Genomic DNA, 57,442 nt, shown 5'->3' with positions numbered 1-57,442 from the left:
CGGCCTGCTTAGAGAGGTCGTCATAGATGATCACGGCGTGCATGCCGTTGTCGCGGAAATACTCGCCCATGGCGCAGCCGGCGAAGGGCGCCAGGAACTGCATCGGGGCCGCGTCCGAGGCGGTCGCCGCGATCACGATCGAGTACTCCAGCGCGCCGCGCTCTTCGAGCACCTTCACGAACTGGGCGACGGTCGAACGCTTCTGGCCGATCGCGACATAGACGCAGTAGAGCTTCTGGCTCTCGTCACCGGTCTCGTTGTTGGCCTTCTGGTTCAGGATCGTGTCGAGCGCCACCGCGGTCTTGCCGGTCTGGCGGTCGCCGATGATCAGCTCGCGCTGGCCGCGGCCGATCGGGATCAGGGCGTCGATCGCCTTCAGGCCGGTCGCCATCGGCTCGTGAACCGACTTGCGCGGGATGATGCCGGGCGCCTTGACGTCGACGCGGGCGCGCTGGGTCGCCTTGATCGGGCCCTTGCCGTCGATCGGGTTGCCGAGCGCGTCGACGACGCGGCCGAGCAGCTCCTTGCCGACCGGCACGTCGACGATGGCGCCGGTGCGCTTGACCGTCTGGCCTTCCTTGATCTCGCGGTCGGAACCGAAGATCACGACGCCGACATTGTCGCTCTCGAGGTTGAGCGCCATGCCGCGCACGCCGGTCTCGAACTCGACCATCTCACCGGCCTGGACCTTGTCGAGGCCGTAGACGCGGGCGATGCCGTCGCCGACGGAGAGAACCTGGCCGACTTCGGTGACGGAAGCTTCGGACCCGAAATTGGAGATCTGGGCCTTCAGGATCGCGGAGATTTCAGCGGGGCGGATTTCCATCAGCCGACCTCTTTCATGGCAAGACGAATTGAATTGAGCTTGGTTTTCAGCGAGGCGTCGACCATGCGGGAGCCCATCTTCACGACGAGCCCGCCGATCAGCGACGGATCGACCTTGATCGCGACGTCCACATCCTTGCCGGCGACGGCGGCCAGCGCGGCCCGGATCTCGTCGACGCGCTTGGGCGCCGGCGTCTCGGCCAGCGTGACCTCGGCACTGACGATGCCCTTGGCCTGGGCGACGAGCGCCTTGTAGGCGGTGATCATGCCCGGCAGCGCGAACAGGCGGCGCTTGCTGGCGACGAGACCGATGAAATTGCCGGCGAGACCCGTGAGGCCGGCCTTGGCGAGCACGGCCTTGATCGCGCCGGTCTGCTCTTCCGCCGAGAAGGCGGGGCTGCCGACGAGATGCCGCAGATCCTCGCTGTCGGCCAGCAGGGCCGAGAAGCTGTCGAGATCGGCAGTGACGGCATCGACAGCATTGGCCTCGCTGGCCAGTTCGAACAGGGCCGTGGCGTAGCGACCGGCCACGCCCGAAACCAGTGATCCTTGCGATCCGCCTTCAGCCACGCGTCAAATCTCTCGTTTCATGGGACCGCCCCGGCGGCCTTCGGGCGAAGGCGGAGTGCAAGGTCCCGGCGCTGCGATGTATCACGGACGTGAACCCGGCAAGACGGCTTCGCGACCTAAATGTGGCGGTGCACTAGCATGTGGTTTTGGGGCGCGCAATCCGTTGATGCCGATCCAAGACACGGTTTTGCCGGTCCTTTCGGAGGCGTGGCGACAGGGCCGGCCGGAACCGACCGACCTTCAGAGGAAACTCTGCGGATCGACATCGACCGCCACGCGCACCGAGCCCTTCGGCTTGCCGCAGCGGGCGAGCCAGCCGCGCAGATAGGCCTGGAGATCCACACCCCGCTCCGTCTTCACGATCAGCCGCATGCGGTGGCGCCCGCGCAGCACGGCGAGCGGCGCCTCGGCCGGGCCGAGCACGGCCACGCCCTCCGGCGCCTCGGCGCAGCGCGCCAGAGCGCGCGCATGCGCCTCGGCCTCGGGCTGGTTGTTGGCCGAGACGATCAGCGCCGCCAGGCGCCCGAAGGGCGGCAGCCCCGCCGCCTCGCGCGCGGCGATCTCTGCGGCATAAAACCGCTCCGGATCGCCCGAGACCAGCGCCTTCAGCACGGGATGGGCCGGGTCATGCGTCTGCAGCAGGGCGCGGCCGGGCTTTTCGCCACGTCCGGCCCGGCCCGTCACCTGCCGCAGCACCTGGAAGGTGCGCTCGGCCGCGCGCGGATCGCCGGATGTCAGGCCGAGATCGGCGTCGACCACGCCGACCAGCGTCATGCCGGGGAAGTTGTGCCCCTTGGCCACGAGCTGCGTGCCGATGACGATGTCGAACTCACCCGAGGCGACCGCCATCAGTTCGGTCTTCAGGCGCTCGGTCCCGCCCGGGAAATCGCTCGACAGCACGATGCCCCGCGCCTGCGGAAACAGCGTCGCCACCTCCTCCGCCAGACGCTCCACACCCGGCCCGCAGGCGGTTAGGCTCTCCTGCGCATGGCATTGCGGGCATTCATGCGGCCGGCGCTCGACATGGCCGCAGTGGTGGCAGACCAGCGCGCGCCGGAAGCGATGATCGACCAGCCAGGCCGAGCAGTTCGGGCACTGGAAGCGGTGGCCGCAGTCGCGGCACAGCGTCAGCGGCGCATAGCCGCGCCGGTTCAGGAACAGCAGGGACTGCTCGCCGGCCTCCAGATTGGCGGTCATCGCCTTCGCCAGCGTGTCCGAGATCCAGCGCCCGCGCGGCGGCTTGTCCTGGCGCAGATCGACGAGACCGAGCGTCGGCAGCGTCCGCCCACCGAAGCGCTCGGGCAGCTTGAGATGGGTGTAGCGGCCGCGCTCGGCATTGACGCGGGTTTCCAGTGACGGCGTCGCCGAGGTCAGGATCACAGGCGCGTTTTCAATGCGCCCGCGCACCACCGCCATGTCGCGGGCGTGGTAGGCGACACCGTCCTCCTGCTTGTAGGCGGCCTCGTGCTCCTCATCGACCACGATCAGGCCGAGATCGCGATAGGGCAGGAACAGTGCCGAGCGCGCGCCCGCCACCACCTTCGCCTCGCCGCTGGCGATCGCCGCCTGCAGGCGCTCGCGCCTGCGGCCCGTCACAGCCGAATGCCACAGCCCGGGACGGACGCCGAAACGCGCCTCGAAGCGGTCGATGAACTGCGCCGTGAGCGCGATCTCGGGCATCAGGATCAGGCTCTGGCGCCCGAGCCGCACCGCCTCGGCAACCGCCTCGAAATAGACCTCCGTCTTGCCCGAACCGGTGACGCCCTCGAGCAGCGTCACCCCATAGGTCGCGGCCCTGACCGAGGCGACGAGCGCCGCCGCCGCCGCCGCCTGGTCCTCCGACAGCGCCGGCGCGGCATGGTCCGGATCGGGCATGGCCGCCACCGCCTCGCGTGGCAGCGGCTCGACGGCGAAGGTCCCGGCATCGACGAGCGCATCGATCACCGCCGCACTGACCGAAGCCGCTTCCGCGAGCGCGCTCTTGGCGATGAGCAGCCCGCCTTCCGCGGCCGCGATCGCCCGCGCCCGCGCCGGCGTCATCCGTGCCGGGGGCGCGCCGACGAGCCGGACGCCCAGCTTCGGGCGCTCTGGGCCGTCCTCGGGCGGCCGACGCAACGCCAGCGCCAGCACGGATCCTTTGGGAGCGAGCGTGTACCAGGCGACCCAGTCGACCAGCTTCATCAGCGCGCCGTCGAGCGGCGGCATGTCGAGCTTGGCCGTCACGGCCTTGAGATTGCCGCCGCGCCCCGCGCCCCGCTCCCAGACGACGCCGACCGTCTGGCGCGGCCCGAGCGGCACCTGCACCACATCTCCGGGCGCCAGCACGAGACCGGGCGGCACGGCATAGCTATAGGCCTGGTCGAGCGCGAGCGGGATCAGCACCTCGACGGTGCCACCATCCTCCGCCCGATCCGCTTCGCCGCTCATCGCCCGTGCCTAGCCTCTGCCCGCCATGGCGACAACCGCCTGCCTTGCCATGGCCCCGATCGCATGATGTCTGCCGCCCTCCGGCCGCAGATCCGAGACCGCCATGCCCTTCGCCGCCCGCCTCTCCGGCGCCATTCTGCTTTCCGCTGCCACCTTCGCCGCTCCGGTGCAGGCCCAGCCGACGCCCCCCGAAAACTGGCCGGCGATCAAATGCGAGCGCTACACCAAGGCCTATGCCGAGGCGCTGTCGAGGCTGGGGCGGAAAGGACTTGGCCAGGATTTTCTCGACGCCCATGAGGCCTTTCTCGCCTCCGGCTGCAGCATCAAGGGCGAGGTCTGCCCGCGCAGCGCCGAGGAACTGAACCTCGCCAACATCATGGTCGTGATGGGCATGAACCAGGGCATGGCCAGCACCTTCATGCCCTTCGCCTGCCCGAAGCGTTGAGGTCGCCCCTTCGCGAGGCGTTAAGGTTGCGCCGTCATGCTCCGCGCCGATGCGAGGCTCAGGCTGATCATGTCCGATTTCGATACCCTCGCCCGCGCCTGGCTCGATCATCTCGCCCATGAGCGCCGGCTCTCGCCGAAGACGCTGGAAGCCTATTCCCGCGATCTGCGCCAGTTCGCGAACTTCCTCACAGACCATCTCGGCGGCGCCCCGAGCGTCGCCGACATCGCCGCCCTGAAGCCGGCCGATCTGCGCGCCTTTTTGGGCCGGCGCCGGCGCGAGGAGGTCGGCAACCGCACGCTGATGCGCCAGCTCGCAGCGCTGCGCTCCTTCGCCCGCTTCGGCGAGCGGACGGGAAGGCTCACCGCCGCCGCCTTCGCCGCGACACGCGGCCCCCGCATCGGCAAGGCTCTGCCCCGGCCGCTGGAAGCACGCGCGGCGCGCGCCGTCACCAAAGCCGAAACGCGGGCCGGCGACATCCGCGATCCTTGGATCTTCGCCCGCGACGCCGCCGTTCTCTCGCTGCTCTATGGCTGCGGCCTGCGCATCTCGGAGGCGCTGTCCCTGGCCCGCGCTCAGGCCCCGGCCCGTGCGGGCGATACGCTCACCGTCATCGGCAAGGGCAGCAAGACCCGCATGGTTCCGGTCCTGCCGGTGGTCGTCGAGTCCATCGCCGCCTATCTCGCGCTCTGTCCGTGGACTCTGCCGCCGCAGGGCCCGCTCTTCGTCGGCGCCAAGGGCGGCCCCCTCTCCCCGCGCATCATCCAGCTCGCGGTGGAGAGCTTGCGCGGTGCACTCGGCCTGCCCGATTCCGCGACACCGCACGCGCTGCGGCATTCCTTCGCCACCCACCTGCTCGGCCGCGGCGGCGACCTGCGCGCCATCCAGGAACTGCTCGGCCACGCCTCGCTCTCGACGACGCAGATCTACACCCGCATCGATTCAGCCCGGCTGATGGCGGCCTATGACGCCGCTCATCCGCAGGCGGGGCGTTGACCCCCTTCCGCTCCCCTTGGCTGCCGTTTCGGCATAAGACGCTGCGCCACGGCATTGGGGGATGATTCGTGTCTGCTCACATCGAGCCGCCCGAGGGCGGCAACAAGAAGATCGCGCTGCTCATCGCAGTGCTGGCGCTACTGCTCTCGCTGTCGGAAATCGGCGGCAAGCAGGCCGAGAACGAGGCCATCGCCAAGAACATCGACGCCTCGAATCTCTGGTCCTTCTTCCAGGCCAAGACCATTCGCGGCACCACCGTTCGGACCGCCGCCGAGGCGATGGAGATCGATCTGATCGGCACCACCGACGCCGCCACGCGCGAGCGGCTGCAGAAGCGCATCGACAGCTGGAAGGCGACGGTCGCCCGCTACGAATCCGAGCCGGAGACGCAGGAGGGCCGCAAGGAGCTGATGGCCCGCGCCAAGGCGACCGAGCAGATCCGCGACGACCAGAAGGCCCGCAGCGAGAATTTCGAGATCGCCTCGGGTCTGCTGCAGATCGGCATCGTCGTCGCCTCGGCCTCGATCATCACCGGCGTCGGAGTCCTCGCCTATGCCGCGGGCGGCCTCGGCGCGCTCTCACTGGTCTTCATGGCGCTGGCGCTTGTCGCCCCGCGCCTGCTGTTCTGATCAGGCCTCCGCGCCGGGATAGGCCGGCAGCGGCGGGCGAAGCCTCTCCCAGGCGCGCGCCAGCCGCAGCACGCCGAGATCGTCGAAGCGCCGCCCGGTGATCTGCAGCCCGATCGGCAGTCCGCCCGCCGTCATCGCCGCGGGCACGGCGATCGAGGGCTGGTCGGACATATTGGCGGGCAGGGTGAAGACGATGTGCTCGAAGGGCCGGTCCGGATCATGGATCGGCGAAGCGAGCTCCGCCGCATAGCTCGGCACCGGCGCAACCGGCGACAGCACGAAATCGAAGGGCGCGCTCTGCTTCAGCGCCGCGTCCTTGATCGCCAGCATCTGGCTCATCCCGCGATAGACGCGCTCGCCGGAGAGCCCGTCGCCCCGCTTCGCCCAGGCGAAGATATAGGGCAGCACCTGCGCCTGCTTGTCCGGCGAGAGCGCACCGATATCGGCCCAGGCGCGCTGGCTCCAGAAATCGTCGAGCCCGTCCAGCATGGTTCGCGTCAGGAAGGCCGGCGCCTCCTCGACGATCGCGCCCGCCGCCGCGAAGGCGCAGCCAGCCGCCTCGATCGCTGCCCTCGTCTCCGGCTCGACGGGGATCCCGATGCCCGGATCGAGATGCAGGCCGAGTCGCAGCCCCTTCACGTCGATGTCGAGGGACCGCCAGTCGATCTCCTGCGGTGGCAGGCTCATGCCGTCGCGCGCATCGGGTTTCGCGATCTCACGCATCATCAGCGCGGCATCCGCGACCGTTCGGGTCATCGGCCCGGCGACGCGGCCGTAATAGCTCGGGTCGATCGGCACGCGGCCGAAGCTCGGCTTCAGACCGACCAGCCCGCACCAGCCGGCCGGCAGCCGGATCGAGCCGCCGATATCGGTCCCGACATGAAGCGGCCCGTAGCCGGCTGCGCCCGCCGCCCCGGCCCCGGCCGAGGAGCCGCCCGGGTTTTTCGTCACATCCCAGGGATTGCGGGCGAGCTCGTGGAAGCTCGACAGGCCCGAGGACAGCATCCCGTAATCGGGCATCGTCGTCTTCGCGAGCATCACGAAGCCCGCCTCCCCCAGCCGCGCCGCGACCGGGGCGTCCTCCGGCATGGGCGACAGATCGCGCGCGGCTGTGCCGATGGGCATCGGCGTGCCCTTGGTGGCGATGTTCTCCTTGATCGTTCCCGGCACGCCATCGAGCGGCAGCGGCTCGCCCTTCATCCAGCGCGCCTCGGAGGCCTTCGCCGCCCGCAGGGCCGCCTCGGGATCATAGGCATAGAGCGCCTTGATCCGAGGCTCCCACCGCGCGATCCGCGCGATCACGGCCTCCAGCACCTCGACGGGAGAGAGGCTTCGGGCGCTGTAGGCGTCGAGCAGCTCGACGGCACTGAGATCGGCGGGGTTCGGCATGGCGCAGGCTCCGGTCGGCTAAGGCGGCGGCTCGCCTCGTGCATGACACGAGCCGCGAAGGAGCGGCAGGTGGCATGGGGCGCCTCCCCCAGACCCGTGCCGCATCGCGACCAAGCAAGCACCGCGCCGCGGCGACGCGTCAGGCGAAGTAGTCGGGGTGCTCCGCCTTCAGATGCACCAGGTCCGGCAGCAGCGTGCCCAGATGCTTGCGCATCGCCGCAACCGCTGCCGGTGCGTCCTTCCTGCGGACGGCATCGACGATGGAGAGATGCTCGCGGATCACCATGGCCATGCGCCCCGGCACCGGCAGCGTCATGCGGCGGCAGCGGTCGATCTGGCTCTTGGCGGCATGAGCGATCTTCCAGATTCCGGGATAGCCGGCAACCATCGCCAGGGCCTCATGGAAATCCTCGTCGGCGATGTGGAAGCTCTCCTGCTCACCCGCTTCGAACGCCTCGTGCTGCCGGGCGATCGCGGCGTCCAGCAGGCCGATGGCGTCCGTCGTCGCGATGCGAGCCACGAGATCGACCGTCGCGCATTCGAGCGCCTGGCGGATGAAGACTGCCTCGGGGATCGCCTCGGTCGGGATCCGCGCGACGAAGGTGCCCGCCTGCGGGAAGATCTCGACCAGCCCCTCCTCCTTGAGCCGGATCAGGGCCTCGCGAACCGGCGTCCGGCTGGTGCCGAACCGGGCGGTCAGCTCCTTCTCGACCAGCGCCGAGCCGGGAACTGCTTCCATCGAGAGGATCGCGCGCCGCAGCTCGTCCTGAACCAGCGAGGCAGCCGTCGCGCGCCCGGTCGGGACACCGCCGAGAGGCTGCCGCCGTCGCTCGCGCCGCGGGCCGTCCTCGCTCCGGATGGTGATCTGCGCCATCGCCATGCCTCGCTGCGCGCCGCATCCCGGGACTCTCGGCCGGGACGGGAAGCCGCTCCTTCCGCCTCGTTCGGCAGATAGCACGGTCGCTTCCGACAAACTAGTATATTAGTATATTGACCGATTGCAGCGCTCGCGACTATGGTCGGCCGCTGAGCCTCGACGAGCGCCGGACCCCATGTTGCTGCACGATGATCGCCTGTTCCCCTCCGATCCGGTCACGCGCGGAATAGCGCGGCGGCTCTACGCGACCATCCGCGACCTGCCGATCATCTCGCCGCATGGCCATACCGATCCGCGCTGGTTTGCCGAAGACCAGCCTTTCGCCGACCCCGCCACATTGCTGGTGAAGCCAGACCACTACATCTTCCGCATGCTGTACTCGCAGGGGGTGCCGCTGGAGAAACTCGGGATCCCGCGCAAGGACGGTTCGAAGGTCGAGAGTGACCCGCGCGCGATCTGGAAACTCTTCGCCAGCCACTGGCATCTGTTCCGCGGCACGCCGAGCCGGCTCTGGTTCGAGCATGCGTTATCCAGCGTCTTCGGCATCAACGAGCGCCTGTCGAGCGACAATGCCGACCGCCTCTATGACCGCATCGCCGAGAAGCTGCAGGAGCCGGATTACCGCCCGCGCGCCTTGTTCGAGCGGTTCAAGATCGAGGCGATCTCGACCACGGAAGGTGCGCTCGACGATCTGAAATGGCACGACATGATCAGGGCCTCGGGCTGGGGCGGCAAGGTCGTCACGGCCTACCGGCCCGACAGCGTCCTGGACCCGGAGTTCGAAGGGTTCGCGGCCAATCTCGAGCAGTTCGGCGCCCTGACCGGCGAGGACGTGATGAGCTGGAGCGGCTATCTCGCCGCCCATCGCCAGCGCCGCGATTATTTCCGTGAGCGTGGGGCCACCTCCTCCGACCACGGCCACGCCACCGCCCGCACCGCCAACCTCTCCAAGGCCGACGCCGAGGCGCTGTTCGCCAAGGTCGTTGCCGGCAAGGTCTCCGCCGAGGAAGCCGATCTCTTCCGCGGCCAGATGCTGACCGAGATGGCGAAGATGAGCCTCGATGACGGGCTCGTCCTGCAGATCCATCCCGGCTCCTCGCGCAACCACAACCCGCGCCTGTTCGAGCGCTTCGGCCGCGACATGGGCGCCGATATCCCCGTCCGGATGGAATATGTCGCCGCGCTGAAGCCGCTGCTCGATGCCGTGGGCAACGAGCCCAACCTCACCGTCATCGCCTTCACCCTCGACGAGACCACCTATTCGCGAGAACTCGCGCCGCTGGCCGGTCACTATCCGGCGCTGAAGCTCGGACCGGGCTGGTGGTTCCTCGATGCGCCCGAGGCGATGCTGCGCTTCCGCGAACTGACGACCGAGACGGCCGGCTTCTACAACACGGTCGGCTTCAACGACGACACCCGCGCTTATCTCTCGATCCCAGCGCGCCATGACGTCGCCCGCCGCTGCGACTGCGCCTATCTCGCCAGGCTCGTCGCCGAGCACCGCCTCGACGAGGACGAGGCGGCGGAGGTCGCCCATGACCTCGCCTACCGTCTGGCCAAGGAGGCCTACCGCCTGTGACCGCTTCCAAGACCATCGATGAACGCCAGGCCGCGCATCCGCGCGACGTCCGCAACTACGACACCGAGGCGTTGCGCGCCGATTTCCTGATCGAGCGGCTCTTCGCGCCGGGCGAGCTGCTCCTGACCTACAGCCATTACGACCGGATGATCGTCGGCGGCGCGACGCCGACGACGGCCGCCCTCTCGCTCGCGCCCTTCGCGCCGACAGGGACGCCCTTCTTCCTGGCGCGGCGCGAGCTCGGCGTCATCAACATCGGCGGAGCCGGCCGCGTCACCATCGACGGCCAGGCCTTCGAGCTGCCGAATCTCGACGCTCTCTATGTCGGGCTGGGCGCGAAGGAGGTCTCCTTCACCAGCGCCGACGCGGCGAACCCGGCGAAGTTCTACCTGACCAGCGCGCCCGCCCACCGCGAGGCACCCCACCAGCTCATCCGCAAGGAGGACGCCAACACGATCCATCTCGGCTCTCCGGAGACCTCGAACAAGCGCACCATCCGCCAATACATCATGCCCAACACCACCGGCACCAACCAGCTGGTGATGGGCATGACCGCGCTGGAGCCCGGCTCGGTCTGGAATTCCATGCCCTGCCACACCCATACGCGGCGGATGGAGGCCTATCTCTATTTCAACCTCGACCCGGCCCACCGCGTCTTCCACTTCATGGGCGAGCCGACGCAGACCCGCCACCTCCTCGTCGCCAACGAGCAGGCGGTGATCTCGCCGAACTGGTCGATCCATTGCGGCTGCGGCACGTCGAACTACGCCTTCGTCTGGGCCATGGCCGGCGACAATGTCGAGTTCACCGACATGGATCCCGCCCCCGTGGACAGCTTGCGCTGATGGCCTCGCCCTTCGACCTCACCGGCCGCACGGCCCTGGTCACCGGCGCCAATACCGGCATCGGCCAGGGCATCGCGCTCGCGCTGGCGCAGGCCGGCGCGACCGTGGTGGCCGCCGGGCGCTCGGACCTGACCGAGACGCTGGCGCTGATCGCGGAAGCCGGCGGAACGGCTCGTCCCCTCAAGGTCGATCTGCAGGAACAGGGCATCGCGCCCCGCGTCATCGCGCAGGCTGAAGCGCTCGCCGGCCCGCTCGACATCCTCGTCAACAATGCCGGCATCATCCGCCGGGCCGATGCGCTCGACTTCAGCGAGAGCGACTGGGACGAGGTGATAAACGTCAACCTCAAGGCGACGTTCTTCCTGGCGCAGGCCTTCGCGAAGTCCGCCGTCGCGGCCGGTCGTGGCGCACGCATCGTCAACATCGCCTCGCTGCTCTCCTTCCAGGGCGGCATTCGCGTCGCCTCCTACACCGCCAGCAAGAGCGGGCTCGCCGGCCTGACGAAGCTTCTCGCCTGCGAATGGGCGCAGAAGGGCATCAATGTGAACGCGATCGCTCCGGGCTATATCGAGAGCAACAACACGGAAGCGCTGCGCGCCGATCCGGACCGCAACCAGGCGATCCTCGCGCGGATTCCCGCCGGCCGCTGGGGCAAGCCCTCGGACATCGGCGGCGCCGCCGTGTTCCTGGCGAGCGACGCCGCCGCCTACATGCACGGCGCCATCATCCCCGTCGACGGAGGCTGGCTCGCACGATGACCGACCGTCTCAATTCCTTTTTCCAGAGCGAGGCCGACATCGCCTGGGAGCCGACCGAACCCGGCGTGAAGCGCAAGATCATGGCCTATGGCGAGGATCTGATGATCGTTCGCGTGGTCTTCGAGGCCGGCGCCGTCGGCAAGGCGCACCAGCACCCGCATCGCCAGGCGTCCTATGTCGAGAGCGGCGTCTTCGACGTCACCATCGACGGCCGCACGCAGCGGCTCAGGGCCGGCGACACCTTCTTCGTCCCGGCCGATCTCGTCCACGGCGTCACCGCCATCGAGGCCGGCCAGCTGATCGATTCCTTCACGCCCATGCGCAGCGAATTTCTCTAGACGAGACCGCCCTGCCGGCTACCGCCGGCTGGGCTCCCATCACGGGACAAGAACGACCGGAAAATCCGGCATCGAGAATAACAAGGGAGAGGACCTCAACCATGCTCACCAAACGCATGTTCTCCGCGCTCGCGGGCGCGGCCATTCTCGCCGCCGCCACGACCGGTGCCGCCGCGCAGACCGTCCTGCGCTCGACCGACATCCACCCGACCGATTATCCGACGGTCGAGGCGGTCCGGCACATCAGCAAGCTGCTCGAAGAGCGGACCAAGGGCCGCATCAAGATCAACGTCTTCCATTCGGCCCAGCTCGGCAACGAGAAGGACACGATCGAGCAGACCCGGTTCGGCGTGATCGACCTGAACCGCATCAACATGGCGCCGTTCAACAACCTGATCCCGGCGACCAATGTGCCGTCCCTACCCTTCATCTTCCGCTCGGTCGAGCACATGCGGAAGGTCATGGACGGCCCGATCGGCGACTCGATCCTCAAGGAGTTCGAGAAGCACGATCTCGTCGGCCTCGCCTTCTACGATTCCGGCTCGCGTTCCTTCTACAACTCGAAGCGGCCGATCAACACGCCCGCCGACATGAAGGGCATGAAGATCCGCGTCCAGCAGTCGGACATGTTCGTGGCTCTGGTTTCGGCGCTTGGCGCCAACGCCACGCCGATGGCCTTCGGCGAGGTCTACTCGGCCCTGCAGACCGGCGTCATCGACGGCGCCGAGAACAACTGGCCGTCCTACGAGTCGACCAAGCATTTCGAGGTCTCGAAGTTCTACTCGCTGACCGAGCACTCGCTCTCGCCCGAGGTGCTGGTCATGTCCAAGCGCAGCTTCGACAAGCTCTCCAAGGAAGATCAGGAGATCATGAAGGCTGCGGCCAAGGAGTCCGTTGCCAAGATGCGCGAGCTCTGGGACGCCCGCGAGAAGGCCTCCGAGGCCAAGGTCAAGGCCGGCGGCGCCGTGATCAATGCGGTCGAGAAGCAGCCCTTCATCGATGCGATGAAGCCCGTCTACGACCGGTTCGTTACCGATCCGGCGCTCAAGGACCTCGTCGCCAAGATCCAGGCGGTGAAGTGATCGCCTAGGCCCCAACGGGCGGCGGAGCCATCCGCCGCCCGTTTCTTGTGTCCAGCCCAAACCCCAGGACAACCCATGACCGGTTTTGCCCGGATGCTCACGCGCATCAATGCACGCCTCAGTCTGATCGCGCTGCTGGCGGCAGGCTTGGGACTGATCGCCATGACGGCGATCGTCGCCTGGACGGTGTTCGGGCGCTACGTTCTGAACGCGACACCGACCTGGGGCGAGCCGGCATCCTTGTTCCTGATGCTCTGGTTCATCCTGCTCGGCGGCTCCGTTGGCGTCCGGGAGCTCGATCACATGGGCTTCGACGTCGGCCTGCACTACCTGCGAGGCCCGGCGAAATCGGCGCTCATCGTCGCCAACGAGGTGCTGGTGACGCTCTTCGCCTTCGCGATGGTCTGGTACGGCACCGAACTCGCCGCCAAGGTCTGGAGTGACCGGCTGCCGATGATCGGCATCTCGAAGGGTTGGGACTATGTCCCGATCATCGCCGGTGGCGCGCTGATCGCGCTGTTCTCGATCGAGAAACTGCTGCTGTTCCTCACGGGCGAGAAGCTGGCACCGATGCCGCTGAACGCCAACGGCCTCGGCGGGGAGGCCTGAGCCATGGCGATCACCGTTCTTTTCGTCTCCTTCACGCTCCTGCTGCTGATGGGCGTGCCGGTCGCCTTCTGCCTGGGCATCGCCTCGATGGCGACCGTGCTCTACATCGGCATCCCGCCCGTCGTGGTCTTCCAGCAGCTTTCGACCGGCATGAACGCCTTCGCGATGCTGGCGATCCCGTTCTTCATCTATTCGGGCGACCTGATGATCCGCGGCGGCATCGCCGACCGGCTGATCCAGTTCGCCTCGTCCCTCGTCGGGCATCTGCGCGGTGGGCTGGGCCAGGTCAACGTCATCACCTGCACGCTCTTCGGTGGCATCTCGGGCTCGGCCGTGGCCGATGCCTCGGCCGTCGGCGGCATCATGATCCCGCAGATGGTCAAGCGCGGTTATGCGCCGGACTACGCCGTCAACGTCACGGCCAACGCGGCGATCATCGCGCTGCTGATCCCGCCCTCGCACAACATGATCATCTACTCGCTGGCGGCAGGCGGAACGATCTCGATCGCTGATCTCTTCACCGCCGGCGTCGTTCCCGGAATGATGCTCTGCCTCGCGCTGATGGTCGCGGCCTGGGCGGTCGCCGTGAAGCGCGGCTATCCGGCCGATGTCTTCCCGGGCTTCCTGACCGTGGCGCGCTATCTGGTGGCGGCGCTGCCCGGCATCCTGCTGATCGGCATCATCTTCGGTGGCGTCCGCTCGGGCGTCTTCACTGCCACCGAATCCTCCTGCGTCGCCGTGGTCTACGCGCTGCTGGTCACGGTCTTCGTCTATCGCGGACTCGACTTCAAAGGCTTCGTGCATGCGACGCTGGGGGCGGTCCGCACCACGGCCATGGTACTGCTGATCATCGGCGCCGCCAGCTCCTTTGGCTGGCTCATGGCCTTCCTGCAGGTTCCCGCCGCGACCATCCAGCTGATGCAGTCGATCTCCGACAATCCGCTGGTCATTCTGCTGCTGATCAACGTCATCCTGCTAGTGCTCGGCACCTTCATGGACATGGCGCCGATGATCATCATCTGCACGCCGATCTTCCTGCCCGTGGTCAAGGCGATCGGTATCGACCCGGTTCATTTCGGCGTGATCCTGATCCTCAACGCCGGCATCGGCCTGAACACGCCGCCGGTCGGCTCTGTCCAGTTCGTCGCCTGCGCCATCGGCAAGGTCTCGATCAGTGAATCGATGAGGACGATCTGGCCCTTCTACGGGGCCAGCGTTGCGGTGCTGCTGCTCGTGACCTACGTTCCCGCCTTCTCACTCTGGCTGCCGGGCGTATTCCGTTGACGAGACTGACGACGAGGACGCTGTCCTCCCTGCCGGCGGTGGTCCGCCGCCCTGCCTATGACCGCTCCCATCTCTCGCCGGGAATCGTGCATCTGGGGCTCGGCGCTTTCGCCCGCGCCCATCTCTGCGAATACACCGAGGATACGCTGGAACTGGAAGCGGGCGCCTGGGGCGTCACCGGCGCCAGTCTGCAGCGGCCCGACCAGCGCGATCGCCTCAGCCCTCAGGATGGCCTCTACACCCTGCTGAAGCGCGCCCCGGCCGGGCCGGAGCTGCGGATCATCGGTTGCCTCCGGGAGGTGATGGTCGCCCCGGAGGATCCGGCCGCACTGGTCGCGCGCATGGCCGCAGCGGAAACGCGGATCGTCTCGCTGACGGTCACCGAGAAGGGCTATTGCCATGACCCGGCGACTGGCCGGCTCCGCGCCGACCATCACGACATCGTCCACGATCTCGCCAACCCAGACGCCCCGCGCTCGGCGGTGGGCCTGATCGTTGCCGCCCTGAAGGCCCGCCGCGCCGCCGGGGCCGGCCCGTTCACGGCGTTGAGCTGCGACAACCTTCCCCATAATGGCGGCGTGCTGCGCGGGCTGGTGCGCGATTTCGCGGCGCTCTCCGATGACGGGCTCGCCCAGTGGATCGAAGCCAACGGCGCCTTCCCGGCGACGATGGTCGACCGCATCGTGCCCGCCACGACCGAGGCGGACATCGCCGAGGTCGCCGGCCTGATCGGGCTGGAGGACGCCGCGCCCGTGATCGGCGAGCCCTTCCGGCAATGGGCGATCCAGGACGTCTTCGCTGCCGGCCGCCCGGCCTGGGAGCGCGGCGGCGCGCAGATGGTCTCGGAGGTCGCGCCCTTCGAGTTCATGAAGCTGCGCATGCTCAACGGCGCGCATTCCTCGCTCGCCTATCTCGGCTATCTCGCCGGCCACGAAACCGTGTCCGAGGCCAGCGGTGACCCGGTCTTAGCCCGCTTCCTCGAAGGGCTCTGGGCCGAGATCATCCCGACCGTGCCCGCGCCGCAGGGCGTCGTTCTCGGCGACTATGCGCAGGCGCTGCTCGCCCGTTTCCGGAACCCCGCCATTCGCCATCGCACCTGGCAGATCGCCATGGACGGCTCGCAAAAGCTGCCGCAGCGGCTGCTCGGCACCATCCACGACCGCCTGAAACAGGATGCTGCGATCGACCACCTCGCGCTCGGTGTCGCGGCCTGGATGGCTTACGTCTCAGGCACCGATGAAAAGGGCGCGACGATCGACGTCAGCGACCCGCTGGCCGCGACTTTCGCGGAGAAGGCCAAGGCGGCCGGCCGCAATGCCACGGCGCTCAGCCGGTCGCTGCTGAGCATTGAGGCGATCTTCGGCGCCGACCTGCCGCACGAGCCGCGGTTCACGCGCGCCGTCGAGACGCATTTGGCAGCGCTGTTCGACAAGGGCGCGAAGGCGACGGTGGCCGCCCTCTGATCGAACGGGCCGGGAGCCACTTGATCCCACCCGCCCCGTCGCGCCAGATGCGCGCATGATCCGCGCCGTCTTCCTCACGCTGGCCCTGCTGACACTCGCCGCACCGGCCGCGCTGGCGCAGTCGCGCGTCACCGTGCCGAACTTCTGGGATCCGCGGATCCGGCTCGACCGGCCGGAACCCGGTCCGCCGCGCGTGATCCGCTTCCTCACCGACGACGAATACCCGCCGCTTCATTTCACAGGGCCCGATGGCGGTCCGACCGGCTTCTCCGTCGAACTGGCGCGGGCCGCCTGCGAGAAGCTCGGCTGGACCTGCACCGTCCAGGCCCGCCGCTTCGACACCCTGCTGGATTCGCTCGCCGAGGGCCGGGGCGACGTCCTGGCAGCGGCGATCAACATGACCCCGCCGATCCGCGCCCGCTTCGCGGCCAGCCATCTCTATTTCCGCGGCTCGGCCCGTTTGCTCACGACCCGTGGCAACGCCCAGGCCGAACTCGACACGCGCACCCTCCAGGGCAAGCGCGTCGCCGTCGTCGCCGGCACGGCCCATCAGGCCTATCTCGAACGGTTGCTGCCCTTCGTCCAGCGACGCGAGGCCCCCAACCTCACCGCCGCCGTCACGGCGCTGCGCAGCGGCGATGCCGAATTCGTCTTCGCCGACGGCGTCGCCCTGTCGCTTCTGCTCGCCGGCAGCGCCGGGGGCGAACTCGCCTTCACCGGCGGGCCTTTCCTGGAGAGCCGCTATTTCGGCGAAGGCGTCGCCTTCCTCATGCGCAAGGACGAGGTGCCGCTGAAGCGTTCCCTCGACTACGCGCTGCAGTCGCTCTGGGACGACGGCACCTATGCGCGGCTCTATCTGCGCTTTTTCCCGGTGAGCCCGTTCTGACGCCGGCCATCACACGGCCTCATGCGTCATGGTCGGGCTTGTCCCGACCATCCACGTCTTCCTTCGTCGCGGGCGGTGTTCAAGACGTGGATGCTCGCCACAAGGGCGAGCATGACGGCGAGCGTGGGTCGGTTGCTGTCACTTCGCCGGCGCGTTCGCGCTCAGTGCCTGCTTCGCCACGGCCGCCAGCCAGCCCGACGCCGCGGGGAGGATCGCGTCGTTGAAATCGTAGCGATCATTGTGCAGTTCGCCGCCATCACGCACCGGCCCGTTGCCGATCCAGACATAGGCGCCGGGCAGCCGCTGCAGGAAATGGGCGAAGTCCTCGCCCGTGGTGCTCGCCTTGAGATCACGGCGCAGTTCCACTCCCGCCGCCTGCGCGGCCGCGGCGGCGATCTCCTCCTCCGGCGCCGTGTTGATGGTGGCGGCACCATGCATCGTCTCGACCTCGGCCTCCATCTCGAAGGTCGCGGCAATGTTCTGCGCGATCGCGCGGATGCGCCCGAGCAGACGATCGCGGACCTCTGCCACGAAAGTCCGGAAGGTGCCCTCGATGAAGACGCTGGTCGGGATCTGGTTCGAAGCCGAGCCGCCATGCACCTGGCCGATCGAGACCACCGCGGACTGCATCGGATCGATGTTGCGGGAGACGATCGTCTGCAGCGCGACGATGAGATGCCCCATGGCGACGATTGGGTCGCGCGTCGTCTCCGGCAGCGCCGCATGGCCTGCCGTCCCGTGCAGCGTGATCCTGAAACGGCCAGGCTCGGACATCACCGGCCCGCGATGGACGGCGATGGTGCCCGCCTCCAGCCCCGGCCAGTTGTGCAGGGCGAAGATGCGCTCCATCGGGAAGCGTTCGAGAATGCCGTCCGCGAGCATCGCCTGGGCGCCGCCGGCGCCCTCCTCGGCCGGCTGGAAGACGAACTGCACCGTGCCGCTCCAGCTGTCGTCGCGGGCGAGCAGCGCGGCCGCGCCCAGCAAGGCCGTGGTGTGTCCGTCGTGCCCGCAGGCATGCATGACGTGCGGCCGGGTCGATTTGTAGGGCAGTTCGTTCGCCTCGAGGATCGGCAGCGCGTCCATGTCGGCACGCAGCCCGACGGACCGTTCCGAGGTGCCCCGCCTGAGGGTCGCCACCACGCCATGGCCGCCGATGCCGGCGGTGAAGGGCACGCCGAGTGCGGTCAGCCTCGCCTGGACGAAGGCGCTCGTCTCCTTCTCCTCGCGGCCGAGTTCCGGATGGGCATGGAGATGGCGTCGCCAGCTGATGAGTTGGTCGTGCAGATGGCGATCCAAGATGGTCGTCCTCCCGGGTTTCGAGGCCGAGCAACCTATACCCGCAAGGCGGAGCGACAACCCATGCGACTGCAAGCCGCCATGTCGCCGGCGCGGCAGAGAGGTCCGCGCTCGATCGACGCATCCCGTCATTGACGCCGCCCTTCGCAATCTGCGAAAGCCCCTCCCTCGCATTTTGCAGGATCTGGAGAGGACACCACCCCAAATGCCGGTTTTCGACCCCGCCCTTGTGGACGCCGCCCAGCGTTCGGCCGCCTGGCCGTTCGAGGAAGCTCGCAAGCTCGTCGCGCGGATCGAGAAATCGGGCAAGACGGAGGTGATCTTCGAGACCGGCTATGGCCCCTCTGGCCTGCCCCATATCGGCACCTTCGGCGAGGTCGCGCGCACCTCGATGGTTCGCCATGCCTTTCGCGTGCTCACCGGCGATGCCGTGCCCACCCGCCTGATCGCCTTTTCCGACGACATGGACGGGCTGCGCAAGGTGCCAGACAACGTCCCCAACAAGGAGCTGCTGGCTGCCAATCTCGGCAAGCCGCTGACCGAGGTGCCGGACCCCTTCGGCACGCATGACAGCTTCGGCCGCCACAACAATGCGCGGCTTCGCGCCTTCCTCGACCAGTTCGGCTTCGACTACGAGTTCAAGTCCTCGACCGACAGCTACCGCGCCGGCGAGTTCGACGCGACGCTGCTGAAGATGCTGGCGCGCTACGACGCCATCATGAAGATCATGCTGCCGACGTTGCGAGAGGAGCGGGCGGCGACCTATTCGCCCTTCCTGCCCATCCACCCGGTGACGCGCGTCGTCATGCAGGTCCCGATCGAGGCGCGCGACGTCGAGGCCGGCACCATCACCTGGACCGATCCCGGCACGGGCGAGCGCTTCGTCACGCCCGTCACCGGCGGCCAGGTCAAGCTGCAGTGGAAGCCGGACTGGGCGATGCGCTGGGTCGCGCTCGGCATCGACTACGAGATGGCGGGCAAGGACCTGATCGACTCGGTCAAGGTATCCTCGCAGATCGCGCGCGCTCTCGACGGCACCCCGCCCGAGGGCTTCAACTACGAGCTCTTTCTCGACGAGCAGGGCCAGAAGATCTCGAAGTCGAAGGGCAACGGCCTGACGATCGAGCAATGGCTCGAATACGGCCCGCAGGAGAGCCTGGCGCTCTACATGTTCCAGCGCCCGCGCGAAGCCAAGAAGCTGCATTTCGACGTCATTCCGCGCGCTGTCGACGAGTATCTGCAGTTCCTCGGCGGCTATGAGCGCCAGGATTGGAAGAACCGGCTCGGCAATCCCGTCTGGCACCTCCACCACGGCGAGCCGCCGCAGCCTGAAGTCATCGCCACCGGCGAGGGCGAGAACGCCGCGCGCGCGCAGATCACCTTCGGCCTGCTCATGAACCTCGTCGCCGTCGCGAATTCCGAGGACAAGGCGGTGCTCTGGGGCTTCCTCCAGCGTTACGCGCCGGGCATCTCGCCGCAAACCCATCCGCGTCTCGATGCGCTGGTCGGCTATGCGATCGCCTATTTCCGCGACTTCGTGAAGCCGGCGAAGAACTACCGCCTCGCAGACGAGACGGAAGCAGCGGCCTTTGCCGCGCTCGACGCCGCGCTGGCCGCCCTGCCGGCGGATGCGAGCGCCGAGACGGTGCAGGACACGGCGCTCGATGTCGCCCGCGCCATCCCGCGCTACCAGAACCTCACCGCCAAGAACGCGACCCCCGAGCGGCCCGGTGTCTCCGGCGAGTGGTGGAAGGCGATCTACCAGGTCTTCTTCGGCGAGGATCAGGGCCCGCGCTTCGGCTCCTTCGCCGCGATCTATGGCCTCGCCAACACCCGCGCCCTCATCGCCAAGGCGCTCTCCGGCGCGCTGGTCGAGGAGCATGCGGCGTTCGTCGCATCCCGCGACTAGGCACTCTCCCGGCCGTTTTTGCGGCGGCCGGGAACGCGATCGTCCGGAGTGGGTTGCAGCCTCGGGCCTTGGTCGCCCCGTTGCGATGGTGGCCCGGCCGAGACTATTCTGAAACAGGCTCCCGGTCGGGCGGATGACCGAGCGCTCGCAGATCCCGGGACCCAGCGTGACGAGCCATTACGAGCCAGATGCGCGCTTCATGATGAGCGTGCTCGCCGCCTCCAACGACTGCATCAAGGTGCTCGATCTCGAAGGCCGTCTGACCTTCATGAGCGAAGGCGGAATGCGGGTGATGGAAGTCAGTGACTTCAACGCCCTGAGAGGTTGCCCTTGGCCGAGCTTCTGGGAGCGCGAGGGCCATCGCGACGCGTCGGTCGCCATCGCCGAGGCCAGGGCCGGCCGCAGTTACCGCTTCGAAGGCGCCGCCAACACGGCGGCTGGCAATCCACGCTATTGGGACGTGCAGGTTTCGCCGATCCTCGGCGCCGATGGGCAGCCTCACGCCATTCTCTCCGTCTCGCGCGACATCTCCGAGTTGCAGGGCGAACGCGAGAGATATCAGCTCCTCGCCAGCGAGCTGAACCATCGCATCAAGAATATGCTCGCCATGGTCCACGCCATCGTCAACCAGACGATGCGCCTGCATCGCGACGACATTGCCGGCACGCGGGATCATCTTGCCGCGCGGATGCACGCGCTCGGCCAGGCGCAGGACGTGCTGATGACCAGCGCCGTCTCGGAGACCACGCTGGGCGAACTGAGCGCGACGATCCTCGAGCCTTACGGGCTGGGTCAGCGCGTGCGCGTGACGGGTCCGGAAACGCGGATCGCCTCCCGGGCGGCGATGGCCCTGGCTCTCGCCATCCACGAACTGGCGACCAATGCGGTGAAGTATGGCGCCCTCTCGGGAGATAACGGTCTCGTCGAGATGTCTTGGGATTTGGATGATGATCAGTTTCGGCTCAGCTGGGTCGAGAGCGGCGGCCCTCCCGTCGCAGAGCCGGTCCGCCGCGGTTTCGGTTCCCAGGTGATCGAGAAGGCGCTGTCGGGCTATCTCGCTGGGACGTCCCGGATCACCTACGAGCCGCAGGGCGTGAGGCTGAGCGTCGAGGCGCCGATAGGCTCTCTGCTCGCCGCCTATTGAAGCTGGGAGTGCGGACGGAGCGACCATGAATCCATCGAGCGCGGCGCAGGCCGTCGAGCAGGCCATCACCTCCCGCCGCGCCACCCGCGCCTTCCTGCCGACGCCGGTCGACCCCGCCCTGCTGCACCGGCTGATCGAGGTTGCGTCCCGCGCGCCGAGCGGCACGAACATGCAGCCCTGGAAGCTGCGCGTGATCGGGCCGCAGGCGCGGGCACGGCTGGAGAGCGCCCTGCTGGCGGCCCTGGACGATCCCGGCTTCGTCCAGTCCGAGGAATATCGCTACTATCCCGAGACCTTCCGCGAGCCCTATCTCTCGCGCCGACGCAAGGTCGGCTGGGATCTCTACGGCTTGCTCGGCGTCGCCAAGGGCGATGTCGCGGGCATGAAGCGCCAAAGCGCCGCCAATCTGCGTTTCTTCGACGCCCCCGTCGCGCTGATGCTGACGGTCGACCGCGATCTCGAGATCGGCTCCTGGATCGATCTCGGCATGTTCCTGCAGAGCCTGCTGATCGCGGCACAGGGGCATGGCCTGCAATCCTGCCCGCAGGCGATCTTCGCGCGCTTTCACCCGGTGGTGCGGCGCGAACTCGCCATCCCCGAAAGCGAGATCGTGGTCTGCGGCATCGCCATCGGCCATGCCGATCCGGCGGCGCCCCAGAATGGACTCGTCGCGGAGCGCGAGCCGGTCGAGGGCTTCACCACCTGGCTGGATTGAGGATCAGGCGCCGCGCACGCGCTTGAGCACGGGCTCGACGGCATAGTGCATCACGACGATCGCGACGCCGCCGACGACGAGCCCGAAGATGGCCGAGAACGCCGCCCCTGCCAGCCACTCGACGATGCCGCCGAGAGGCAGCCAGCGGCCGGCCGCGGCGTCGATGTCGTGGCTGGCATGGCCCAGCATGGTCAGCCCGAACTCTTCCAGCCCATGGATGATGATGCCGCCTCCGACCCAGAGCATGGCGGCCGTCCCGACGGCGCCGAGCGCGGTGAGGAAATGCGGCATGCCGACGACCAGCGCACGCCCGAACCATCGCACAGGCGCAAAACGGCGCTGGGCTAGTGCGAGCCCGACATCGTCCGCCTTCACGATCAGCGCCACGGCGCCATAGACCAGCGCGGTGATGCCGATGCCGACCACCGCCAGCACGATCGCCTGCATCTGGAAAGAGGCCGTCGAGACGGTCGACAGGGTGATCGCCATGATCTCGGCCGAGAGGATGAAATCGGTCTTGATCGCGCCGGCGATCTTCTGCTCCTCGAGCAGCTTGGGATCGAGCGCCGCCTTACCGGCTTCCGCCGGCGTCGCGGCGGCATGCGGCACGACCTGCTCGACGATCTTTTCGGCGCCCTCGTAGCAGAGATAGACGCCGCCCATCATCAGGAGCGGCGTGATCAGCCAGGGCGCGACGAGCGCCAGGATCAGCGCGCCGGGCAGCAGGAAGAGCAGCTTGTTCTTCAGCGAGCCGAGCGCGATCTTCCAGATGATCGGCAGTTCGCGCGAGGCGGCGAAACCCACCGCATAGCGCGGTGTCACCGCCGCATCGTCGATGACGATGCCGGCCGCCTTGGTGCCGGCCTTGGTCGCCTGCGCGACGACGTCGTCCACCGACGCCGCCGCCACCTTGGCGATCCCGGCGATGTCGTCGAGCAGTGCGAACAGTCCCGAGGCCACGTTTCGGATCTCCCCCCTTGGCGCCGCCCCATGGCGGCGCGCCCTCACCTAGACGCGGCAGCGCCGGTTTGGTTCAGACCGGGTTGATCTCGAACAGGCCGGCGCAGCCCATGCCGCCCGCCACGCACATCGTCACCACCGCATAGCGCGCCTTGCGGCGGCGGCCCTCCAGCAGCGCATGGCCGACGAGACGGGCCCCGCTCATGCCGAAGGGATGGCCGATCGCGATCGCGCCGCCATTGACGTTGACCTTGTCGGGATCGATGCCGAGCCGGTCACGGCAATAGAGCGACTGCGAGGCGAAGGCCTCGTTCAGCTCCCAGAGATCGATGTCGGCGACGGTGAGGCCGTTGCGCTCGAGCAGCCGCGGCACCGCGAAGACCGGGCCGATGCCCATCTCGTCGGGCTCGCAGCCGGCAGCCGCGAAACCGCGGAAGATGCCGAGCGGCGACAGACCGCGCCGCGCCGCCTCCGCGGCCGACATCACGACACTGGCCGAGGCGCCGTCCGAGAGCTGGCTGGCATTGCCGGCGGTGACGAACTGGTCCTCGCCGCGCACGGGCTTGAGCTTGAGCAGCCCCTCCAGCGTGGTGTCGGGCCGGTTGCCTTCGTCCTTCGCCAGCGTGACCGACTTCTGGCTGACCTCGCCGGTCGCCTTGTCGGTGACCGTCATCACGGCGCTCATCGGCACGATCTCGTCGTCGAACAGACCGCGCTCTTGGGCTGCGGCTGTGCGCTGCTGGCTCGCCAGCGAGAACTCGTCCTGGGCCTGGCGCGAGATGCCGTAGCGCTGCGCCACGATGTCGGCCGTCTCGATCATCGTCGTGTAGATCGTCGGCTTGTTCGCGAGCAGCCACTCGTTCTGGGCGAGGTCGCGCCGGGTCACCGGCTGCACCAGCGAGATCGATTCGACGCCGCCGCCGACAGCGACCGGCACCCCGTCCATCACCACCCGCCGCGCGGCATGGGCGATCGCCTCAAGCCCCGAGGCGCAGAAGCGGCTGACCGTGACCCCGGCCGACTGCACCGGGATGCCGGCGACCAGCGCGGCATGGCGTGCAACATTGAGCCCGGTCGCGGCCTCCGGATAGCCGCAGCCCATCACCACCTCCTCGACCGCCTCGAGCTCGAGCCCGGCCCGCTCCAGCGCGTGCCGGATCGCATGGGCCGCCATGTCGGCGCCGCGGACCTGGTTGAAGGCCCCGCGATGGGCCTTGCCGATCGGCGTGCGCGCCGTGGAAACGATGACGGCTTCGGTCATGGAGCGTGTCTTCCTGCCTTGTGCTGTGATTGTGTCGTTCGCGCCGGTCAGGCGGATCGCGTCTTCAGATCGGCGAAGCCCTTGCCCTCGTCCGCGAGCCGGCGCAACAGCGGCGCCGGCTGCAGCGTCGCGTCGCCGGTCTCGGCCGCCTGCTGCTCCAGCCGCGCGACGATGGCGCCTAGACCGACCGTATCGGCCCAGTACATCGGCCCTCCACGCCAGGCCGGCCAGTTGTAGCCGTTGAGCCAGATCACATCGATGTCGCCGGGTCGCGCCGCGATGCCCTCCTCGAGGATCCGCGCGCCCTCGTTCACCATCGGGTCGAGCAGGCGCGACAGGATCTCATCGGACGAGAAGCTTCGCCGCGTCAGGCCCTGTTCCTCAGAGATGCGCGCAATCAGCGCCTCGACCTCGGGATCGCGCTGGCCGCTGCGGGCCCCTTCCGGATAGAGGAAATAGCCGCGCCCGGTCTTCTGGCCAAACCAGCCGGCCTCGCAGATCGCATCCGCCACCGCCGCCGTCTTGCCGCGCGCCTTGCGCGAGCGCCAGCCGATGTCGTTGCCCGCGAGATCGGCCATGGCGCAGGGGCCCATCTTGAAGCCGAAGCCGGTCAGCGCCGCATCGACCTCATGCGGCAGCGCACCCGCGATCAGCAACCGCTCGGTCGCGCGGGTGCGCGCCTCCAGCATGCGGTTGCCGACGAAGCCGAAGCCGTTGCCGACGACGACCGGCACCTTGCCGAGCCGGCGGCCCAGCGCCATCGCCGTGACCACCGCATCCTCGGCCACGCCCTGAGGCCGTACGACTTCCAGCAGCTTCATCACATTGGCCGGGCTGAAGAAATGCATCCCCAGCACGTCCCGCGGGCGGCGCGTCGCCGCCGCGATCGTCGGCACGTCGAGATAGGAGGTGTTGCTGGCGAGGATCGCGCCGGGCTTGGCGATACCGTCGAGCGCCGCGAAGATCTGCTGCTTGACGCCCATCTCCTCGAAAGCGGCCTCGATCACGATGTCGGCTTCGGCGGCAGCGGCGAGACCGACCGCAGGCGTGATCAGCGCCATGCGCGCATCGCGCTTTTCCGGCGTCAGCGAGCCGCGCGTCACCGACATCTCATAGATCGCCGCGACCCGGTTCATGCCGTTGTCGATCTGTGCCTGCTCCTGCTCGATCAGTGTCACGGGGATGCCGACATTGGCGAAGCACATGGCGATGCCGCCGCCCATCGTACCAGCCCCGATCACCGCAGCCTTTGCGATCGGGCGCGGCTGCACGTCCGCGCCGATGCCGGGCACGCGAGCGATCTCGCGCTCCGCGAAGAAGACGTGCCGCAGCGCAGCCGAACGCGGATCGGCGACGAGCTTCAGGAACAGCGCCCGCTCGACGGCGAGCCCCTCCGCAAAGTTCAGTTCGAAGGCGCCGCGTACGGCCTCGATCAAGGCGGCGACATTCGGCAGATCGGCCGACTTCTTCAGCGCATCCGCGGCAAGCGCCTCGAAGGCCGCTCGATCGGCCGCCGTCAGTTTCGCGCCGGCCTCGCTGAGGCGCAGCGGTGCGCCCCGGCTCGCCAGCATGTGCGCCTGCGCCACGGCGGCGGCAATGAGATCCTCGCCCGTCACCGCATCGACCAGCCCGAGCTCCAGCGCCTTGCCGGCATTGACGGGCTCCCCCGAGAGCATCAGCGGGAAGGCCTTCGCCGCCCCGATCAGCCGCGGCAGGCGCTGCGTGCCGCCCGCACCGGGGATCAGTCCCAGCCTGACCTCGGGCAGGCCGAGCGACGCGGTCGGCGCCGCGACGCGACCATGGCAGGCGAGCGCGACCTCGAGACCGCCGCCGAGCGCCGCCCCCTGGATCGCGGCGACGAGCGGCTTCGGGCAGGCTTCGATCGCATCGAGCACGTCCGGGAGATAGGGCGCGAGCGGCGGCTTGCCGAACTCGCTGATGTCGGCGCCGGCGATGAAGGCGCGGCCCGCCGCCGCCAGCACGATGGCGCTCAGCGTCGGATCGGCGCCCGCCTCCGCGATGACGCGGGCGAGATCGGCCCGCAGGGCCTGGCCGAGAGCGTTGACGGGAGGGTTGTCGATCGTCGCGATCGCGATCTCGCCCTGACGGGCGAGCCGGACGGTCTCCATAGGCATGCGTCCCTGCTGTGCCGGCACTGGGGCGTGGCCGGCCGAGGGCGAAGGAGGACATGGCGGAGGTCCCCTTTGTCAAGCAGGGCTCCGGCTTGACCCCCGCCGAAGCGGCATGCCAAGCCTGCCTGCGAGAGCCGGGCCCAGGAGCATCGATGCGCGGAACCCGGCCGGGCTTGAGGGATGGAGATCCGGGGATGAGCAGCGCCGTTCTGACCGAAACCGTAGCGCCCGGCGTCCTGCAGATCACGATGAACCGGCCCGAGCGCAAGAACGCGCTCGACCGCGCCAGCTACCTCGGCCTGATCGCGGCCTTCGCCGCGGCGGAAGCCGATGCCGAGATCCGCGCCATCGTCGTCACCGGCGCGGGCGGCTGCTTCACCAGTGGCAACGACATCCGCGATTTCGCGGCTTCCGCCGATGACGGCGCCCGCGTCGCCATGGATTTCCTTGGTGCGATCTCGACGGCGACGAAGCCGGTCGTCGCAGCGGTGGAAGGGTTCGCCGTCGGCATCGGCACGACGATGCTGCTGCATTGCGACCTCGCCTTCGCCGGAACGGGCGCGCTTTTCCGCATGCCCTTCGTCACGCTCGGGCTCTGCCCGGAAGGAGCGTCGAGCTATCTGCTGCCGCTCGCGGCCGGCTCCAAGCGGGCGGCCGAGCTGCTGATGCTGGGCGAGAGCTTCGGCCCCCAGGCGGCACTGGAGGCCGGCCTGCTCAACGCCGTCCTGGCCGAAGGCAAGGCGCTGGAGGCTGCACTCGACAAGGCGAAGGCCCTGGCGGCCCTGCCGCCGCAATCGGTCGCGCTGACCAAGATGCTCCTCAAGCGCGGCCAGGCGGCCGCCGTGGCCGAGACGCTGGCGACGGAAGCGCGGCATTTCGGCGAACGGCTGCGCTCGGCCGAGGCCCAGGCCGCCTTCGCCGCCTTCCTCAAGCGCTGAGAGAAGTCGGGAGGCTGGCGCCTTCCCGACCCCTATCATCGCGACGACGTCAGGCCTTGGCGCCGTCCGAGCCCACGGCCGCTCGCGAGGCGCCGAAGGGCAGCGCCTTCCAGATCATGAAGGCCCAGATCGCCATCGTGCAGACACCGAGCACCCCGGCGATGGGTCGCGACAGGAATCCGATCAGCGACCCGTCCGCCTTGATCATCGACGACATGAAATTCTGCTCCAGCATCTCGCCGAGCACGAGTCCGAGGATCAGCGGCGCCACGGGCACGCCATGCTCTTCCAGCAACCAGCCGAAGATGCCCATCACCACCATCAGGACTACGCCATAGAGCGAGTTCGTCATGGCGTAGGAGCCGACGATGCAGAAGATCAGGATGATCGGCAGCAGGATGTTGCGCGGCACGCGCAGAATCTGCTTGGCCGATTTGATCGCCGCCCAGCCGAGCGGGAACATGATGAGGTTGGCAAGGATGAAGATGATGAAAACGGCATAGATCAGTTCCGGCGTCTGCAGGAACACGCTCGGCCCCGGATTCATCCCCTTCATGTAGAGCACGCCGATCACGATGGCCGTGATCGAATCGCCCGGGATGCCGAAGACGAGTGCCGGGATCCAGGCGCCGCCGAGCGCGGAGTTGTTGGCGGAGGTCGAGTCGACGATGCCCTCGATATGGCCGGTTCCGAACTTCTCCGGCTCCTTGGACGTCTTCTTGGAGACCGCATAGGAAACCCAGGCCGCGATGTCGGCCCCCGCGCCCGGCAGAGCGCCGATCACGGTCCCGATCGTCGAACCGCGCAGAAAGTTGAACCAGTACTTCCGGAAGACGCCGCCGACACCGGTCATCAGGCTGCCGACAGCCTGGGCGACGACGGCCCCGCCCTTCTCCATCGTCACGGCGCCGCGCAGCAGTTCGGAAACCGCGAACATGCCGATCAGCGTCGGGATGAAGTTGATGCCGGAGAGGAGATCGACATTGCCGAAGGTGAAGCGCGGCTGTCCTGCCGCGGGATCGATGCCGATGCAGCCGATCGCCAGCCCGATGAAGAGCGACAGCAGGCCCTTCAGCGGGTCCCCCGTGCCGATGAAGACGGCGCAGGTCAGGCCGAGGCAGGCCAGCCAGAAATACTCGAAGGACGAGAAATTGATCGCGACCTCGGCCAGCACCGGCGCCAGCACGATCAGGATGACGACGCCGAAGATGCCACCCAGCACCGAGAACACCAGGTTGACGCCCATGCAGAGATCGAGCTGACCCTTCTTGGTCATCTCGTAGCTCTCGTCGGCATAGGCGGCCGAGGCCGGCGTGCCCGGCATCCGCAGCATCGCGGCGGGAATGTCGCCCGCGAAGATCGCCATCGCGGTGGCGGTGACGATCGCCCCCAGCGCCGGAACCGGCGCCATGAAGAAGGTCACCGGCACCAGCAGCGCCGTCGCCATCGTTGCCGTCAGGCCGGGCATGGCGCCGACGAACATGCCGAACATGGCCGAACCCATGATGACCGCGAGAACGGTCGGGTCGAAAACCAGCCCGAAGGCGGTTGAAATCGCTGTCATGCCGGTCTCCTCAGAGCACGCTGTCGAGGATGCCGCGCGGCAGCGGAACTCGCATGAGGTTGCCGAAGAAGTATTGCACCGCGATCGTCATCACGACCGCCACGATCAGTGCGATGACCGGCCGCACGCCGAACCACAGGAACAGAACGAGTTGGATCAGGAAGGCGGTCGGGATGAAGCCGAGCGGCTCGGACGCGACGAGGTAGAACAGCATCGCCGCCAGCATCAGTGCGAAGGAGGCCAGCCGCCGCGGACTGCGGGCCCAACCATCGAGCACCAGCAGCGGGCGTCCTCCGGCCCGCCATTCACGCAGCATCAGCAGCAAGGAAAAGAGGATGATCCCGCCCCCGATGATCCGGGGGAACAGGCTCGGGCCGTATTTCTGGCCCGGGAAAGGGGGGAACGTGAAGGTCATCGCGATCATCGCGCCGGCGATAAGCAGGAACGCGGTGCCGACGACGGCATCGTTGAAGCGCATCGGACAGACTTTCTGAGACAGGACGCATCCCGGTGCGCGCGGCACCGGGACGATGGCGTGACCGCGACCGCAGATGTCGCGCGGTCGCGGTCGTCAGAACCGTTACGCCGGCTTCTTGGCGAGACCGGCCGCGTTCATGGCGGAACCCATCGCCTTGTCGCCCTCGGCCATGAAGGCGGCGAAGCCCTTTTGGTCCTGATAGGTCATGCCGAAGCCGCGCGCGTTCATGAAGTCCTGAAACTCCTTCGAGTCGAAGGCCTTCTTGAGCTCCGTCATCAGCGTCGCCTGCACGGCTTCCGGCAGACCCTTCGGCCCGGCAATGCCGCGCCAGGCGCCGACGGAGTAGTTGATGCCGAGCGTCTCGTTCAGCGTCGGCACGTCCTTGAACTGCGGGTTGCGGGCCTTCGCCATGATGGCGAGCGACTTGGCCTTGCCGGCGTCGATCATGGCGCGAGCCTCGGGCACCGAGCAGGTGACGATGTCGATGCCGCCGGCGGCGAGATCCTGCATCGCCGGGGCCGCCCCGTTCGACGGCGCCCATGCGACATGGTTCGGCTTCAGCCCCATCGCCTGCAGCCAGCCGATCAGGGCGAGATGCCAGATGCCGCCCTGGCCGGTGCCGGAGGCCTTGAACTTGCCTTCGGGCGCGGCCTTGATCGCGTCCGCGAGCGCCTTGATGTCCTTGTACGGCGAATCCGCCTTGACCTGGACGCCCGGCGGATCCTCGTTCATCAGCGCCAGCGGCGTGAAGCTGGTCGGGTTGAGGTCCGTCAGGCCCTGATGGTGCATCATGGTGATTTCCACCGTGATCATGCCGATCGTGTAGCCGTCCGGCGCCGCCGTCGCGATGGCGGAGTGGCCGACGACACCGGAACCGCCGGTGCGGTTCACGACGTTGACCGGCTGCCCGAGGTTCTTCTCGAGGATGGCGGCAACGATGCGAGCCGTCGCATCGGTCCCGCCGCCAGCTCCCCAGGGGCAGACGAGGGTGATCGGACGGCTCGGCCATTTGGCCTGAGCGATGGCGGGGGCTGCGATGAGCCCCGATGCGCCGACGGCGGCCGCCCCGGCCAGAACGCTTCGCCTGCTGATGTTGTCGGTCATTCGGTTCCTCTCCCTAAATCGATTTAGTGACCGAGCGCTCCTCGCCCGTGACGGGGCGCTCTTGCGTAGACGGTTGCATCTGAACCGATTGCGGCCGCGGAGACAACCGTCTTCCGAGGGAATTCTACAACCCGCAGAGGATCGGCAGGATCGCAGACGCACGCGCATCCACGATGGCGCCGGTGCTCCGGTCGGCGCTTCCTGCAGGAGCCAAGACCAGCGGCGCGCCAGCCCGGCTCGCCGCCGCCTGGACCGCGGCCGCAGCCGCCAGCGCATGGCTGCGCTGCGGCGCGACCCCTGCGAACAGCACGCGGTCGGACGGATTGCCCGTGACGAGGCCCGCGAGGCGGCCCTGCCGGTCGAAGGCAGCCGCCCCCGCCTGTCCAGGCTGGAGTGGCGCCAGGACGGCCGGACCGGCCGCGCCCGCGACGATCCGGCCTGGCAAGGCAACAGGCACGCGACGGCCTCCCTCCTCGCCGAAGGCCAGCAGCACGAGATCCTCCCCCTCCGCAGGCGGCTCGGAGCGGGTGGCCGGCGCGGCCAGGGCTGCCCCGCCCTCGATATCGAGCAGCGCAAGGCCCGCTTCGGGCACCCCTCGCAGCCGCGCGAGGCGCCCTCCGACGCGCAGCGTCCGGCAGCCCTCGATACCCGCCGCCGCCGTCGCGACGAGGCGCTCGCCAAGGGCTACGCCGGTCGCGTGTCGCTCCGTCGGCCGCGCGGCCGCTGCCGAGGCCGCGGTGGCCGAGATAGCGGATCCGGCGGTCGGCCCGCTGGCCGAGGCGACGGCCGGAGCCTGGGGCAGCGGGCCGGTGGGGAACGGCTCGAAGCTGGCCGCGATCGCGATGACGAGCTTGTCGACCGAAGGGGCCAGAGCCTTGTCGTAGCCGATCGAGAAGCCACGCAACCCGGACGGTCCCGAGGCGAGCCTGCGGTAGAACTTGCCGGTCGGCGTCTCGCCGGTGACGACGAAGAAATCCGGCCGCAGCAGTTTGTAGGTGATCTTACGGCCCGGATTGTTCGGCGTCGGCGCGGTGGCCTTCTCGTAGACGGCCTCGAGAGTCTCGCCCAGCGGCGTCGCCGAGGTATCGAGCGTGATTTTGCCGTCGGCGCTCTGCCAGCGGCTTCCGGACGGCGCGACGTCCCGTTTCGGCAGGACCGCGGCCGGGATGCCGATCCGCAGACCGGTGCGCTCGTCGGCGATGACGCGGAAGCCCGCTGCCTCGCGCGCCGCCTGCGCGGCCTGGGCAAGGCTGCGCCGCTCGGCCGGCGTCAGCAACCCGTCGGGCGCGCCCTTCCCCGCCTTGAAGGCGTTGATCGCGCGGAAGGTCAGCGGCCCGTAGCTGCCGCTGACGGCGCCGTTGAAATGCCCGCTCCAGATCAGATCGGCCTGGATCGCGCGGCGTTCGGCCTCGGGCAGGCTCTCAAAGCTCACCTGCGCCGCAGCGATTTGGGGATTGGCCGCGGCGGCGGGGGCCTGTGCGAGCGCCCCGGCGGACAGCGCCGCGCAGCCAGGCAGCATCAGCGCCGCAGACACGATCAGATGCAACGAACGGGCTCTCATGATCGCCTCCCACCCCGACGGCCGGCATTGAGCGTCAGATCGACAGCCCCTGCAAGCGTTTCCGGCAGCCGATCGCGGGGAGCCAACGCCCTCCGCCCACCCGCCGCGCGCTTTCGGATTGCGCCAATCGACGCCGGTGATAGCCTGCCGCCGCGACCATACCCGTCATCCGGTCTTTGTCTTGAACAGGCGGAATGCGGGACGTCCTCTGGAGGAAATGCTCATGCGCCTGTTGCCCCGCCTCGCGCTGGTTCTGGGCCTGAGCCTCGCCGCCCACCCGGCCTTCGCGCAGAAGGCCTATGTCCGCAACGATCTCGCCGCCGACGGGCAGCGGCTGGAGGAACGCCTCAAGCGCGAGGTCTCGGCCGGCGCCCGCTCGGCAGCCGATCTCGTGCGCGCGGGCGAGGCTGCGCTCTCGCGCGGGGACGCCCGCGCCGCCTTGCCCCAGGCCAATGCCGCCGTCGTCGCCGAGCCCGCCAATGCCGCTGGCTGGCGCCTGATGGCGCGCGCCGCCAACGCCATCGAGCCGCGCGACTATCGCGAGCGCTGGGAACTGCGCGAGCGCGCCATCAGCGCCGCCTATCTCGCCTATCAGCGCGCCACGAGCCGCAATGACGAGGCCGCCTCGCTGGGCCTCCTCGCCCGCATCTTTGAGCGCAACGAACTCTGGCGCCCGGCGCTGACGACCTATCGCCTCAGCCTGGATCTCGTCGACAACGCCTCGCTGCGCACCGCCTATGAGGGCCTGCGCGAGCAGCGCGGCTTCCGCCTGACCGGCAACAAGGTCGATGCCGATGCGGCGAGCCCGCGCGCCTGCTTCGAGTTCTCCGAACCGCTCGCCCGCGGCCGTGTCGATTTCGCGCCTTACGTTGCGATCTCCGGCGGCAAGGGCGACTTCGCGGTCACGGGCGAGGAGCGCCAGATCTGCGTCGATGGCCTGCGCCATGGCGAGCGTTACGCCTTCGTCATCCGCCAGGGCGTGCCTTCCGCAATCCCCGACGAGAAGCTGCTGAAATCCGCCGATTACGAGGTCTATGTCCGCGATCGCACGCCTTCGGTGCGCTTCACCGGCAAAAACTACGTCCTGCCGCGCACGGGCCAGCAGGGCATCCCGGTCGTATCGGTCAACAGCGACAGGCTCGACCTCGAGGTCATGCGGATCGGCGACCGCAACCTGATCAATTCGGTCCATTCCGAGGATTTCCTCGGCCAGCTCGGCGCCTATCAGTCGAAGCAGATCGAGAACGACAAGGGCCAGCGCGTCTGGACCGGCTCGATGGAGGTCAAATCCGAGCTGAACAAGGACGTCGTCACCGCCTTCCCGGTGGTGGAGGCCGTCGGCGCGCTGAAACCCGGCGTCTATGTGATGTTCGCCAAACCCAGCGGTGGCCGGGCGCCTACGCCCTCCGACGGCGACGGCGACTATGACGATGGCACGACGCGCGCAACGCAGTGGTTTGTCGTTTCCGATCTCGGCCTGACCTCCTTCTCGGGCCCCGACGGCGTGCATGTGCTGGTGCGTTCGCTCTCCGACGCGGCCCCCGTCGCCAATGCCGAATTGCGCCTGCTGGCGAGGAACAACGAGGTGCTGGCGACGCTCCGCTCCGACGCCAATGGCTATGCCCGCTTCGATGCAGGCCTCGCCAAGGGCCAGGGCGGCCTGGCGCCGGGCCTCGTCACCGCCTCGCTCGCCGAGGATTACGGCTTCCTCGACCTGAAGCAGACGGCCTTCGATCTCTCTGATCGCGGCGTGAAGGGCCGCGTCGCCCCGGCCGGCCTCGATGCCTATCTCTATACCGAGCGCGGCGTCTATCGCTCCGGTGAGACGGTCTATCTCACGACGCTGCTGCGTGATGCCCGCGGCGCAGCCGTCACCGGCCTGCCGCTGACGCTCATCGTCAAGCGGCCTGACGGCGTCGAATATCGCCGCCGCCAGGTCGAGGACCAAGGCGCCGGCGGGCGCGCCCATTCGATCCCGCTTTTGTCAGGCGCCGCGACCGGCACCTGGCGCGTCCAGGCCTATGCCGATCCCAAGGGCCCCGCGATCGGCGAGGTTTCCTTCCTCGTCGAGGATTACGTTCCCGAGCGGCTCGAACTGACCCTGTCACCGAAGGCGCCGGTCCTGCAGGCCGGCCAGCCGGCCGAGATCGATGTCAGCGCGCGCTATCTCTATGGCGCGCCGGGCTCAGGCCTCGACGTCACCGGCTCGATGACGATCCGGGCCGCCGGCCAATCGGCCATCCCCGGTTTCGCCGGCTATCAGGTCGGCCTCACCGACGAGGCTTTCGAGCCGGTCCAGTCCGAGTTCGAGGAGAGCACGACGACAGACGCGAGCGGCAAGGTCACCGTGACCAACCCCGTCACCCAGCCCGAGACCAACCGCCCGCTCGAGGCCGAGTTCACCATCCGCGTCGGCGAGCCCGGCGGACGCGCCATCGCCCGCTCGGTGACGCTGCCGATCGTGCCCAAGGGCGCCGCCATCGGCGTGCGAAAGGGCTTCAAGGAGGGCGAACTCGGCAACGGCCAGACCGCGAGTTTCGACGTCATCATGGCCAATGGCGACGGCCGTCGCCTCGCCAAGGCGGGCGTGAAATGGACCCTGTCCAAGGTCACCCGCAACTATCAGTGGTTCTTCCAGGACGGCCGCTGGAACTATGAGGGCGTGAAGTCGACCCGCCGCGTCGCCGATGGCGAGGTCGCGGTCACGGAGGCCGCGCCGGCCCGCATCGCCGCACCGGTCGAATGGGGCAACTACCGGCTCGACGTCGCAGCCGACGGGCCGGACTCAACCGAAACCTCGGTCTCCTTCAGCGTCGGCTACGAGGCCGACAAGACCGCCGATACGCCCGACGTGCTGGATGTCGCCATCGACAAAGCGGCCTATGCCGACGGCGAAAACCTGACTCTCCGCCTCAGCCCGCGCTTTGCCGGCAAGGCCACGCTCGCGGTCATCACCGACCGCGTCGTCGATCTCCGCACCATCGATATCGCAGCGGGCGGCACCACCGCGACCGTCCCGGTCAAGGCCGAATGGGGCGCCGGGGCCTATCTCGTCGCGCTGGCCCACCGGCCGATGGATGCCGCCGCCAAGCGCCTGCCCGGCCGGGCGATCGGCCTGTCCTGGTTCTCGATCGGCAAGGAGAGTCGCACGCTGACGCTCGATCTCGGTGCACCCACCCTCGTGCGCCCGCTCACGACCCTGTCGCTGCCGGTGAAGGTCACCGGCGCGCGGGCCGGCGAGGAGGCTTTCGTCACCGTCGCCGCGGTCGATGTCGGCATCCTCAACCTGACCCGTTTCGAAAGCCCCGACCCGAGCAAGTTCTTCTTCGGCCAACGCCAGATCGGCCACGAGTTGCGCGACCTCTACGGCTATCTGATCGACGGCATGCAGGGCACGCGCGGCGCGATCCGCAGCGGCGGCGACGCCGCGCCCGCCCTCGAAGGCGAGAAGCCGACGCAGGAGCCGGTCGCCCGCTATTCCGGCGTGGTCAAGGTCGGTCCCGACGGCGTGGCAAAGATCGATTTCGAGCTGCCGGCCTTCAACGGCTCGCTGCGCGTCATGGCGGTCGCCTGGTCGGCCGGCCGAACCGGACAGGCGAGTACGGACGTCATCGTGCGCGATCAGGTGGTGGCGCAGGCGACCCTGCCGCGCTTCCTCGCCATCGGCGACCAGTCACGCTTCCACCTCCAGATCGACAATGTCGAGGGCCCGGCCGGCCCCTATGTCGTCGATCTCGACATCCGCGGCCCGGTGCTGGTGCCGGCCGACGCCACCCGCCGGACGATCCAGCTCGCCGCGGGCGCCAAGGCGCAGATGACGATCCCCGTCACCGCCGCGGGGCTCGGCCGCGCCGAATTCGATGTCCGCATCAGCGGACCCGGCGGCGTCGGCACCGTGCAGAACCTCGCCGTCCGGGTGCAGCCCTCCGCGGCCACGATCGCGCGCCGGATCGTGCGCCCGATCCCCGGCAATGGCGGCGCGATCACGGTCTCGGCCGATCTCCTGGCCGATCTCGTGCCCGGCTCCGGCCAGGTCTCGGTTTCCGTCTCGCCGCTCGCCGCGCTCGACGTGCCCGGCCTGCTCAAGGCGCTCGACCGCTACCCCTATGGCTGCACCGAACAGACGGTGAGCCGCGCCATGCCGCTGCTCCATGTCAACCGGCTCGCCTCGCTCGAGCATCTCGCACTCGACGCCAATGCCGATGAGCGGGTGCAGAACGCGATCGAGCGGGTGCTCGCCCGCCAGGGGGCCAACGGCTCCTTCGGGCTCTGGGGCGTCGGCGGCGAGGATCTCTGGCTCGACGCCTTCACGGCGGATTTCCTGACGCGGGCTCGCGAGCGCCAGTTCCCGGTGCCGCAGACCGCCTTCAACCTCGCGCTCGACCGGCTGCGCAACCAGGTCGTCAACACCGGCGAGATCGTCAAGGAGGAAGCGGCCGGCATCGCCTATGCCCTCTATGTGCTCGCCCGCAACGGCCGGCCGGTGATGGGCGATCTGCGCTACCTCGCCGACAACAAGCTCGCCGATTTCGCCACACCCATGGCCCGTGCCCAGATCGGTGCGGCGCTCTCGGCGCTCGGCGATCGCGGCCGCGGCCGCGCCGCCTTCGTCAGCGCGCTCGCCGGGCTGCAGGAGCGCAGCGACGACGGCCTGTCGCGCCCCGATTACGGCTCGCGCCTGCGCGATGGCGCGGCGGTTCTCGCGCTGATCGCGGAATCGGCCGGCGACCGGGCCGAGATCGGCCGCGCCGCCGCCATCCTCGACAGCGCCCGCAACAGCGCCCGCTACACCTCCACCCAGGAACAGACCTGGATGGTGCTCGCTGCCCAGGCGATGGCGAAGGACGCCGAGGGCATGACGCTAACGGTCGACGGCACGGAGCGGAAGGGGCCGCTCTACCGCACGATTCCCGCCGCGGCGCTGGAGCAGAAGCCGTTGACGGTCGCCAACCCCGCCGCCGCCACGGCGCAGGCTGTCATCACCGTGGCCGGGATCCCGACCGGCGCCGAGCCCGCCCTCAACCAGGGCTTCGGACTGGAACGCGTGATCTACACGATGAAGGGCGAGAAGGCCGACCCGGCCCGGCTGCGCCAGAACGAACGCTATGTCGTCGCGCTGACGGTGACGGAGCCGGCCAGCCGCTATGGCCGCCTGCTCCTCGTCGACCCCGTCCCCGCCGGGCTCGAGATCGAGAACGCGAACCTCACCGAAGGCGCCTCGGTCGCCGGTCTCGACTGGCTGAAGCAGGAGGTCATCCCCGTCCATACGGAGGCGCGCGACGACCGCTATGTCGCCGCCTTCGAGCGCTCCGGCAGCAAGGACCAGAAGCTCGTTTATACCGTCGCCTATATCGCCCGCGCGGTCTCGCCCGGCCGCTATGTCGCGCCCGCCGCTGTGATCGAGGACATGTACCGCCCCGACCGCTTCGGGCGGACCGGCTTCGGCACGGTGGACATCGCCTCGGCGCGGTGAAGGCGTGAGCTCGCCCGAGTCCGGCGCAGGCGCCTCCCCTCCCCCTCGTGGGGAGGGGCTGGGGGTGGGGGGCGTCCCGCCAGGCGAGCAACTTGCGAATGATGCGCTGGATCGGCACCCCGCGAGCGAAGAAGCGGACGAACCTGCCTTTGCGCCCCCCACCCCTGCCCCTCCCCACAAGGGGGAGGGGTCAGCGCCCGCTCGCTTCCGCACGCTGAAGATCGCAGCCGGATCGCTCGCCCTGCTCCTCACCGCCGCGACCGCCTCCCTCCTCCACTACGCCCGCTCCCTCCCGCCGCTCGACCTTACGGCCGCGACAGAGCGCTCGACCGTGGTTCTGGACCGCGAGGGCCGGCTTCTCCGCCCCTTCCTGACGCCGGATGGCCGCTGGAAGCTTCCGGTCGGCACGGGTGATGTCGATCCGCGCTATCTCGCCATGCTCAAGGCCTATGAGGACAGGAGGTTCGACAGCCATGCCGGCATCGACCCGCTGGGCCTCGTGCGCGCGGCCGGACAGATGCTGTGGAACGGCCGCATCGTCTCCGGCGGATCGACGCTGACCATGCAGGTCGCGCGTCTGCTGGAGCCCCGCGAGGAGCGCAGCCTCGCCGCCAAGCTCCGCCAGGCGGTGCGCGCCGTCGAACTCGAGCGGCGCTTCACCAAGACCGAAATCCTCGACCTCTACCTGACGCTCGCCCCCTTCGGCGGTAATCTCGAGGGCGTGCGCGCAGCCAGCCTCGCCTGGTTCGGCAAGGAGCCGAAGCGCCTCTCGACCGCCGAGGCCGCGCTGCTCGTCGCCCTGCCGCAATCGCCCGAGACGCGCCGGCCCGACCGCTTCGCCGAGGCCGCCCGCAAGGCCCGCGACCGGGTACTGGCCCGCGTCGCGGAGGCTGGCCTCGCCACCGCAGCCGAAATCGCCGCCGCGCGAGACGAGCCGGTCCCGACGGCGCGCAAGCCTTTCCCCAACCTCGCCCCCCATGTCGCCGAGCAGGTCGTGGCGGAAGCGCCGGCCGCCCGCAGCCATCGCCTCAGCCTCGATGCGCGGCTTCAGTCGGCGCTGGAAGCGCTGGCCCGCGACCGCAGCCTGGGCCTCAGCCCGCAGGTCTCGATCGCCATCCTCGCGGTCGACAACGAGACCGGCGAGATCCGCGCCTCGGTCGGCGGCGTCGACTACTTCGCCGCCGAGCGGGCCGGCTCGCTCGACCTGACGCGGGCGCTGCGCTCGCCGGGCTCGGCGCTCAAGCCCTTCATCTACGCGCTCGCCTTCGACAACGGCATCGCCCATCCCGAGACGATGCTGGAGGACCGGCCGGCGCGCTACGGACTCTACGTGCCCGAGAACTTCGACATGACCTTCCAGGGCATGGTCTCGGCCCGCAAGGCGCTGCAGCTCTCGCTCAACGTGCCGGCGGTCGAACTGCTCTCGGCGCTCGGGCCTCAGCGATTCCTGTCGCGACTGCGCGATGCCGGGGTCGCGGTCGCCATGCCGAAGGAAGGCGGCGCTCCCGGCCTCGCCGTCGGACTCGGTGGGCTCGGCATCACCCTGCAGGACCTGACACGCCTCTATGTCGGGCTGGCGCGTGGTGGGGATGTCGCGCCGCTGCGGGTGCGGGCGGGAGGGGAAGACGCGCCTTCGCCCCGCCTCGTCGAGCCGGTCGCCGCCTGGTATGTCGCCGACACGCTACTCGGCGCGCCGCCGCCGCTCAATGCCATGCCCGGCCGCATCGCCTTCAAGACCGGCACCTCCTATGGCTATCGCGATGCCTGGGCGGTCGGCTTCGACCGCAGGCACACGATCGGCGTCTGGGTCGGCCGCGCTGACAACGGCGCCGTGCCGGGCCTCGTCGGGCGGGTCGTCGCGGCCCCGATCCTGTTCGACGCCTTCGCGCGGATAGGCCTCGACCCGCGCCCCTTCCCGCAGCCGCGCGACAGCATCGTGGCGACGAGCGCCCAGCTGCCGCCCCCGCTGCGCCATCTGCGCCAGGACGTGCCGAAGACGGTGGTCGCGATGACGACGCCGTCGCTGAGGCTCGCCTTCCCGCCCGAAGGAGCCCGGATCGACCTCGCCGCCTCGGCCGCCGACGGACGGCCCGAGCTCAATCTCAAGGTCGCCGGCGGCGCGCCGCCCTATACTTGGCTGGTGGATGGCGCGCCGGTCCTCCCACCGACACGGCGGCGCGAAGCGACATGGCAGCCGCCGGGCAAGGGCTTCCTGCGAATCTCCGTCATCGACGGCACCGGCGCCAGCGAAAGCGTCTCGGTGCGCCTGCAGTAGCGGGCTACTCGGCGGGCTGGGGATGCGCCGCCGGCGTCTCCTTCACCACATGCCCATGCACGGAGCGCTTCTTGCTCGCGAGATAGGAATAGGCGACCGGCACCACATAGAGCGTCAGCAGCGTGCCGAAGGTCATGCCGCCGACGATGACCCAGCCGATCTGCGAGCGGCTTTCGGCGCCCGCGCCATGGGCCAATGCCAGCGGCACGGCGCCCAGCACCATCGCGCCCGTGGTCATGAGGATCGGTCGCAGGCGCAGTTCCGCCGCCTCGACCAGGGCGTCGATCATCTCCTTGCCCTCCTCGCGGAGCTGGTTGGTGAACTCCAGGATCAGGATGCCGTGCTTGGTGATGAGGCCGACGAGGGTGATCAGGCCGATCTGGCTGTAAACGTTCATCGTGCCGCCGGCGAAGTAGAGTGCCGCGAGCGCGCCCGTGAGCGAGAGCGGCACCGAGACCATGATCACGACGGGATCGATGAAGCTCTCGAACTGGGCGGCCAGCACGAGATAGATGAAGCCCAGCGCCAGCAGGAAGACGATCGCGATCGAGGCGCCAGACTGCTTGTACTCGCGGCTCTGGCCGGAATAGTCGATCTGCACTGTTTTCGGCAGGACACGGGCCGAGGCCTGTTCCAGCACGGCCAAAGCGTCGCCGAGCGAATAGCCGGGGGCGGGCACGGCGGTGATCGTCGCCGCACGAAGCTGGTTGAAGCGGATCAGCTCCTTCGGCGCGACCGTCTCCTCGACCTTGACCAGGCTCGAGAGCTGCACCACCGCGCCGCCCCGGCCCATCAGATAGATCGACTGCAGCGCCTGCGGCGTGTTGCGGTCCTCGCCGCCGACCTGGATGACGACGTCGTACTGCTCGCCATTCATGTTGAAGCGGGTCACCTGCCGCCCGCCGAGCAGGGTTTCCATCGTGCGGCCGATGACATCAACGCCGACGCCGACATCCGCCGCGCGCTGGCGGTCGATCGAAACCTTGATCTGCGGCTTGTCGAGGATGAGGTTGGATTCGAGATTGGTCAGTGCGGGCGAGCCGGCGACTTCGGCCAGGAGCGCGTCGACATACTGCTTGATCTGCTCATAGGGCTCGGACGAGCGCAGGACGAACTCCACCGGCCTGCTGTTGGCACCGCCCTGGCCGAGCGAAGGCGGATTGGTGGCGAAGAGCCGAATGCCGGGCACCTGCGACAGGCTGCGGTTGATCTCCGCCACCATGTCCTGCTGCTTCGTGCCACGCTCCTCCCAGGGCTTGAGACGGGCGAAGGCCAACGCGCGCGTCACATCCGGGAAGCCCACAATGACGAGATTGGTCTGGACGTCCGGGAAGCGCTTGAAGAACTCTTCCGCGCGGCGGGCATATTCCGCAGTGAAGTTCATCGTCGAGCCTTCCGGCGCCACGCCGATAACGGTGAAGCTGCCGCGATCCTCGACCGGCGCCAGTTCCGAGCGCAGATTGGTGAAGAAGAAATAGCTGCCGCCCGCCACACCGAGCGCCAGCAGCACGATCACCGGGCGGATCGCCAAAGCCCCGCGCAGCGAGGCCTTATAGCCGCGCGACAGGGCATTGAAGCCGCGCTCGAGCAGATTGTAGAGCCAGCCATGGCTTTCATTGTGCCGGAGTAGCTTGGCGCACATCATCGGCGTCAAGGTCAGCGCGACGAAACCCGAGACCAGCACGGCTCCCGCCAGCGTCAGCGCGAACTCGATGAAGAGCTTGCCCGTCCGCCCGGTCGAGAAGGCCATCGGCGCATAGACCGCGACCAGGGTCAGCGTCATCGCCACGACGGCGAAGGCGATCTCGTTGATGCCGCGGATCGCCGCAGCGTTCGGCTCCATCCCGTCCTCGATATGGCGATGGACGTTCTCCAGAACCACGATGGCGTCGTCCACGACGAGGCCGATCGCCAGCACCATCGACAGCAGCGTCAGCGTGTTGACCGTGAAGCCGAAGGCATACATCAGCGCAAACGAGCCGACGAGCGACACCGGGATGGTGACGAGCGGGATCAGTGTCGCGCGCAGCGAGCGCAGGAAGATGAAGATGATCAGCACGACGAGGACGACCGCCTCGAGGATCGTCGTGTAGACGGCCTGGATCGAGCGGTCGATGAAGACCGAGGTGTCATAGGAGGTCGCGATCGTCATGCCGTCCGGCAGATCGTCGATGATCTCCGGCAGCGCGGCACGGATGCCCTTGGAGACGTCGAGCGGATTGGCCGTCGCCTGCTTGACGATGCCGATCGTCACGGAGGGATTGCCGGAAAACCAAGCGGCGTTGCGCTCCGCCAGCGCGCCGAGTTCGACGCGCGCGACGTCGCGCAGCTTGATCGGGAAGTTGTTGGCGTCCTTGACGACGATCTGCTGGAACTGCTCGGGCGTCGTCAGCCCGGTCTGCGAGAGCACCGTGAATTCGCGGTTGTTGCTCTCGATGCGGCCCGAGGGAATCTCGACATTCTGCGCGCGGACCGCCGCCTCGATCTCCTGGACCGTGATGTTGTAGGCCGACATGCGCGCCCGATCGAGCCAGATGCGCATGGCGTAGCGCCGCTCGCCGCGGATCTGCACCTCGGCCACGCCAGTGATGTTCTGCACCCGGTCGGTGATGAAGCGGTCGGCGAAGTCGGTCAGTTCCAGCGGGTTGTGGCGCGAGCTGATCAGCGACAGGAACAGGATCGGCTGAGCATCCGCCTCGACCTTGGCGATGATCGGTTCGTCGATCTCGGACGGCATGCGCCCGCGCACGCGGCTGACACGGTCGCGCACGTCGGAAGCCGCGACGTCGGGATCGACGTCCGGCCGGAAGCGGACCGAGATGTTGCTCTGCTCCTGGCGGCTGGTCGAGGAGATGATCTCGATGCCCTCGATGCCCGCGATCGAGTTCTCCAGGATCTGCGTGACCTGCGTCTCGATGATTTCGGCACTGGCGCCGGTATAGACGGTACGGACCGAGACGACCGGCTCATCGATGTTCGGATATTCGCGGACCGTGAGGCGCGTATAGGACACCGCGCCGATCAGGAGCACGAGCAGGCTCAGCACGGTCGAGAAGACCGGCCGGCGAACGAAGAGGGCGAACAGGCTCATGGCGCGCGGGACTCGGGCTCAGGGGCTCAGCGTGGCGGGCAGCGCGCTCGTCTGAACCGGCGGCTGGCTGTTCTTCACGGAGACTGTCGAGCCGTCGCGCAACCGCATCTGGCCGGAGCTGACGACCGTCATCTGCGGGGTCAGCCCCTTCACGATCTCGACCTTGCCCGGCAACCTCTTGCCGAGCTCGACCGCGACGCGTTTCGCCTTGCCGTTCTCGACGATGAACACGACCTTGCCGAGCCCATCCGGCACCACCGCGGATTCGGGGATCAGCATCGCGTTCTCGCGACGGTCGACCACGATGGTGACACGGGCGAAGAGGCCCGGCTTGAGCGTGAGATCGCCGTTGGGAACGGTGGCGCGGAGGCGGATGGCGCGCCCATTGATATCGACGACGGGATCGACCGCGAAGATCTTGCCCTGGAATTCGGAATTCGGCACCGCATCGACACGCAGGCTGATCGTCTGGCCGACCTTGACCTGCGACAGGAAGATCTCGGGCACACGGAAGTCGACCTTGATCGGATCGATATTGGTCAGAGTGATCAGCTGCTTGCCGACCGCCACATAATCTCCGACGCTGACGGCGCGCAGGCCAACGACGCCGTTGAAGGGCGCGATCAATGTGGATTGAGCGAGCTTCGCCTGCGAGAGCTGCACCCGCGCCTCGGCGGCGGCGAGCTTGGCCGTCGCCTCGTCGAAGGCGACCTGCGTGCCGACGCCGCGCTGGTTGAGCGAGCGGTTCCGCTCGAAGGTGTCGCGCGCGAGGCCGAGATCCGCCTGCTGCTGCTTGAGCTCGGCATCGAGAATGGCGGTGTCGAGCTTGACGAGCACCTGCCCCTTCTCGACCCGCTCGCCCTCCTTGAAGCCCAGAGCCGTGACGCGGCCCGCGATTTCCGGGGCGATCACGACGGATTCATCGGCGGCGAGCGTGCCGAGCGCCTCGACCTCCTCGTTGACTGTTCCCCGCTCGATCTTGGTCACCTCGACGGGAACCGCACCGCGCCCCTGTGGAGCGGCGGCGACCGGGGCCGGCGCCTTCGACTTCTCGTAATGGCGGTAGCCGTAGTAGCCGCCGCCGGCGAGGCCGATGATCAGGAGCAGATAGACGAACCGCTTCATAGAACTGGACGCTCCGATATGACGCGCTTATTTTAGACTGGACGGTCCAGTTTGATAAGGGCGACGATGGGCAGAACCATGACGAATGCTGCCGCACCGGAACTGTCTGCCGACGACGAGGCGGATGCAAGACGCCTGCCGTCACGATTGCGGGTGGACAAGCATCGCGCCATCATCCGCGCAGCCTCCGCCATGTTCCTCGCCGAAGGCTACGAGCGGGTGACGCTCGACCAGATCGCGCAGAGGGCCCGCGTCTCGAAGCAGACGATCTACGCGCACTTCGCCGACAAAGAAGCCCTCTTCCGCGCGATCTGCACGCAACTCGCTGAAAAACTGACCATTCCGCTGCGCCGACCCATCCAGGACGTCGACCTGCGCAGCGCTCTGATACGGCTCGGGGAAGACGCACTGGCGATGATGCTGGACCCGCATTCCCTCGATCTCCATCGTCTCGTCATGAGTGCGGCGGCCCGCTTTCCCGAGCTTGGCCAAGCGGCTTACGAGGCGGGAGCGCTACGGATCATCGAAGAGCTGTCGCAGCTGCTGCGGCAACGTTCACATGTCGGTGATGGCCTCGCGGAACCGCTCGACGATGCCCGGGCCAAGGTGCTCGCGGAACAGTTCGTCGGCATGCTGCGCGGCTTTCATCAGCATCGCGCGCTGATGAACGTCGCGCAGACGCCTCCCGACCAGCGCGCGGCCTATGTCCGCGACTGCGTCGATCTGCTCCTGCGCGGCGCCTGAGGCGGCATCCGGCCGCCTGCCCGACCGTCACCCGTCTGTCATCTGTGCCGGCTAGCTGTCGCCCGTCGGAAAGCATGGCCCCTACGGCAGGATCTGCCGCGGGCGGAAGCCATGCTGCCAACGGAACGCGGGAACGGCATCATGCTGCGCATCGAGGGTCTGACCAAGCGCTTCGGTGGCAAAGCCGCGGTCGACGGCGTAACCCTGTCCATTCCGCGCGGCGAGATGGTCGGCATCATCGGCCGCTCGGGCGCCGGCAAGTCCACGCTGCTGCGCATGCTGAATCGCCTCGCCGATCCGAGCGAAGGCCGCATCCTTTCCGGCGACCGTGACGTCACAGCGCTGAAGGGCGCCGCGCTGCGCCGCTGGCGGCGCGACACGGCGATGATCTTCCAGCAGTTCAACCTGGTCGGCCGCCTCGACGTCCTCACCAATGTCCTGCTTGGCCGGCTCGACCATCGCGCCGCAGCGCTGACGCTGGTGAAGAGCTTTTCGCGCGACGACAAGATCCGCGCCATCGCGGCGCTCGAGCGGCTCGATATGGGTCATCTCCTCGCCCAACGTGCCGAAACCCTCTCCGGCGGCCAGCAGCAGCGTGTCGCCATCGCCCGTGCCCTGGTCCAGGAACCGCAGATCATCCTCGCCGACGAGCCGATCGCCTCGCTCGATCCGCGCAATACGCAGGTCGTCATGGACGCGCTGTTCCGCATCAACCGCGAGGACGGCATCACCGTCGTCTCGAACCTGCATCACCTCGATATCGCGTCGAAATATTGCGACCGGCTGATCGGCATGGCCGCCGGCAAGGTCGTCTTCGACGGCCCGCCCCACCAGCTCACCAGCGAGATCGCGGCGAAGCTCTACGGCATCGAAGCCAAGGACGCCGGCGCCGAGGCGCTCGACCAGCTCGAGGCCATCGCCAGCGAAGAAGCGCAGCGCGCCAAGCAGAACGTCGCCTGACCTCCGTCCGGCCCGCCGGGCGGTCCCTCTCCCAGAAGACCAACAGGAGCACTTCATGCTGACCCGTCGTCACACCCTGACGCTCGCCACCGCGGCGCTCGCCGCCACGCTGGCTGCCCCCGCCTTCGCCCAGGACTGGAAGGCGAAGTATCCCGAACTCGTCTTCGCCATCATCCCGGCCGAGAACGCCTCGGGCGTCGTCGAGCACTACACCCCCTTCGTGAACTACCTCTCGAAGGAACTTGGCACCAAGGTCACGCTGCGCATCGCCAGCGACTACGCCGCCCTGATCGAAGGTCAGCGCGCCGGCAACATCCATATCGGCATGTACGGCCCCTCTTCGTTCGCGCGTGCGCTGATGACCGGCGCCAAGATCGAAGCCTTCGCCATCGAGACCAATCTCGACGGCACGAAGGGCTACTACTCGGTCTTCTATGTGAAGAAGGACTCGCCCTATCAGAAGATCGAGGATCTGAAGGGCAAGAACCTCGGCCTCGTCGATCCGAACTCGACCTCCGGCAACAACGTGCCACGCTATGCGCTCGACGGGATGAAGATCGACCCCGAGAGCTACTTCGGCAAGGTCGTCTACACCGGCAGCCACGAGAACGCGATCATCGCCCTCGGTCAGGGCACCGTCGACGTCGCCGCCAACTGGTGGAACGACGAGCAGGAATCCAACCTGCAGCGCATGGCCCGCAAGAACATGGTCAAGGCCGAGGATTTCCGGATCATCTACAAGTCCGAGCAGATCGTGAACTCGCCGATGGCCTATCTGACCGAGCTGCCGACCGAGCTCAAGGCCAAGATCAAGGACGCGGTGCTGAACCTCAACACCAAGGACAAGGCCGCTTTCGACAAGATCTACGAAGGCAAGCAGGGCCCGCTGCAGGCCGTCGACAACAAGGCCTATGACCCGATCATCGAGCTGAACAAGTTCGTCGACGCGCTGCGCCGCAAGAAGGCGTCGTAGAGGCTAGTCCACGCCTTTGGACCAGTGCAGCGCGGGGAACCCTCTCCCGTAGGGAGAGGGCAGGGTGAGGGGTCGGCCGTTTGACGCCTTGGCCGTGACCTCACCGCAACCCACTGCTGCAAAGGCGGCGCTCGACTGGTCCAACGACCGACACCTCACCCCTGCCCCTCTCCTTACAGGAGAGGGGTTCCCCGCGCCCGACCGGCAACGGATTCATCTATCCATGACCCTCGCGATCGACCGCAACGATCCCGCGATCACGGCCCATGCTGCGGCCTATGCCGGCACCATGGCCTCGAAGCGCCGGCAGACGCTGATCGGCGCGGCCGTCCTCGCCGTTCTCGTCTGGATCTCCGCCGTCGGGTCGGAAGTCGATCTCGGCAAATTCGCCGCCAACGCCTGGCGCTTCCCGAAATACATCCTCGAAACGATGCCGGTGTTGCGCTGGAACAGCCTGGGCGCCGATTTGGCCGAGTGGTTCTGGGGCTGGAAGGGCTGGCTGAAGCTGCTCTGGCAGACCGTGCTCATCGCCTATGTCGGCACGATCCTCGGCGCGCTCGGTGGCTTCCTGCTCTGCTTCGTCGCCGCCGCCAATCTCGGCCGTTCGGGCTGGCTGCGTTTTACTGCCCGCCGCTTCCTCGAATTCTGCCGCACCGTCCCCGAGATCGTCTTCGCGCTGATCTTCGTTATCGCCTTCGGGCTCGGCCCGCTGCCCGGCGTCCTCGCCATCGCGATCCACACCATGGGCGCGATGGGCAAGCTGTTCTCCGAGGTCGTCGAGAACATCGACATGAAGCCGGTCGACGGGCTCACCGCGACGGGCGCGGGCTGGTGGCAGACGATCCGCTTCGCGGTCGTGCCCCAGGTGCTGTCCAATTTCGCCAGCTACTCGCTGCTGCGCTTCGAGATCAATGTCCGTGGCGCCTCGATCATGGGCTTCGTCGGCGCCGGCGGCATCGGTCAGGATTTGATCGAGGCCATCCGCAAATTCTATTTCACCGACGTCAGCGCCATCCTGCTGCTGATCATCGTCACCGTGATGCTGATCGACTTCGCCACCGAGCGCCTGCGTCACGCGCTGCTCAGCCTGGAGCACGGCAAATGAGCCTCGCCCTCTCCCAAGCCGATCAGGCCGCCCTCGTCGCCCGCCATCGCGCCGCCATCGACGGCTCGCTGCGCACGAAGCTGACGACCAGCGCCGTCATTGCGGCGATGGTCGCGCTCTTCCTCTACGGGCTCAGCACCTTCGAGGTCTCGCTCTGGCGAATCCTGTCGGGCCTCGGCAATCTCGGAACCTTCGTGGTGCTGATGCTGCCGCCCGATCCGGGCTCCCTCGCCCGTGCTGTCATCTTCGTTAAGGCGCTGTTCGAGACGATCGCAATTGCTTTTCTCGGCACGATTCTCGCGGCGGTGCTGGCCTTCCCGCTCGGCTTCATCGCCGCCCGCAACGTCGTCGCCAACAGGATCGTCCACTTCTTCGCCCGCCGCTCGCTCGACACGGTGCGCGGCGTCGATGCCCTGATCTGGGCGCTGATCTGGATTAACGTGGTGGGGCTGGGGCCCTTCGCCGGCATGCTGGCGATCATGACCAGCGACATCGGCGCCTTCGGCAAGCTCTATTCGGAGGCGATCGAAGCCGCCGACCGCAAACCGGTCGAGGGCGTCACCTCGCTGGGCGGCGGCAAGCTGCACGAGATCCGCTTCGGGCTGATCCCGCAGGTCCTGCCGGTGATCGCGAGCCAAGTCCTCTACTACATCGAATCCAACACCCGCTCCTCGACCATCATCGGCATCGTCGGCGCCGGCGGCATCGGGCTCTATCTCGCCGAGACGATCCGCACGCTAGAATGGCAGCAGGTTTCCTTCCTGATCCTGCTGATCCTCGCCGCCGTCACCGCGATCGATTTCCTTTCGGCTAGGCTGCGCTTCGCGATCATCGGCCAGCGCGCGATCTGAGACCGAAGTGACGCTCGGGCGAGGACCCGGGCGTTACTCCGCGAAGGGCTCGACCACCATCTCCATGCGCTCGCCCGCGAAGACGCTGCTGACGAGATGGATCGGCGTCAGGTCCGGCAGGGCATCGACGGCGACCGAGACCATGACCGGCGCCCCCGGTTCGATCTCGAGAAGCTCTGCCTCGCGCCCGCTGGCGAGCTTGGCCGTCAACCGCGTCGACAGGCGGACATAGTCGGCAATGCCATAAGCCTTCAGCGCCGCCGTCATCGAGGCTCCGCCGTCCCGGAACGCCGCATCGAAGTCCGGAAAGCGTGCGACCGACAGCCAGTGCGTGCCGGTGCCCATCGGCGTGCCGTCGGCCAGGCTCAACCCCTCGACGCGCCATAGTCGCGCACCGTTCTCGAGCCCGAGCGTCGCGCAGATCTCCGCCTCGCCATCGACCTGCGCGGCCGACAGCATCCGGCTCGAGCCGACGAGCCCAAGCCGGCCGAGATTGGCGCGCATGCTGACGCGGCGGCCGAGCGGATAGGCGACGCGGCGCGGGCTGACCTGCGTGCCGCGCCCGCGCGACACCGTCACCAGCCCCTGTTCCGCCAGGTGCCGGAACGCCTGACGCACCGTGTGGCGGTGCACGCCATAGCGCTCCGCGAGTGCCGTGGCGGCCGGCAATGTGTCGCCGGTGGCGTGCTCCCCCCGCGCGATCGCGGCGGCGATCTCATCGGCGATGCGGCGCCAAGCCGTCCCGCCGGAAACATCCGGATCGGTCAACAAACTGTCATCCAAAATGTATAGACCTTTCCACGCAGGCGACCTATTATAGTCTAGACATTCACGCACGACCAGACGGCAGGCGGCGATGACGGCACAGACCACCCCAAGACAGCGCTGGATGGCGATCCTCGCGCGCGCCAGCCGGGCGGAGATCGCGGAACTGGCCGGACCGGACCTGCCCCAGCACGACGTGCTCAAGGCGCCGGAGACCGGCACCGTGATGGTCGAGGGCCGCGCCGGCGGCGCCGGTCGGCGCTTCAATCTCGGCGAGACGACCGTGACGCGCTGCGTCGTCAGGCTCTCGGACGGGCCGATGGGCTTTTCCTATGCGCTGGGTCGCGACGCCCGCAAGGCTCGCCTCGCCGCCATCCTCGACGCCCGGCTCCAGCGCGAAGCGGCGGGTTCGCCCCTCCATCGCGCCGTCGACGAGCTCGCCGCCCGCCAGAGCGCCGCCCGCGAACTCGCCTCCCGCAAATCCGCGGCGACCAAGGTCGATTTCTTCACTCTCGTCAGGGGCGCGTGATGGCGACCGACACACTCATCGGCGCGGGCTTCTCCGACCCCGTCTTCCAGTCGCAGGCCTCGTTCCGTGCCTTGCTGGCGGCCCTGTCGGAACCGGGTACGCGCCAAACCATCGACGCCGGAATCGTGCCCCCCGCCGGCCTTCATGCGGCGACCGCGACCGCCCTGCTGACGCTGGCGGATTACGAGACGCCGATCTGGCTGCCGGCTGCGCTGCGCGACGGCCCGGCCGGGGCCTGGCTGCGCTTCCATTGCGGCGCGGCCCTCGTCGAGGAACCGCGCCGCGCGGCCTTCGCCGTGATCGACGGCACGGAGACCGCGCCGCTTCTCGCGGATTTCGATCCCGGCACCGACCAGTTCCCGGATCGGTCGACGACGATCATCGTGCAATGCGAGGCGCTCGATGGCGGCGAGGCGGTGACGCTGGCCGGGCCGGGCATTCTCGGCTCGTGCAGCGTCGCTCCCGCCGGCCTGCGACCCGGCTTCTGGGCCGAGGTCGCCGCGAACAACGCTGCCTACCCGCTCGGCGTCGATCTCCTGCTGACCCATGGCGACGCCGTCGTCGGCCTGCCGCGCTCCACGCACATCGGGGAGGCTCGCTGATGTATGTCGCGGTCAAGGGCGGCGAAGCCGCCATTCTCGCCACCCATGAACGTGTCGCGGAAGCGCGTCGCGGCGACGCGGCCGTTCCGGAGATCAGCGTCGCCCAGATCCGCGAGCAGCAGGCGCTGGCCTGCGCCCGTGTCATGAACGAGGGCTCGCTCTATGATGCCGACCTCGCGGCACTGGCGCTGAAACAGGCGCAGGGCGACGTCATCGAGGCCGCGTTCCTGATGCGCGCCTATCGCACCACCCTGCCGCGCTTCGGCTCATCCGAACCGGTGGACACAGCCAAGATGGCGATCCGCCGGCGCGTCTCGGCCACCTACAAGGACCTGCCGGGTGGGCAGGTGCTGGGGCCGACCTACGACTATACACACCGGCTGTTCGATTTCGCGCTGATGGACGATACCAGCAGCGTCATGGTCGGGCCTGACCCGACCATCTCGGGACGAGAAGGCGCATCCAGCACGACCGCGACCGGAGATGCTCGGGTCAAGCCCGAGCATGACGACCTTCACGCCCCCCTCGACACCCACATGCCCCGCGTGCCCGACATCCTCGGCGCCGAGGGGCTGATGGAGCCTGAGATCGCGCCCGAGGGCGACCCGCGCCCCTTCGATCTGACCCGCGAGCCGGTCTCCTTCCCGGCCAGCCGCGATGTCCGCCTGCAGGCGATGGCACGCGGCGACGAGGGTTTCCTGCTCGGTCTCGGCTATTCGGTCCAGCGCGGCTTCGGCGGCAACCATCCCTTCGTCGGCGAGATCCGCGTCGGCGAGGTCTCGGTCGAGTTCATTCCTGAAGAGCTCGGCTTTGCGGTCGATCTCGGCGAGATCACCCTGACCGAATGCCAGATGGTCAACCAGTTTGCCGGCTCAAAGGACGTTCCACCGCAGTTCACCCGCGGCTACGGCCTGGCCTTCGGCCATAGCGAGCGCAAGGCCATGTCGATGTCGCTCGTCGATCGCGCCCTCAAGGCCCGGGAGTTCGGCGAGGCGGCCGAGTACCCGGCCCAGCAGGACGAGTTCGTCCTCTACCACTCTGACAATGTCGAGGCGGCCGGCTTCGTCGAGCATCTGAAGCTGCCGCATTATGTCGATTTCCAGGGTGAGCTCGAACTGATCCGCCGCATCCGCCGCGAGCGCGAGGCACGCCTCGCAGCCGAACCCGAGACGCTGCCGGAGGCCGCGGAATGACCATTCACCAGACCCTGCCGGGCGACGAGGCGAGCCCCGCCTACAACTATGCCTATCTCGACGAGCAGACGAAGCGGATGATCCGCCGCGCTGTGCTCAAGGCCGTGGCCGTGCCCGGCTACCAGGTGCCATTCGGCTCGCGCGAGATGCCGCTCGCCCGCGGCTGGGGCACCGGCGGCATCCAGGTCACGGCGGCGATCATCGGGCCCCAGGACACGCTGAAGGTCATCGACCAGGGCGCCGACGATACCACCAACGCCGTCTCGATCCGCCGCTTCTTCGAGAAGACCGCCGACGCCCGCACCACGGAAGCGACCGAGCAGGCGACGATCATCCAGACCCGCCATCGCATCCCGGAGGCACCGCTGACCGCCGGCCAGATCATCGTCTACCAGGTCCCGCAGCCCGAGCCCCTGCGCAAGCTCGAGCCGCGCGAGGCCGAGACGCGCAAGATGCACGCTTGGGCCGAATACGGGCTGATGCAGGTCAAGCTCTACGAAAACATCGCCCGCTTCGGCGAGGTCACGACGACCTATGACTACCCGGTCATGATCAACGGCCGCTACATCATGGCGCCCTCGCCCATCCCGAAATTCGACAATCCGAAGATGCACATGTCGCCGGCGCTCCAGCTCTTCGGCGCCGGCCGCGAGAAGCGCATCTATGCGCTCCCGCCCCATACCAGCGTGCGCAGCCTCGATTTCGAGGATCATCCCTTCCGCATCCAGAGCTGGAACGAGCCCTGCGCGCTTTGTGCAGCGACGGACAGCTATCTCGACGAGGTCGTGATCGACGATCAGGGCAGCCGGATGTTCGTCTGTTCCGACAGCCACCATTGCGAGACGCGCCGCGCCGCCGGCCATCGCGGCGCGATGCTGGGCGATGCGGCGGCGAGCGGGCTGGTCGCCTGCGAGGAGAGCACCTCATGACCCTCCACGTCTCTCCGCCCGAGGCCATCCTCGAACCTGCCCCGCTGCTCTCCGTCGCCGGCGTCTCGCGCTTCTATGGCGAGCGCATCGGCTGTGCGGAGGTCTCCTTCGACCTCTGGCCGGGCGAGGTGCTCGGCATCGTCGGCGAATCCGGCTCCGGCAAGTCGACCCTGCTGCGCTGCCTCGCCGGCATCGACCGTCCCGACGCGGGCGAGGTGCTGTTCCGGGGCGGAGCCGAACCGCTCGACATCTACTCCGTGCCCGAGCAAGAGCGCCGGCGGCTGATGCGCACCGCCTGGGGCATCGTCCACCAGAACCCACGCGACGGACTGCGCATGGATGTCTCGGCCGGCGGCAATGTCGGCGAGCGGCTGATGGACCGCGGCGACCGCCATTACGGCCAGATCCGCGAGCGCGCGCTCGACTGGCTCTCGCGCGTCGAGATCGCCGGTGCCCGCATCGACGACCGGCCGCGCCAGTTCTCCGGCGGCATGCAACAGCGCCTGCAGATCGCCCGCGTGCTCGTCTCGGAACCGCGCCTCGTCTTCATGGACGAGCCGACCGGCGGCCTCGACGTCTCGGTCCAGGCCCGCCTGCTCGACCTGCTGCGCGTGCTGGTGCGCGATCTCGGCCTCGCCGCCATCATCGTCACGCACGACCTCGCCGTGGCACGCCTCCTCACCGACCGGCTGATGGTGATGAAGGACGGCCATGTCGTCGAGCAGGGCCTGACCGACCAGGTGCTGGACGACCCTCACCACGCCTATACGCAGCTCCTCACCTCCGCGGTGCTGAGCGTATGAGCGGCTTCATCCAGCCCCAATGGTCGGGTTTCGGCCCTCAGGCCGTCCCGAGCCCCGTCTCCGGCGAGGCGGACCGGCAACCGAGCGGGCTGGAAGTCGAACGCACCCTGCTCGGACGGCCGGCCAAGGCCGCCCCGCCGCCGAACGCCCCGGCCACCCAAGGCACGCCCGTCACGCCGGCGTCACCGCGACCCGACAAGGCCTGATCCCATGACCACGATGATTCGCGTCGAGAACGTCACCAAGGCCTTCACCCTGCACAATCAGGGCGGCGTCCGGCTGCCCGTCTTCGACGACGTCAATTTCAGCGTCGAGGCCGGCGAGGCCCTCGTACTCGCGGGCGCGTCGGGCGCCGGCAAGTCGAGCCTGCTGCGCATCCTCTACGGCAATTACCGGCCGAGCGCCGGCCATATCCACATCACCCATGCGGGCCGGCCCGTCGACATCGTCACAGCCGTTCCCCGGACGGTGCTGGACATCCGCCGCCGCACGCTCGGCTTCGTCTCGCAGTTTCTGCGCGTGATCCCGCGGGTCAGCGCGCTCGACATCGTGCGCGACCCGCTGCTGGCGCGCGGCGTTGCGCCGGATCAGGCGAGCGAGCGGGCGAAGGCGATGCTCGCGCGACTCAACCTGCCGGAGCGGCTCTGGAACCTCGCGCCGGCGACCTTCTCCGGCGGCGAGCAGCAGCGCGTCAACATCGCCCGCTCCTTTGTCGACCCCTCCGCCATCATGCTGATCGACGAGCCGACCGCCTCGCTCGACGCCGCCAACCGCGACGTCGTGGTCGAACTCATCGCGGAAGCCCGCGCGAGGGGTTCCGCGATCGTCGGGATTTTCCACGACGAGGCCGTGCGCGAGAAGGTGGCGACCCGCTATCTCGACATCACCACTTTCCGGAAGGCCGCCTGATGCAGACCGTTCTGACCAATGCCCGCCTGATCCTCGAGGACGAGATCGTCACGGGCACGATCGCCTTCGAGAACGGCGTGATCACCGCGGTCGACCAAGGGCTCTCCTCGCTCCCGGCCGCCGTCGACGCGGGCGGCGACTATGTCGCGCCCGGCCTCGTCGAGATGCACACCGACAACATGGAAAAGCATTTCATGCCGCGGCCCAAGGTCTTCTGGCCGAATGGGCTCGCCGCCGCGCTGGTCCATGACGCGCAGATGGCGGCGGCCGGCGTCACCACGGTCTATGACGCGATCTGCGCCGGCACGCCCTTTTCCGCCAAGGACTACCGCAAGGACATCTTCGCCGACGTCATGACCTCGCTCGCCCGAGGCCAGGCGGAAGGCGTCTTCCGCATCGACCATCGCATCCACATGCGCTGCGAACTGACGAGCCCCGACCTTCTCAGGGATATCGAGCCCTATCAGGACGACGCGCTGGTGCAGCTTGTCTCGCTGATGGACCACACGCCCGGCCAACGCCAGTGGCGCAACATCGAGCATCTGCGGACCTATGCCATCGGCAACGGCAAGACCGAGGCGGAGTTCGAGGAGGATGTCGCCACCCGCCAGATGGAAGGCGCCGCCAATGTCGGCCGCAACTGGCAGGCGGTGGTCGAGCTCTTCAGTGCCCGTGGCATCCCGATCGCGACCCATGACGACACCACCGTCGAGCATGTCGAGGAGGGGCTGGCCTCGGGCGCGGTGATCTCGGAATTCCCGACCACGGTCGAGGCCGCCGCCGCCGCCAAGCAGCGCGGGCTCGCGACCATCGCCGGCGCCCCGAACGTCGTGCGCGGCGGCTCGCATTCCGGTGGCGTCTCGGTCTCCGAACTGGCCGAGAAAGGCCTGCTCGACGGGCTCTCCTCCGATTATGTGCCCGCCAGCCTGCTCCAGGCCGTGCTGAAGCTGCACAACGACCACGGCCTCGGCCTGCCGGACGCGATGGGCATGGTCACCTGGAAAGTGGCCGACATCCTCGGCCTGCGCGACCGCGGCCATCTCAAGACCGGGCTGCGGGCCGATCTCGTCCGCTTCAAGGCTTTGGGACCGACGCCCGTGATCGCGGCCGTCTGGTCGAAGGGCGAGCGCGCGTTTTGAGCGGCCCGCGCTATGCCCTCTATTACGCGCCCGCCGTCGACAGCGCGCTCTGGCGCTTCGGCTGCGCGACGCTGGGCTACGACGCCTTCACCGGCGAGGAGATCGCCTTCGCCGTTCCGCCCGGCTGCGACGTGCAGCTCTGGCCGGACCGCACCGCCGAACCGCGCCGCTACGGCTTTCACGCGACGCTGAAGGCGCCGTTCGAGCTGGCCAATGGCCGCAGCGAGGGTGAATTGCGGGCCTTCGCCCGGCAGATCGCCCTCGGCTGCACGGCCGTGCCTCTGGCCGGCCTCAAAGTCACATCGCTCGGCCGCTTCGTCGCACTGACGCCGGCCGAACCGAGCCCGGCGCTACAGGCGCTGGCCTTCGGCATCGTCCAGGCCTTCGAGCCGTTTCGCGCACCGCTGGGACAGGCCGATCGGGAGCGGCGCCTCGCCAGCCCGCTGACACCGACCGAGCGCGCCCATCTCGACGCCTATGGCTACCCTTATGTCGGCGACGCCTTCCGCTTCCACATGACGCTGACCGGGGCGCTCCCGCAGGACGAGGCACCCGCCATCGCCGCGGCGCTGACAGAAGCCCATGCGTGCGCCGTCCCCGCGGGTCCGGTTTCAATCGACCGCCTCGCGGTGTTCCGGCAGGACAACCGGGCCGGCCGCTTCCGCATCATCGACGCCTTTACGCTCGGCCGCTGACGACCAGGCCGGCGATCCCCACAGAACGGAGACACCCCATGGCCGCCAGGAAGCTCGGGCTCGAACCGGTGATCCATGAGACGGCGGTCGTGCGCGACGCGACCCTCGGGCGCTACACCGAGATCGGAGCGCGAACCTCCTTCGTCGAGTCGACGATGGGCGACTACTCCTATGTCGTGAACGATTCCAACATCATCTACACCACCATCGGCAAGTTCTGCTCGATCGCGGCGATGACGCGGATCAACCCCGGCAACCACCCCATGCAGCGCGCCAGCCAGTCGCATTTCACCTACCGCGCCAGCGCCTATTTCGAGGATGCCGAGGACGATGCCGCCTTCTTCGACTGGCGCCGCTCGACGCCGGTGACCATCGGCCACGATGTCTGGATCGGCCATGGCGCCATCATCCTGCCCGGCCGCAGCATCGGCACGGGCGCCGTCGTGGCGGGCGGAGCGATCGTCACCAAGGACGTCGCACCCTACACCATCGTCGCGGGCAATCCGGCCCGGCCGATCCGTGCACGCTTCCCCGAGGCGACCGCGGAGCGCCTCATGCAACTCGCCTGGTGGGACTGGGATCACGCGCGCCTGTGCGCCGCCCTTTCCGATTTCCGGGCTTTGCCGGTCGACGCCTTCCTGGCGCGCTATGAGGGCTTTGCGGCCCAACCGCCGGATAGCTTAGACGAATGACCAATGGGAAACGCAACCAAAAAGCGCATTTTCTCACATCCTCCGTCTGTATTTTGAACCTTCGTTAACCAACCAGGCGTTTCATCGATTTCGGCACCGGCACTTGGTGTTGCAGGCAGGAGCCTCCGATGACGTCTTCCGATCACCTCAATAGCCGGCTAGCGTTCATGCAGCTGGACGGCCGGGCCCGCGACCAGATCAAGGGCATGCATGACGACATCGTGGCCGCTCTGCCCGGTGCCCTCGACGCCTTCTACAGCCAGCTGCGCAACAGCCCCGAGACCAAGCGGTTCTTTTCCAGCGAGCAGCACATCGACAGCGCCAAGCAGCGTCAGTCCTCGCATTGGGACCGGATGGCCAACGGCCAGTTCGACCAGAACTTTGTCGCCGCCGTCACCAAGGTCGGCGAAGTCCATGCCCGGATCGGGGCTCTGTGGTCATTTCTACATTAATACACGCTAAGGGCATTTTGCAGGTGACGGGAAACACATGATTTCCGCTCACCGTGATCGCGGGGCAAACTGG

At 68.3% G+C, this 57,442-nt stretch carries 50 protein-coding genes (1 of these 50 cut by a window edge); 34 read left to right on the top strand and 16 right to left on the bottom strand.

Annotated features, from left to right (window positions below; genetic code table 11):
- The 3 genes from atpA to ACFPN9_RS06175 form a co-directional block, all read right to left on the bottom strand.
- A protein-coding gene (gene atpA / locus ACFPN9_RS06185) for a F0F1 ATP synthase subunit alpha (protein ID WP_066717854.1) crosses the window boundary here: on the bottom strand, positions 1–826 show its 5' portion. Its footprint begins 704 nt before the window's first position; the window shows 826 of its 1,530 coding nt (coding positions 1–826); it begins with the start codon at positions 824–826; its stop codon lies off the left edge, out of view.
- Positions 826–1,395, bottom strand: coding sequence for a F0F1 ATP synthase subunit delta (locus tag ACFPN9_RS06180; RefSeq protein ID WP_066717857.1), 570 nt, complete (start codon positions 1,393–1,395; stop codon positions 826–828). Before ACFPN9_RS06180 ends, atpA begins: the two co-directional genes overlap by 1 nt.
- 240 nt (positions 1,396–1,635) lie before the next feature.
- Positions 1,636–3,822, bottom strand: a complete 2,187-nt coding sequence (locus ACFPN9_RS06175) for a primosomal protein N' (RefSeq protein ID WP_066717860.1) — start codon at positions 3,820–3,822, stop codon at positions 1,636–1,638.
- Between the two features lie 103 nt (positions 3,823–3,925).
- On the opposite strand from ACFPN9_RS06175, the gene ACFPN9_RS06170 reads away from it, so the two are divergent.
- The 3 genes from ACFPN9_RS06170 (at position 3,926) to ACFPN9_RS06160 (ending at position 5,892) form a co-directional block, all read left to right on the top strand.
- A complete protein-coding gene (locus tag ACFPN9_RS06170; RefSeq protein WP_066717863.1) occupies positions 3,926–4,267 on the top strand; it encodes a hypothetical protein in 342 nt (113 codons plus the stop codon).
- Positions 4,268–4,303: 36 nt separating this feature from the next.
- Positions 4,304–5,263 (top strand): tyrosine recombinase XerC, encoded by a 960-nt coding sequence (locus tag ACFPN9_RS06165; protein ID WP_066717873.1) that lies wholly within the window; start codon positions 4,304–4,306, stop codon positions 5,261–5,263.
- Positions 5,264–5,331: 68 nt separating this feature from the next.
- Complete coding sequence (locus tag ACFPN9_RS06160) at positions 5,332–5,892, top strand: DUF4337 domain-containing protein (protein ID WP_066717876.1); 561 nt, start codon at positions 5,332–5,334, stop codon at positions 5,890–5,892.
- On the opposite strand, the gene ACFPN9_RS06155 is transcribed toward ACFPN9_RS06160, so the two are convergent.
- Together ACFPN9_RS06155 and ACFPN9_RS06150 are read right to left on the bottom strand one after the other, a co-directional pair.
- The gene (locus tag ACFPN9_RS06155; RefSeq protein ID WP_066717879.1) at positions 5,893–7,281 is read right to left on the bottom strand and encodes an amidase; all 1,389 of its coding nucleotides are present in this window, start codon (positions 7,279–7,281) and stop codon (positions 5,893–5,895) included.
- Positions 7,282–7,420: 139 nt separating this feature from the next.
- Positions 7,421–8,155: a GntR family transcriptional regulator gene (locus ACFPN9_RS06150; RefSeq protein WP_082735167.1), complete on the bottom strand. Its 735-nt coding sequence runs from the start codon at positions 8,153–8,155 to the stop codon at positions 7,421–7,423.
- Between the two features lie 178 nt (positions 8,156–8,333).
- Between ACFPN9_RS06150 and uxaC the strand changes: the two genes are divergently transcribed.
- From uxaC to ACFPN9_RS06105, 9 genes are all read left to right on the top strand, one after another.
- Complete coding sequence (gene uxaC, locus ACFPN9_RS06145) at positions 8,334–9,737, top strand: glucuronate isomerase (RefSeq protein ID WP_066717886.1); 1,404 nt, start codon at positions 8,334–8,336, stop codon at positions 9,735–9,737.
- Positions 9,734–10,582 carry a 5-dehydro-4-deoxy-D-glucuronate isomerase gene (kduI, locus tag ACFPN9_RS06140; protein WP_245282291.1) on the top strand — a complete coding sequence of 283 codons (849 nt, stop codon included), beginning with the start codon at positions 9,734–9,736 and terminating at the stop codon, positions 10,580–10,582. Before uxaC ends, kduI begins: the two co-directional genes overlap by 4 nt.
- Positions 10,582–11,340: a 2-dehydro-3-deoxy-D-gluconate 5-dehydrogenase KduD gene (kduD, locus tag ACFPN9_RS06135; protein WP_066717888.1), complete on the top strand. Its 759-nt coding sequence runs from the start codon at positions 10,582–10,584 to the stop codon at positions 11,338–11,340. The genes kduI and kduD overlap by 1 nt, the downstream gene beginning before the upstream one ends.
- Positions 11,337–11,678, top strand: coding sequence for a cupin domain-containing protein (locus ACFPN9_RS06130; protein ID WP_066717890.1), 342 nt, complete (start codon positions 11,337–11,339; stop codon positions 11,676–11,678). The genes kduD and ACFPN9_RS06130 overlap by 4 nt, the downstream gene beginning before the upstream one ends.
- Positions 11,679–11,779: 101 nt before the next feature.
- Positions 11,780–12,760, top strand: coding sequence for a TRAP transporter substrate-binding protein (locus ACFPN9_RS06125; RefSeq protein ID WP_066717893.1), 981 nt, complete (start codon positions 11,780–11,782; stop codon positions 12,758–12,760).
- A gap of 75 nt (positions 12,761–12,835) precedes the next feature.
- Positions 12,836–13,369 carry a TRAP transporter small permease gene (locus ACFPN9_RS06120; protein ID WP_066717896.1) on the top strand — a complete coding sequence of 178 codons (534 nt, stop codon included), beginning with the start codon at positions 12,836–12,838 and terminating at the stop codon, positions 13,367–13,369.
- A gap of 3 nt (positions 13,370–13,372) precedes the next feature.
- Positions 13,373–14,653, top strand: a complete 1,281-nt coding sequence (locus ACFPN9_RS06115) for a TRAP transporter large permease (RefSeq protein ID WP_066717899.1) — start codon at positions 13,373–13,375, stop codon at positions 14,651–14,653.
- Positions 14,650–16,116: a mannitol dehydrogenase family protein gene (locus tag ACFPN9_RS06110; protein ID WP_377815925.1), complete on the top strand. Its 1,467-nt coding sequence runs from the start codon at positions 14,650–14,652 to the stop codon at positions 16,114–16,116. The genes ACFPN9_RS06115 and ACFPN9_RS06110 overlap by 4 nt, the downstream gene beginning before the upstream one ends.
- A 55-nt stretch (positions 16,117–16,171) precedes the next feature.
- The gene (locus tag ACFPN9_RS06105) at positions 16,172–17,002 is read left to right on the top strand and encodes a transporter substrate-binding domain-containing protein (RefSeq protein WP_066717904.1); all 831 of its coding nucleotides are present in this window, start codon (positions 16,172–16,174) and stop codon (positions 17,000–17,002) included.
- Positions 17,003–17,140: 138 nt separating this feature from the next.
- On the opposite strand, the gene ACFPN9_RS06100 is transcribed toward ACFPN9_RS06105, so the two are convergent.
- Positions 17,141–18,298 carry an amidohydrolase gene (locus ACFPN9_RS06100; protein WP_066717906.1) on the bottom strand — a complete coding sequence of 386 codons (1,158 nt, stop codon included), beginning with the start codon at positions 18,296–18,298 and terminating at the stop codon, positions 17,141–17,143.
- A 205-nt stretch (positions 18,299–18,503) separates the two neighbouring features.
- Here ACFPN9_RS06100 and ACFPN9_RS06095 point away from each other — a divergent pair, with 205 nt between their 5' ends.
- From ACFPN9_RS06095 to ACFPN9_RS06085, 3 genes are all read left to right on the top strand, one after another.
- Positions 18,504–20,207 (top strand): lysine--tRNA ligase, encoded by a 1,704-nt coding sequence (locus ACFPN9_RS06095; RefSeq protein ID WP_066717909.1) that lies wholly within the window; start codon positions 18,504–18,506, stop codon positions 20,205–20,207.
- Between the two features lie 133 nt (positions 20,208–20,340).
- Complete coding sequence (locus ACFPN9_RS06090) at positions 20,341–21,351, top strand: HWE histidine kinase domain-containing protein (RefSeq protein ID WP_066717911.1); 1,011 nt, start codon at positions 20,341–20,343, stop codon at positions 21,349–21,351.
- A gap of 25 nt (positions 21,352–21,376) precedes the next feature.
- The gene (locus ACFPN9_RS06085; protein ID WP_066717913.1) at positions 21,377–22,066 is read left to right on the top strand and encodes a nitroreductase; all 690 of its coding nucleotides are present in this window, start codon (positions 21,377–21,379) and stop codon (positions 22,064–22,066) included.
- A 3-nt stretch (positions 22,067–22,069) separates the two neighbouring features.
- On the opposite strand, the gene ACFPN9_RS06080 is transcribed toward ACFPN9_RS06085, so the two are convergent.
- The 3 genes from ACFPN9_RS06080 to ACFPN9_RS06070 form a co-directional block, all read right to left on the bottom strand.
- The gene (locus ACFPN9_RS06080) at positions 22,070–23,026 is read right to left on the bottom strand and encodes a DUF808 domain-containing protein (protein WP_066717916.1); all 957 of its coding nucleotides are present in this window, start codon (positions 23,024–23,026) and stop codon (positions 22,070–22,072) included.
- Positions 23,027–23,099: 73 nt separating this feature from the next.
- Positions 23,100–24,287: an acetyl-CoA C-acyltransferase gene (locus ACFPN9_RS06075; protein ID WP_067253515.1), complete on the bottom strand. Its 1,188-nt coding sequence runs from the start codon at positions 24,285–24,287 to the stop codon at positions 23,100–23,102.
- 47 nt (positions 24,288–24,334) lie between these two features.
- Positions 24,335–26,422 carry a 3-hydroxyacyl-CoA dehydrogenase NAD-binding domain-containing protein gene (locus tag ACFPN9_RS06070; protein ID WP_066721240.1) on the bottom strand — a complete coding sequence of 696 codons (2,088 nt, stop codon included), beginning with the start codon at positions 26,420–26,422 and terminating at the stop codon, positions 24,335–24,337.
- Between the two features lie 191 nt (positions 26,423–26,613).
- On the opposite strand from ACFPN9_RS06070, the gene ACFPN9_RS06065 reads away from it, so the two are divergent.
- On the top strand, positions 26,614–27,357 hold the full coding sequence (locus ACFPN9_RS06065; protein ID WP_066721242.1) for an enoyl-CoA hydratase-related protein: 744 nt from the start codon (positions 26,614–26,616) through the stop codon (positions 27,355–27,357).
- Between the two features lie 49 nt (positions 27,358–27,406).
- On the opposite strand, the gene ACFPN9_RS06060 is transcribed toward ACFPN9_RS06065, so the two are convergent.
- From ACFPN9_RS06060 to ACFPN9_RS06045, 4 genes are all read right to left on the bottom strand, one after another.
- Entirely contained in the window at positions 27,407–28,921 is a 1,515-nt protein-coding gene (locus tag ACFPN9_RS06060; protein ID WP_066721243.1) for a tripartite tricarboxylate transporter permease, read from the bottom strand.
- A gap of 10 nt (positions 28,922–28,931) precedes the next feature.
- Positions 28,932–29,399 (bottom strand): tripartite tricarboxylate transporter TctB family protein, encoded by a 468-nt coding sequence (locus ACFPN9_RS06055; RefSeq protein WP_066721244.1) that lies wholly within the window; start codon positions 29,397–29,399, stop codon positions 28,932–28,934.
- A 102-nt stretch (positions 29,400–29,501) separates the two neighbouring features.
- A complete protein-coding gene (locus ACFPN9_RS06050) occupies positions 29,502–30,503 on the bottom strand; it encodes a tripartite tricarboxylate transporter substrate binding protein (protein WP_066721246.1) in 1,002 nt (333 codons plus the stop codon).
- Positions 30,504–30,627: 124 nt separating this feature from the next.
- Complete coding sequence (locus ACFPN9_RS06045; protein WP_377815917.1) at positions 30,628–32,064, bottom strand: serine protease family protein; 1,437 nt, start codon at positions 32,062–32,064, stop codon at positions 30,628–30,630.
- Positions 32,065–32,287: 223 nt separating this feature from the next.
- Here ACFPN9_RS06045 and ACFPN9_RS06040 point away from each other — a divergent pair, with 223 nt between their 5' ends.
- Together ACFPN9_RS06040 and pbpC are read left to right on the top strand one after the other, a co-directional pair.
- Positions 32,288–37,537 carry an alpha-2-macroglobulin family protein gene (locus ACFPN9_RS06040; protein ID WP_245282292.1) on the top strand — a complete coding sequence of 1,750 codons (5,250 nt, stop codon included), beginning with the start codon at positions 32,288–32,290 and terminating at the stop codon, positions 37,535–37,537.
- Between the two features lie 214 nt (positions 37,538–37,751).
- Positions 37,752–39,812, top strand: a complete 2,061-nt coding sequence (gene pbpC / locus ACFPN9_RS06035; protein WP_066734758.1) for a penicillin-binding protein 1C — start codon at positions 37,752–37,754, stop codon at positions 39,810–39,812.
- A gap of 4 nt (positions 39,813–39,816) precedes the next feature.
- On the opposite strand, the gene ACFPN9_RS06030 is transcribed toward pbpC, so the two are convergent.
- Entirely contained in the window at positions 39,817–42,903 is a 3,087-nt protein-coding gene (locus ACFPN9_RS06030; RefSeq protein WP_066734752.1) for an efflux RND transporter permease subunit, read from the bottom strand.
- An 18-nt stretch (positions 42,904–42,921) separates the two neighbouring features.
- Entirely contained in the window at positions 42,922–44,028 is a 1,107-nt protein-coding gene (locus ACFPN9_RS06025; RefSeq protein WP_066734754.1) for an efflux RND transporter periplasmic adaptor subunit, read from the bottom strand.
- Positions 44,029–44,106: 78 nt separating this feature from the next.
- On the opposite strand from ACFPN9_RS06025, the gene ACFPN9_RS06020 reads away from it, so the two are divergent.
- From ACFPN9_RS06020 to phnE (ACFPN9_RS06000), 5 genes are all read left to right on the top strand, one after another.
- Positions 44,107–44,772: a TetR/AcrR family transcriptional regulator gene (locus tag ACFPN9_RS06020; protein ID WP_197431945.1), complete on the top strand. Its 666-nt coding sequence runs from the start codon at positions 44,107–44,109 to the stop codon at positions 44,770–44,772.
- Positions 44,773–44,913: 141 nt separating this feature from the next.
- Positions 44,914–45,732 carry a phosphonate ABC transporter ATP-binding protein gene (phnC, locus tag ACFPN9_RS06015; protein WP_066734759.1) on the top strand — a complete coding sequence of 273 codons (819 nt, stop codon included), beginning with the start codon at positions 44,914–44,916 and terminating at the stop codon, positions 45,730–45,732.
- Positions 45,733–45,787: 55 nt separating this feature from the next.
- Complete coding sequence (phnD, locus tag ACFPN9_RS06010; RefSeq protein WP_377815912.1) at positions 45,788–46,705, top strand: phosphonate ABC transporter substrate-binding protein; 918 nt, start codon at positions 45,788–45,790, stop codon at positions 46,703–46,705.
- Between the two features lie 223 nt (positions 46,706–46,928).
- Positions 46,929–47,810, top strand: coding sequence for a phosphonate ABC transporter, permease protein PhnE (gene phnE, locus ACFPN9_RS06005; RefSeq protein ID WP_066723476.1), 882 nt, complete (start codon positions 46,929–46,931; stop codon positions 47,808–47,810).
- Positions 47,807–48,661: a phosphonate ABC transporter, permease protein PhnE gene (gene phnE / locus ACFPN9_RS06000; protein WP_066723478.1), complete on the top strand. Its 855-nt coding sequence runs from the start codon at positions 47,807–47,809 to the stop codon at positions 48,659–48,661. Before phnE (ACFPN9_RS06005) ends, phnE (ACFPN9_RS06000) begins: the two co-directional genes overlap by 4 nt.
- A gap of 33 nt (positions 48,662–48,694) precedes the next feature.
- On the opposite strand, the gene phnF is transcribed toward phnE (ACFPN9_RS06000), so the two are convergent.
- Positions 48,695–49,429, bottom strand: coding sequence for a phosphonate metabolism transcriptional regulator PhnF (phnF, locus tag ACFPN9_RS05995; RefSeq protein ID WP_066723480.1), 735 nt, complete (start codon positions 49,427–49,429; stop codon positions 48,695–48,697).
- A gap of 88 nt (positions 49,430–49,517) precedes the next feature.
- Here phnF and phnG point away from each other — a divergent pair, with 88 nt between their 5' ends.
- The 11 genes from phnG to ACFPN9_RS05940 all read left to right on the top strand — a co-directional run bounded on the left by phnG (position 49,518) and on the right by ACFPN9_RS05940 (position 57,369).
- Entirely contained in the window at positions 49,518–49,955 is a 438-nt protein-coding gene (gene phnG, locus ACFPN9_RS05990) for a phosphonate C-P lyase system protein PhnG (RefSeq protein ID WP_066723482.1), read from the top strand.
- Positions 49,955–50,557 (top strand): phosphonate C-P lyase system protein PhnH, encoded by a 603-nt coding sequence (gene phnH / locus ACFPN9_RS05985; protein WP_066723484.1) that lies wholly within the window; start codon positions 49,955–49,957, stop codon positions 50,555–50,557. The genes phnG and phnH overlap by 1 nt, the downstream gene beginning before the upstream one ends.
- Complete coding sequence (locus tag ACFPN9_RS05980) at positions 50,557–51,750, top strand: carbon-phosphorus lyase complex subunit (protein WP_066723486.1); 1,194 nt, start codon at positions 50,557–50,559, stop codon at positions 51,748–51,750. The genes phnH and ACFPN9_RS05980 overlap by 1 nt, the downstream gene beginning before the upstream one ends.
- The gene (locus tag ACFPN9_RS05975) at positions 51,747–52,679 is read left to right on the top strand and encodes an alpha-D-ribose 1-methylphosphonate 5-phosphate C-P-lyase PhnJ (RefSeq protein ID WP_066723489.1); all 933 of its coding nucleotides are present in this window, start codon (positions 51,747–51,749) and stop codon (positions 52,677–52,679) included. Before ACFPN9_RS05980 ends, ACFPN9_RS05975 begins: the two co-directional genes overlap by 4 nt.
- A complete protein-coding gene (phnK, locus tag ACFPN9_RS05970; RefSeq protein ID WP_066723492.1) occupies positions 52,676–53,482 on the top strand; it encodes a phosphonate C-P lyase system protein PhnK in 807 nt (268 codons plus the stop codon). Before ACFPN9_RS05975 ends, phnK begins: the two co-directional genes overlap by 4 nt.
- On the top strand, positions 53,479–53,688 hold the full coding sequence (locus tag ACFPN9_RS05965; protein WP_066723495.1) for a hypothetical protein: 210 nt from the start codon (positions 53,479–53,481) through the stop codon (positions 53,686–53,688). Before phnK ends, ACFPN9_RS05965 begins: the two co-directional genes overlap by 4 nt.
- Before the next feature lie 4 nt (positions 53,689–53,692).
- A complete protein-coding gene (phnL, locus tag ACFPN9_RS05960) occupies positions 53,693–54,391 on the top strand; it encodes a phosphonate C-P lyase system protein PhnL (RefSeq protein WP_066723498.1) in 699 nt (232 codons plus the stop codon).
- Positions 54,391–55,530: an alpha-D-ribose 1-methylphosphonate 5-triphosphate diphosphatase gene (locus ACFPN9_RS05955; RefSeq protein ID WP_066723500.1), complete on the top strand. Its 1,140-nt coding sequence runs from the start codon at positions 54,391–54,393 to the stop codon at positions 55,528–55,530. The genes phnL and ACFPN9_RS05955 overlap by 1 nt, the downstream gene beginning before the upstream one ends.
- Positions 55,527–56,225 carry a DUF1045 domain-containing protein gene (locus ACFPN9_RS05950; protein ID WP_245282442.1) on the top strand — a complete coding sequence of 233 codons (699 nt, stop codon included), beginning with the start codon at positions 55,527–55,529 and terminating at the stop codon, positions 56,223–56,225. Before ACFPN9_RS05955 ends, ACFPN9_RS05950 begins: the two co-directional genes overlap by 4 nt.
- Positions 56,226–56,263: 38 nt before the next feature.
- Positions 56,264–56,917 carry an LbetaH domain-containing protein gene (locus tag ACFPN9_RS05945; RefSeq protein WP_066723502.1) on the top strand — a complete coding sequence of 218 codons (654 nt, stop codon included), beginning with the start codon at positions 56,264–56,266 and terminating at the stop codon, positions 56,915–56,917.
- 128 nt (positions 56,918–57,045) lie between these two features.
- Positions 57,046–57,369, top strand: a complete 324-nt coding sequence (locus tag ACFPN9_RS05940; RefSeq protein ID WP_377815904.1) for a protoglobin domain-containing protein — start codon at positions 57,046–57,048, stop codon at positions 57,367–57,369.
- Positions 57,370–57,442: the final 73 nt, after the last annotated feature.

Source organism: Allobosea massiliensis (assembly GCF_042655245.1).
GTDB classification, from domain to species: domain Bacteria; phylum Pseudomonadota; class Alphaproteobacteria; order Rhizobiales; family Beijerinckiaceae; genus Allobosea; species Allobosea massiliensis.
This window is presented reverse-complemented; position numbering and strand designations above follow the sequence as displayed.

Coding starts and splice junctions, on each gene's coding strand:
- phnC (WP_066734759.1), top strand. CDS start 44,914: ATGCTGCGCATCGAGGGTCTGACCAAGCGCTTCGGTGGCAAAGCCGCG.
- ACFPN9_RS05965 (WP_066723495.1), top strand. CDS start 53,479: ATGAGCGGCTTCATCCAGCCCCAATGGTCGGGTTTCGGCCCTCAGGCC.
- ACFPN9_RS06165 (WP_066717873.1), top strand. CDS start 4,304: ATGCTCCGCGCCGATGCGAGGCTCAGGCTGATCATGTCCGATTTCGAT.
- phnE (WP_066723476.1), top strand. CDS start 46,929: ATGACCCTCGCGATCGACCGCAACGATCCCGCGATCACGGCCCATGCT.
- ACFPN9_RS05940 (WP_377815904.1), top strand. CDS start 57,046: ATGACGTCTTCCGATCACCTCAATAGCCGGCTAGCGTTCATGCAGCTG.
- phnL (WP_066723498.1), top strand. CDS start 53,693: ATGACCACGATGATTCGCGTCGAGAACGTCACCAAGGCCTTCACCCTG.
- phnH (WP_066723484.1), top strand. CDS start 49,955: ATGGCGACCGACACACTCATCGGCGCGGGCTTCTCCGACCCCGTCTTC.
- ACFPN9_RS06130 (WP_066717890.1), top strand. CDS start 11,337: ATGACCGACCGTCTCAATTCCTTTTTCCAGAGCGAGGCCGACATCGCC.
- phnD (WP_377815912.1), top strand. CDS start 45,788: ATGCTGACCCGTCGTCACACCCTGACGCTCGCCACCGCGGCGCTCGCC.
- ACFPN9_RS05980 (WP_066723486.1), top strand. CDS start 50,557: ATGTATGTCGCGGTCAAGGGCGGCGAAGCCGCCATTCTCGCCACCCAT.
- ACFPN9_RS06115 (WP_066717899.1), top strand. CDS start 13,373: ATGGCGATCACCGTTCTTTTCGTCTCCTTCACGCTCCTGCTGCTGATG.
- ACFPN9_RS06065 (WP_066721242.1), top strand. CDS start 26,614: ATGAGCAGCGCCGTTCTGACCGAAACCGTAGCGCCCGGCGTCCTGCAG.
- uxaC (WP_066717886.1), top strand. CDS start 8,334: ATGTTGCTGCACGATGATCGCCTGTTCCCCTCCGATCCGGTCACGCGC.
- phnG (WP_066723482.1), top strand. CDS start 49,518: ATGACGGCACAGACCACCCCAAGACAGCGCTGGATGGCGATCCTCGCG.
- ACFPN9_RS06170 (WP_066717863.1), top strand. CDS start 3,926: ATGCCCTTCGCCGCCCGCCTCTCCGGCGCCATTCTGCTTTCCGCTGCC.
- ACFPN9_RS06040 (WP_245282292.1), top strand. CDS start 32,288: ATGCGCCTGTTGCCCCGCCTCGCGCTGGTTCTGGGCCTGAGCCTCGCC.
- ACFPN9_RS06020 (WP_197431945.1), top strand. CDS start 44,107: ATGACGAATGCTGCCGCACCGGAACTGTCTGCCGACGACGAGGCGGAT.
- ACFPN9_RS06105 (WP_066717904.1), top strand. CDS start 16,172: ATGATCCGCGCCGTCTTCCTCACGCTGGCCCTGCTGACACTCGCCGCA.
- phnK (WP_066723492.1), top strand. CDS start 52,676: ATGACCCTCCACGTCTCTCCGCCCGAGGCCATCCTCGAACCTGCCCCG.
- ACFPN9_RS06025 (WP_066734754.1), bottom strand. CDS start 44,028: ATGAAGCGGTTCGTCTATCTGCTCCTGATCATCGGCCTCGCCGGCGGC.
- phnE (WP_066723478.1), top strand. CDS start 47,807: ATGAGCCTCGCCCTCTCCCAAGCCGATCAGGCCGCCCTCGTCGCCCGC.
- ACFPN9_RS06085 (WP_066717913.1), top strand. CDS start 21,377: ATGAATCCATCGAGCGCGGCGCAGGCCGTCGAGCAGGCCATCACCTCC.
- ACFPN9_RS06155 (WP_066717879.1), bottom strand. CDS start 7,281: ATGCCGAACCCCGCCGATCTCAGTGCCGTCGAGCTGCTCGACGCCTAC.
- ACFPN9_RS06150 (WP_082735167.1), bottom strand. CDS start 8,155: ATGGCGCAGATCACCATCCGGAGCGAGGACGGCCCGCGGCGCGAGCGA.
- ACFPN9_RS05975 (WP_066723489.1), top strand. CDS start 51,747: ATGACCATTCACCAGACCCTGCCGGGCGACGAGGCGAGCCCCGCCTAC.
- ACFPN9_RS06125 (WP_066717893.1), top strand. CDS start 11,780: ATGCTCACCAAACGCATGTTCTCCGCGCTCGCGGGCGCGGCCATTCTC.
- ACFPN9_RS06075 (WP_067253515.1), bottom strand. CDS start 24,287: ATGACCGAAGCCGTCATCGTTTCCACGGCGCGCACGCCGATCGGCAAG.
- ACFPN9_RS06070 (WP_066721240.1), bottom strand. CDS start 26,422: ATGCCTATGGAGACCGTCCGGCTCGCCCGTCAGGGCGAGATCGCGATC.
- ACFPN9_RS06120 (WP_066717896.1), top strand. CDS start 12,836: ATGACCGGTTTTGCCCGGATGCTCACGCGCATCAATGCACGCCTCAGT.
- ACFPN9_RS06055 (WP_066721244.1), bottom strand. CDS start 29,399: ATGCGCTTCAACGATGCCGTCGTCGGCACCGCGTTCCTGCTTATCGCC.
- ACFPN9_RS06095 (WP_066717909.1), top strand. CDS start 18,504: ATGCCGGTTTTCGACCCCGCCCTTGTGGACGCCGCCCAGCGTTCGGCC.
- kduD (WP_066717888.1), top strand. CDS start 10,582: ATGGCCTCGCCCTTCGACCTCACCGGCCGCACGGCCCTGGTCACCGGC.
- ACFPN9_RS06175 (WP_066717860.1), bottom strand. CDS start 3,822: ATGAGCGGCGAAGCGGATCGGGCGGAGGATGGTGGCACCGTCGAGGTG.
- ACFPN9_RS05945 (WP_066723502.1), top strand. CDS start 56,264: ATGGCCGCCAGGAAGCTCGGGCTCGAACCGGTGATCCATGAGACGGCG.
- ACFPN9_RS05955 (WP_066723500.1), top strand. CDS start 54,391: ATGCAGACCGTTCTGACCAATGCCCGCCTGATCCTCGAGGACGAGATC.
- ACFPN9_RS06090 (WP_066717911.1), top strand. CDS start 20,341: ATGACCGAGCGCTCGCAGATCCCGGGACCCAGCGTGACGAGCCATTAC.
- ACFPN9_RS06045 (WP_377815917.1), bottom strand. CDS start 32,064: ATGAGAGCCCGTTCGTTGCATCTGATCGTGTCTGCGGCGCTGATGCTG.
- ACFPN9_RS06050 (WP_066721246.1), bottom strand. CDS start 30,503: ATGACCGACAACATCAGCAGGCGAAGCGTTCTGGCCGGGGCGGCCGCC.
- ACFPN9_RS06060 (WP_066721243.1), bottom strand. CDS start 28,921: ATGACAGCGATTTCAACCGCCTTCGGGCTGGTTTTCGACCCGACCGTT.
- ACFPN9_RS06030 (WP_066734752.1), bottom strand. CDS start 42,903: ATGAGCCTGTTCGCCCTCTTCGTTCGCCGGCCGGTCTTCTCGACCGTG.